Origin of the sequence: Phytobacter sp. V69, assembly GCF_965644215.1 — a bacterium.
Lineage (GTDB): Bacteria > Pseudomonadota > Gammaproteobacteria > Enterobacterales > Enterobacteriaceae > Phytobacter.
On the sequence record NZ_CBFFRL010000002.1, the window covers coordinates 1 to 57,484 of the forward strand.

General features: G+C 54.3%; 52 protein-coding genes and 1 pseudogene (1 of these 53 cut by a window edge). 28 read left to right on the forward strand and 25 right to left on the reverse strand.

What is annotated here, in order from left to right; all coding sequences use genetic code 11:
* The 5 genes and pseudogenes from ACSZPU_RS00440 to msrP form a co-directional block, all read right to left on the reverse strand.
* A partial coding sequence (locus ACSZPU_RS00440) for a biotin carboxylase N-terminal domain-containing protein (protein WP_498994392.1) occupies positions 1–696 on the reverse strand: 696 nt, incomplete at its 3' end.
* A gap of 10 nt (positions 697–706) precedes the next feature.
* On the reverse strand, positions 707–1,177 hold the full coding sequence (accB, locus tag ACSZPU_RS00445; protein ID WP_498994394.1) for an acetyl-CoA carboxylase biotin carboxyl carrier protein: 471 nt from the start codon (positions 1,175–1,177) through the stop codon (positions 707–709).
* A 21-nt stretch (positions 1,178–1,198) separates the two neighbouring features.
* Positions 1,199–1,448, reverse strand: a pseudogene (locus ACSZPU_RS00450) (type II 3-dehydroquinate dehydratase).
* A 234-nt stretch (positions 1,449–1,682) separates the two neighbouring features.
* Positions 1,683–2,282: a protein-methionine-sulfoxide reductase heme-binding subunit MsrQ gene (gene msrQ / locus ACSZPU_RS00455; protein WP_498994396.1), complete on the reverse strand. Its 600-nt coding sequence runs from the start codon at positions 2,280–2,282 to the stop codon at positions 1,683–1,685.
* On the reverse strand, positions 2,283–3,284 hold the full coding sequence (gene msrP / locus ACSZPU_RS00460; protein WP_498994397.1) for a protein-methionine-sulfoxide reductase catalytic subunit MsrP: 1,002 nt from the start codon (positions 3,282–3,284) through the stop codon (positions 2,283–2,285).
* Between the two features lie 271 nt (positions 3,285–3,555).
* On the opposite strand from msrP, the gene csrD reads away from it, so the two are divergent.
* The 8 genes from csrD (at position 3,556) to tldD (ending at position 15,838) form a co-directional block, all read left to right on the forward strand.
* On the forward strand, positions 3,556–5,496 hold the full coding sequence (gene csrD / locus ACSZPU_RS00465; protein ID WP_498994399.1) for an RNase E specificity factor CsrD: 1,941 nt from the start codon (positions 3,556–3,558) through the stop codon (positions 5,494–5,496).
* Positions 5,497–5,805: 309 nt separating this feature from the next.
* Positions 5,806–6,849: a rod shape-determining protein MreB gene (gene mreB / locus ACSZPU_RS00470; protein WP_000913396.1), complete on the forward strand. Its 1,044-nt coding sequence runs from the start codon at positions 5,806–5,808 to the stop codon at positions 6,847–6,849.
* Positions 6,850–6,914: 65 nt separating this feature from the next.
* Positions 6,915–7,919, forward strand: coding sequence for a rod shape-determining protein MreC (gene mreC, locus ACSZPU_RS00475; protein WP_498994405.1), 1,005 nt, complete (start codon positions 6,915–6,917; stop codon positions 7,917–7,919).
* Positions 7,919–8,407 carry a rod shape-determining protein MreD gene (mreD, locus tag ACSZPU_RS00480; RefSeq protein WP_498994407.1) on the forward strand — a complete coding sequence of 163 codons (489 nt, stop codon included), beginning with the start codon at positions 7,919–7,921 and terminating at the stop codon, positions 8,405–8,407. The genes mreC and mreD overlap by 1 nt, the downstream gene beginning before the upstream one ends.
* 8 nt (positions 8,408–8,415) lie before the next feature.
* Entirely contained in the window at positions 8,416–9,009 is a 594-nt protein-coding gene (locus tag ACSZPU_RS00485; protein WP_498994408.1) for a Maf family protein, read from the forward strand.
* Positions 8,999–10,468, forward strand: coding sequence for a ribonuclease G (rng, locus tag ACSZPU_RS00490; RefSeq protein WP_498994409.1), 1,470 nt, complete (start codon positions 8,999–9,001; stop codon positions 10,466–10,468). The genes ACSZPU_RS00485 and rng overlap by 11 nt, the downstream gene beginning before the upstream one ends.
* 28 nt (positions 10,469–10,496) lie before the next feature.
* Positions 10,497–14,306 carry an AsmA2 domain-containing protein YhdP gene (yhdP, locus tag ACSZPU_RS00495; RefSeq protein ID WP_498994411.1) on the forward strand — a complete coding sequence of 1,270 codons (3,810 nt, stop codon included), beginning with the start codon at positions 10,497–10,499 and terminating at the stop codon, positions 14,304–14,306.
* A gap of 86 nt (positions 14,307–14,392) precedes the next feature.
* The gene (gene tldD, locus ACSZPU_RS00500; RefSeq protein WP_498994413.1) at positions 14,393–15,838 is read left to right on the forward strand and encodes a metalloprotease TldD; all 1,446 of its coding nucleotides are present in this window, start codon (positions 14,393–14,395) and stop codon (positions 15,836–15,838) included.
* Positions 15,839–15,886: 48 nt separating this feature from the next.
* Here tldD and aaeR read toward each other — a convergent pair whose 3' ends face one another.
* On the reverse strand, positions 15,887–16,810 hold the full coding sequence (gene aaeR, locus ACSZPU_RS00505) for an HTH-type transcriptional activator AaeR (protein WP_498994414.1): 924 nt from the start codon (positions 16,808–16,810) through the stop codon (positions 15,887–15,889).
* A 177-nt stretch (positions 16,811–16,987) separates the two neighbouring features.
* On the opposite strand from aaeR, the gene aaeX reads away from it, so the two are divergent.
* The 5 genes from aaeX to ACSZPU_RS00530 all read left to right on the forward strand — a co-directional run bounded on the left by aaeX (position 16,988) and on the right by ACSZPU_RS00530 (position 21,955).
* Positions 16,988–17,191, forward strand: a complete 204-nt coding sequence (gene aaeX, locus ACSZPU_RS00510; protein WP_039077415.1) for a p-hydroxybenzoic acid efflux pump operon protein AaeX — start codon at positions 16,988–16,990, stop codon at positions 17,189–17,191.
* 7 nt (positions 17,192–17,198) lie between these two features.
* Complete coding sequence (gene aaeA / locus ACSZPU_RS00515; RefSeq protein WP_498994417.1) at positions 17,199–18,131, forward strand: p-hydroxybenzoic acid efflux pump subunit AaeA; 933 nt, start codon at positions 17,199–17,201, stop codon at positions 18,129–18,131.
* Positions 18,132–18,136: 5 nt separating this feature from the next.
* Entirely contained in the window at positions 18,137–20,104 is a 1,968-nt protein-coding gene (gene aaeB / locus ACSZPU_RS00520) for a p-hydroxybenzoic acid efflux pump subunit AaeB (protein WP_498994418.1), read from the forward strand.
* Positions 20,105–20,187: 83 nt separating this feature from the next.
* A complete protein-coding gene (locus ACSZPU_RS00525) occupies positions 20,188–21,642 on the forward strand; it encodes an NAD-dependent succinate-semialdehyde dehydrogenase (RefSeq protein WP_498994419.1) in 1,455 nt (484 codons plus the stop codon).
* A 46-nt stretch (positions 21,643–21,688) separates the two neighbouring features.
* Positions 21,689–21,955 carry a barstar family protein gene (locus tag ACSZPU_RS00530; protein WP_498994421.1) on the forward strand — a complete coding sequence of 89 codons (267 nt, stop codon included), beginning with the start codon at positions 21,689–21,691 and terminating at the stop codon, positions 21,953–21,955.
* Between the two features lie 62 nt (positions 21,956–22,017).
* Here ACSZPU_RS00530 and yhcN (ACSZPU_RS00535) read toward each other — a convergent pair whose 3' ends face one another.
* The 3 genes from yhcN (ACSZPU_RS00535) to argR form a co-directional block, all read right to left on the reverse strand.
* The gene (gene yhcN / locus ACSZPU_RS00535; protein ID WP_498994423.1) at positions 22,018–22,281 is read right to left on the reverse strand and encodes a peroxide/acid stress response protein YhcN; all 264 of its coding nucleotides are present in this window, start codon (positions 22,279–22,281) and stop codon (positions 22,018–22,020) included.
* Between the two features lie 96 nt (positions 22,282–22,377).
* Entirely contained in the window at positions 22,378–22,641 is a 264-nt protein-coding gene (yhcN, locus tag ACSZPU_RS00540) for a peroxide/acid stress response protein YhcN (protein ID WP_498994425.1), read from the reverse strand.
* Between the two features lie 366 nt (positions 22,642–23,007).
* Positions 23,008–23,478: a transcriptional regulator ArgR gene (argR, locus tag ACSZPU_RS00545; protein WP_498994427.1), complete on the reverse strand. Its 471-nt coding sequence runs from the start codon at positions 23,476–23,478 to the stop codon at positions 23,008–23,010.
* A gap of 404 nt (positions 23,479–23,882) precedes the next feature.
* Between argR and mdh the strand changes: the two genes are divergently transcribed.
* Positions 23,883–24,821, forward strand: coding sequence for a malate dehydrogenase (mdh, locus tag ACSZPU_RS00550; RefSeq protein ID WP_498994507.1), 939 nt, complete (start codon positions 23,883–23,885; stop codon positions 24,819–24,821).
* Positions 24,822–24,904: 83 nt separating this feature from the next.
* Here the strand turns inward: mdh and degS are convergent, their stop codons facing one another.
* From degS to zapG, 3 genes are all read right to left on the reverse strand, one after another.
* Positions 24,905–25,972, reverse strand: coding sequence for an outer membrane-stress sensor serine endopeptidase DegS (gene degS / locus ACSZPU_RS00555; RefSeq protein WP_498994509.1), 1,068 nt, complete (start codon positions 25,970–25,972; stop codon positions 24,905–24,907).
* A 90-nt stretch (positions 25,973–26,062) separates the two neighbouring features.
* Positions 26,063–27,439: a serine endoprotease DegQ gene (degQ, locus tag ACSZPU_RS00560; protein ID WP_498994429.1), complete on the reverse strand. Its 1,377-nt coding sequence runs from the start codon at positions 27,437–27,439 to the stop codon at positions 26,063–26,065.
* A gap of 170 nt (positions 27,440–27,609) precedes the next feature.
* The gene (gene zapG, locus ACSZPU_RS00565) at positions 27,610–28,008 is read right to left on the reverse strand and encodes a Z-ring associated protein ZapG (RefSeq protein WP_498994431.1); all 399 of its coding nucleotides are present in this window, start codon (positions 28,006–28,008) and stop codon (positions 27,610–27,612) included.
* Between the two features lie 189 nt (positions 28,009–28,197).
* Between zapG and zapE the strand changes: the two genes are divergently transcribed.
* The 5 genes from zapE (at position 28,198) to sspB (ending at position 31,901) form a co-directional block, all read left to right on the forward strand.
* The gene (gene zapE / locus ACSZPU_RS00570) at positions 28,198–29,322 is read left to right on the forward strand and encodes a cell division protein ZapE (RefSeq protein ID WP_498994432.1); all 1,125 of its coding nucleotides are present in this window, start codon (positions 28,198–28,200) and stop codon (positions 29,320–29,322) included.
* 288 nt (positions 29,323–29,610) lie between these two features.
* Entirely contained in the window at positions 29,611–30,039 is a 429-nt protein-coding gene (rplM, locus tag ACSZPU_RS00575; RefSeq protein ID WP_013364512.1) for a 50S ribosomal protein L13, read from the forward strand.
* Between the two features lie 15 nt (positions 30,040–30,054).
* The gene (gene rpsI / locus ACSZPU_RS00580) at positions 30,055–30,447 is read left to right on the forward strand and encodes a 30S ribosomal protein S9 (protein ID WP_002437466.1); all 393 of its coding nucleotides are present in this window, start codon (positions 30,055–30,057) and stop codon (positions 30,445–30,447) included.
* A gap of 313 nt (positions 30,448–30,760) precedes the next feature.
* On the forward strand, positions 30,761–31,399 hold the full coding sequence (gene sspA, locus ACSZPU_RS00585) for a stringent starvation protein SspA (RefSeq protein ID WP_498994435.1): 639 nt from the start codon (positions 30,761–30,763) through the stop codon (positions 31,397–31,399).
* Positions 31,400–31,403: 4 nt separating this feature from the next.
* The gene (gene sspB / locus ACSZPU_RS00590; RefSeq protein ID WP_498994437.1) at positions 31,404–31,901 is read left to right on the forward strand and encodes a ClpXP protease specificity-enhancing factor; all 498 of its coding nucleotides are present in this window, start codon (positions 31,404–31,406) and stop codon (positions 31,899–31,901) included.
* A gap of 31 nt (positions 31,902–31,932) precedes the next feature.
* Here the strand turns inward: sspB and ACSZPU_RS00595 are convergent, their stop codons facing one another.
* On the reverse strand, positions 31,933–32,583 hold the full coding sequence (locus tag ACSZPU_RS00595; protein WP_498994439.1) for a TetR/AcrR family transcriptional regulator: 651 nt from the start codon (positions 32,581–32,583) through the stop codon (positions 31,933–31,935).
* Between the two features lie 165 nt (positions 32,584–32,748).
* Here ACSZPU_RS00595 and ACSZPU_RS00600 point away from each other — a divergent pair, with 165 nt between their 5' ends.
* Genes ACSZPU_RS00600 through ACSZPU_RS00620 form a run of 5 tightly spaced genes read left to right on the forward strand, consistent with a single transcriptional unit; the run spans position 32,749 to position 38,919 of the window.
* A complete protein-coding gene (locus tag ACSZPU_RS00600) occupies positions 32,749–33,537 on the forward strand; it encodes a 3-ketoacyl-ACP reductase (protein WP_498994441.1) in 789 nt (262 codons plus the stop codon).
* Between the two features lie 15 nt (positions 33,538–33,552).
* On the forward strand, positions 33,553–34,785 hold the full coding sequence (locus tag ACSZPU_RS00605; RefSeq protein ID WP_498994443.1) for a Gfo/Idh/MocA family protein: 1,233 nt from the start codon (positions 33,553–33,555) through the stop codon (positions 34,783–34,785).
* Positions 34,715–35,548 carry a sugar phosphate isomerase/epimerase family protein gene (locus ACSZPU_RS00610; protein ID WP_498994445.1) on the forward strand — a complete coding sequence of 278 codons (834 nt, stop codon included), beginning with the start codon at positions 34,715–34,717 and terminating at the stop codon, positions 35,546–35,548. The genes ACSZPU_RS00605 and ACSZPU_RS00610 overlap by 71 nt, the downstream gene beginning before the upstream one ends.
* 57 nt (positions 35,549–35,605) lie before the next feature.
* Positions 35,606–36,841 (forward strand): MFS transporter, encoded by a 1,236-nt coding sequence (locus ACSZPU_RS00615; RefSeq protein WP_498994447.1) that lies wholly within the window; start codon positions 35,606–35,608, stop codon positions 36,839–36,841.
* An 11-nt stretch (positions 36,842–36,852) separates the two neighbouring features.
* On the forward strand, positions 36,853–38,919 hold the full coding sequence (locus tag ACSZPU_RS00620; protein WP_498994449.1) for an FAD-binding protein: 2,067 nt from the start codon (positions 36,853–36,855) through the stop codon (positions 38,917–38,919).
* Positions 38,920–39,003: 84 nt separating this feature from the next.
* Here the strand turns inward: ACSZPU_RS00620 and ACSZPU_RS00625 are convergent, their stop codons facing one another.
* Together ACSZPU_RS00625 and gltB are read right to left on the reverse strand one after the other, a co-directional pair.
* Positions 39,004–40,422 carry a glutamate synthase small subunit gene (locus ACSZPU_RS00625; protein ID WP_498994451.1) on the reverse strand — a complete coding sequence of 473 codons (1,419 nt, stop codon included), beginning with the start codon at positions 40,420–40,422 and terminating at the stop codon, positions 39,004–39,006.
* A gap of 9 nt (positions 40,423–40,431) precedes the next feature.
* Positions 40,432–44,892 carry a glutamate synthase large subunit gene (gene gltB, locus ACSZPU_RS00630; protein ID WP_498994453.1) on the reverse strand — a complete coding sequence of 1,487 codons (4,461 nt, stop codon included), beginning with the start codon at positions 44,890–44,892 and terminating at the stop codon, positions 40,432–40,434.
* 678 nt (positions 44,893–45,570) lie between these two features.
* On the opposite strand from gltB, the gene mnmL reads away from it, so the two are divergent.
* The 4 genes from mnmL (at position 45,571) to mtgA (ending at position 50,532) form a co-directional block, all read left to right on the forward strand.
* On the forward strand, positions 45,571–46,494 hold the full coding sequence (mnmL, locus tag ACSZPU_RS00635) for a tRNA modification radical SAM protein MnmL/YtqA (RefSeq protein ID WP_498994455.1): 924 nt from the start codon (positions 45,571–45,573) through the stop codon (positions 46,492–46,494).
* An 89-nt stretch (positions 46,495–46,583) separates the two neighbouring features.
* Positions 46,584–48,923, forward strand: a complete 2,340-nt coding sequence (arcB, locus tag ACSZPU_RS00640; protein ID WP_498994457.1) for an aerobic respiration two-component sensor histidine kinase ArcB — start codon at positions 46,584–46,586, stop codon at positions 48,921–48,923.
* A gap of 230 nt (positions 48,924–49,153) precedes the next feature.
* Positions 49,154–49,807: an isoprenoid biosynthesis glyoxalase ElbB gene (gene elbB / locus ACSZPU_RS00645; protein WP_498994459.1), complete on the forward strand. Its 654-nt coding sequence runs from the start codon at positions 49,154–49,156 to the stop codon at positions 49,805–49,807.
* Positions 49,804–50,532, forward strand: coding sequence for a monofunctional biosynthetic peptidoglycan transglycosylase (mtgA, locus tag ACSZPU_RS00650; RefSeq protein WP_498994461.1), 729 nt, complete (start codon positions 49,804–49,806; stop codon positions 50,530–50,532). Before elbB ends, mtgA begins: the two co-directional genes overlap by 4 nt.
* Positions 50,533–50,568: 36 nt before the next feature.
* Here mtgA and npr read toward each other — a convergent pair whose 3' ends face one another.
* The 10 genes from npr to kdsD all read right to left on the reverse strand — a co-directional run.
* Positions 50,569–50,841 carry a PTS phosphocarrier protein NPr gene (gene npr / locus ACSZPU_RS00655; RefSeq protein WP_039077446.1) on the reverse strand — a complete coding sequence of 91 codons (273 nt, stop codon included), beginning with the start codon at positions 50,839–50,841 and terminating at the stop codon, positions 50,569–50,571.
* Complete coding sequence (gene rapZ / locus ACSZPU_RS00660) at positions 50,838–51,692, reverse strand: RNase adapter RapZ (protein WP_494243758.1); 855 nt, start codon at positions 51,690–51,692, stop codon at positions 50,838–50,840. Before rapZ ends, npr begins: the two co-directional genes overlap by 4 nt.
* A gap of 45 nt (positions 51,693–51,737) precedes the next feature.
* Positions 51,738–52,229 (reverse strand): PTS IIA-like nitrogen regulatory protein PtsN, encoded by a 492-nt coding sequence (ptsN, locus tag ACSZPU_RS00665; RefSeq protein ID WP_498994463.1) that lies wholly within the window; start codon positions 52,227–52,229, stop codon positions 51,738–51,740.
* Between the two features lie 80 nt (positions 52,230–52,309).
* The gene (hpf, locus tag ACSZPU_RS00670; RefSeq protein WP_498994465.1) at positions 52,310–52,597 is read right to left on the reverse strand and encodes a ribosome hibernation promoting factor; all 288 of its coding nucleotides are present in this window, start codon (positions 52,595–52,597) and stop codon (positions 52,310–52,312) included.
* Positions 52,598–52,619: 22 nt separating this feature from the next.
* Positions 52,620–54,053: an RNA polymerase factor sigma-54 gene (rpoN, locus tag ACSZPU_RS00675; RefSeq protein WP_498994467.1), complete on the reverse strand. Its 1,434-nt coding sequence runs from the start codon at positions 54,051–54,053 to the stop codon at positions 52,620–52,622.
* Between the two features lie 48 nt (positions 54,054–54,101).
* Positions 54,102–54,827 carry an LPS export ABC transporter ATP-binding protein gene (gene lptB, locus ACSZPU_RS00680; protein WP_039077451.1) on the reverse strand — a complete coding sequence of 242 codons (726 nt, stop codon included), beginning with the start codon at positions 54,825–54,827 and terminating at the stop codon, positions 54,102–54,104.
* Between the two features lie 6 nt (positions 54,828–54,833).
* Complete coding sequence (lptA, locus tag ACSZPU_RS00685; protein ID WP_498994470.1) at positions 54,834–55,394, reverse strand: lipopolysaccharide ABC transporter substrate-binding protein LptA; 561 nt, start codon at positions 55,392–55,394, stop codon at positions 54,834–54,836.
* Positions 55,363–55,938 carry an LPS export ABC transporter periplasmic protein LptC gene (lptC, locus tag ACSZPU_RS00690; protein ID WP_498994472.1) on the reverse strand — a complete coding sequence of 192 codons (576 nt, stop codon included), beginning with the start codon at positions 55,936–55,938 and terminating at the stop codon, positions 55,363–55,365. The genes lptA and lptC overlap by 32 nt, the downstream gene beginning before the upstream one ends.
* The gene (gene kdsC, locus ACSZPU_RS00695; protein WP_498994473.1) at positions 55,935–56,501 is read right to left on the reverse strand and encodes a 3-deoxy-manno-octulosonate-8-phosphatase KdsC; all 567 of its coding nucleotides are present in this window, start codon (positions 56,499–56,501) and stop codon (positions 55,935–55,937) included. The genes lptC and kdsC overlap by 4 nt, the downstream gene beginning before the upstream one ends.
* Positions 56,502–56,515: 14 nt before the next feature.
* Positions 56,516–57,484 carry the 3' portion of an arabinose-5-phosphate isomerase KdsD gene (gene kdsD / locus ACSZPU_RS00700; RefSeq protein ID WP_498994475.1) on the reverse strand. It continues 18 nt past the right edge of the window, so only the last 969 of its 987 coding nucleotides appear in the window; the start codon falls outside the window, past its right edge; it ends in the stop codon at positions 56,516–56,518.

The window sequence follows — 57,484 nt, forward strand, 5'->3', positions numbered from 1 at the left end:
CATGGAGCAGTCACGTTCAGCCAGATAGATGGCGTTGCCCTGACCGTCTGCCAGTACCTGGATCTCGATATGACGAGGATTTTCCAGGTATTTTTCCATGTACACCATGTCGTTGTTGAACGCCGCTTTGGCTTCCGCTTTGGTCATGGCAATGGACTGTGCCAGCTCTGCGTCACCGCGAACCACGCGCATACCGCGACCGCCGCCACCACCGGACGCCTTGATGATCACCGGGTAGCCAATGCGTTTGGCGTGCGCGCGGTTAACATCCATATCGTCGCCCAGCGGGCCGTCGGAGCCTGGTACGGTAGGTACACCCGCCTGTTTCATGGCGGTAATGGCAGACACTTTGTCACCCATCAGGCGAATGGTGTCGGCTTTCGGGCCGATGAAAATAAAGCCGGACTGTTCAACCTGCTCGGCGAAATTGGCGTTCTCGGAGAGGAAGCCATAACCCGGGTGAATAGCCTCAGCGCCGGTGATTTCAGCCGCAGCAATGATAGCCGGGATGTTCAGATAGCTTTTCACGGACGGTGCCGGTCCGATACAGACCGTCTCATCCGCCAGGAGTACGTGTTTTAAATCGCGATCCGCCGTGGAGTGCACCGCGACAGTCTTGATGCCCAGTTCTTTACAGGCACGAAGAATACGCAGTGCAATCTCGCCGCGGTTGGCGATGACAATTTTATCCAGCATGTGCGCCTCGTTATTCGATGACGACCAGCGGCTCGTCAAATTCTACCGGTTGACCACTTTCGACCAGAATAGCTTTCACCACGCCGGATTTATCGGCTTCGATCTGGTTCATCATTTTCATGGCTTCAACGATGCACAGAGTATCGCCAACGTTAACTTTCTGGCCGACTTCGCAGAAGGCTTTCGCGTCCGGGCTCGGCGTGCGGTAGAAGGTCCCGACCATCGGGGAACGTACGATGTGACCACTGATTTGTGCAGGAGCGGGTTCTGCTGCCGGCGCTACGGGAGCGACTGCGCCAGAGAGCGCAGGGGCAGGCTGCTGCATAACCGGAGCCGCATAAGCCTGTTGCATCATCGGATAAGCAGGAGCTACCGGTGCGCGGCTGATGCGAACAGACTCTTCGCCTTCAGAAATTTCAAGTTCAGCGATGCCTGATTCTTCAACCAGTTCGATCAGTTTTTTAATCTTACGAATATCCATGAGTGGGTTCCGTACTCTTGTTTAGTTTGATTGTGACAGGCGTTTTACCGCCGTCTGTAAAGCGTATACACAGCCGCCAGCGCCCGGTCCGAAGACCACGCCAGTAGCGATTTCGGAGGGCCAGGAATGATGGCGAGATGGTTCGCGCGCATGGATATTGCTCAGAGTGAACTCAGTAAAGTCGAAGGGTGCCATAGGTTTCCGACTTGCGTGCTCCCGGCATGTTAAGATTGGGGCCGTTTAAAAGCAAAATGCGCAACTTACCAGCCATCGTGCTGCTATCTCCTGCAATTTTCCGGTAAAAAACAAAATATACCTTCATTGCGTGGTTGTCACCTTTTCGGAGCCTAAAAAGCCCTGTCGGCAAAACCAAAGTCGCACATTATAACTATTTCGTAGCATTTAGCAGCTAAATACTGGTCTTATCAGGGAAGATTATCAACCGCATTTGCTTTTATCCCTGCGATTGATAATGGAACTGCGGAGGACTGCACATATCGAAACTTTAGCGCCACCACTGGCGGAACTTCTTGTATCGCCACGCTAATAGCGCGAATGCTGCGGCGGCATAAAGAAGGGGCAGCGGCGATAAAATCTTCACGGACCAGAGATAATGGATAGGTGCCAGGATCGCGACCAGATAGACGAAGTTATGCAATTGTTGCCATCGTTTGCCCAATTTTCGCTGCGCCCACTGGGTAGACGTTGCCGCCAGTGCCAGCAGGATAAACCAGCTCACAATTCCTAACATTAACCAGGGACGGGTTGTCAGCTCCAGGCCAAGCAAAACCAGATTATTGATGCCGAGTTCCAGCAACGCGTAACTGGTCAGATGCAGCGTTGCCCAGGCAAAACACCACAATCCCAGTAAACGACGGGTGCGAATAAGCAACGGTTGCTTAGCGTAGCGCGCCAGTGGCGCAACCAGCAAGCCTGCCAGTAAAAATTTCAGCGCCATTCTGCCGGTAAAATGCTGAATATCTTTCGCCGGGTCGGCACTAAAATACCCCTGCGACGATGCCCAGAACAACCAGACAAACGGCAGAAAACCTGCCAGATGCAGAAGTACTTTAAGCCAGACAATCTGTTTTGCTGTTAAACGCACTCAAAAATTCTCCCGCAGATTTAAACCCCGATACAGGGATGCCACTTCATCAGCGTAGCCATTAAAAAGAAGCGTAGGCTGGCGTTTCACATCCAGCACGCCGCCGGAACCGATAAAACGCTCGGTCGCCTGTGACCAGCGAGGATGGTCGACATGGGGATTCACGTTGGCAAAAAAACCGTACTCGTCCGGTGCCGCCAGATTCCAGGTGGTGGGTGGGCGTTCCTTCGTGAGTTTGATGCTGACTATCGATTTGATCCCTTTAAAGCCGTATTTCCACGGGACGGTCAGGCGAATTGGCGCGCCATTCTGTGGCGGCAACGCTTTGCCATAGACGCCGACGGAAAGCAGCGTCAGCGGATGCATCGCTTCATCTATACGTAACCCTTCTACGTAAGGATATTCCAGACCGCCACCGATAAAGCGATCCTTTTGGCCGGGCATTTCATCGGGGGCGTACAGGGTTTGAAACGCCACATATTTGGCGTTGCTGGTGGGTTCAACCAGCGACAGCAGTTTGTGCAGCGGGAAGCCGGTCCAGGGCACCACCATCGACCAGGCCTCAACGCAGCGCATGCGATAAATGCGCTCTTCCAGCGGGAAACGCGTGGTGAGTGCGTCGTAATCGAGTGTGAGCGGTTTGGCTACTTCTCCGTCGATTTTGAGCGTCCACGGGGAGGTTTTCATGCTTCCCGCATTGGCTGCGGGGTCTGCTTTATCGAGGCCAAACTCATAGAAGTTGTTATAGCCCGTAACCTTATCTTCCGGTGTCAGCGTCAGCGTGTTTTGCCACTGGGCCGGTTTACTGAACTGGAGCGGTTTGCCTGAGGGGGCTTTGGGCCGATCGTTGCCTTTAAACCAGTCAAGCAGGTCTGCGCGCGCGGCGGGAGACAGACTCAGCGCAGCGGCGCTGATGCCCAGTGTTTTGAGGATCTGACGGCGTCGCAGCATAAAGACAGATTCAGCGGTGACATCGGATTCAGTGAGTTTTTTCTTTTGCATAACGTTCCCCCTTTTCATTACTTGTAGCACGGTGAATATGCGGTCGGGGGAATATCACGAAAAATTGAAATCTGGTGGTTTCCTTCCCGCTGGCGGCCTGGGTGATTGGCAAAAAAAATCTGGGGGCTATACTCGCATAGGCGAATGCAAGACTGATTGCCAGAAGCGTCAGGCCTGCTAGTATGCCGGGCTCGCTTTGCTAGTTAGCGCTTACTTTGTTTTCCAGGGTTTGCCGCGTCTCGTTCTTTTACACTACGGAGTTAACACAAGGATGCGATTAACGACGAAATTCTCAGCTTTTGTGACGCTACTAACGGGGCTGGCGATATTCGTTACCCTGATTGGCTGCTCACTGAGCTTTTATAACGCCATCCAGACCAAGGTGATTAACCGCGTCGAATCGGTTGCTGCGGTGGTCGACACGCGTTTGATTTTTATGTCACCTTCGGCAATCTCATCCCATCTCGACGAATTGATGGTGCCGGTGGATATCGTGGGTATCCAGGTGCGTCAGGGGACAAAAACTGTTCTGCAACACACCCGCAAAAGCAGCTACCGTCCCGCTGGCAGTAATTATCAGTATCGTGAATTAGAGATTAACTCCCTTAAAAATCCAGGTATGACCATCACTCTGGTGTACCAGGATCCGATGGCTAACTATTTCCGCTCGCTGGTGACCACCGTTCCGTTGACGCTGGCGATCGGCTTTATGATTCTGATTATTTTCCTCTCCGTGCGCTGGCTGCGCAGACAGCTTTCTGGCCAGGAGTTACTCGAACTCCGCTCAACCCGCATTCTGAACGGCGAGCGCGGGGCTCAGGCGCGCGGTTCTATTTATGAATGGCCGTCTCGCGCCAGCAGCGCGCTGGATGTTCTGCTTTCGGAGATCCAGTTTGCCAGCGACCAGCGCAGCCACATTGATACAATGATCCGCTCCTACGCGGCGCAGGACACTAAAACCGGGCTCAATAACCGTCTGTTCTTTGATAATCAGCTGGCTACGTTGCTTGAGGATCAGGAGAAAGTTGGCGCACACGGCGTTGTGATGATGATCCGTTTGCCCGATTTTGAATTGTTGCGCGATAGCTGGGGGAGACCTGCCGTCGAAGAGCATTTGTTCATGCTCATTAATCTGCTGTCGACATTTATTATGCGTTATCCCGGTGCGCTGCTGGCGCGCTATCACCGCAGCGATTTTGCCGTGCTGTTACCCCATCGCACATTAAAGGAAGCGGAAAGCATTGCCGGGCAGATTTTAAAAGCGGTGGACGGTCTGCAGCCCAGTAAGATGCTCGATCGTGAAGACATGATGCACATTGGTATCTGCGCCTGGCGTAGCGGCCATTCAACAGAGCAGGTTATGGAACATGCCGAAGCGGCGACGCGCAATGCGGTGCTGCAAGGGGGCAACAGCTGGTCGGTTTATGACGATACGCTGCCGGAGCAGGGGCGCGGCAATGTTCGCTGGCGCACGTTGATTGAGCAAATGCTCAGCCGTGGCGGCCCGCGCGTCTACCAGAAGCCTGCGGTGAATCGCGAAGGGATTGTCCATCACCGCGAATTGATGTGTCGTATTTATGATGGCGATCAGGAAGTTATCTCTGCGGAATATATGCCTATGGTGCTGCAGTTTGGTCTGTCGGAGGAATATGACCGGCTGCAAATTGGCCGCCTCATTCCTTATTTACGCTACTGGCCGGAAGAAACTCTTGCCATGCAGGTGACCGTGGAGTCGCTGATTCGCCCACGTTTTCAGCGCTGGCTGCGCGATACCTTGATGCAGTGCGAAAAATCACACCGTCGGCGGATTATTTTTGAACTTGCAGAGGCTGATGTTTGTCAACATATCAGCCGGTTACAACCGGTGGTGCGGTTGATTAATGCGTTAGGCTCGCGGGTTGCTGTCACGCAGGCGGGCCTCACCCTGGTCAGTACCAGTTGGATTAAAGCGCTGGATGTGGAACTGCTAAAACTTCATCCTGGGATTGTCCGCAACATTGAGAAGCGCACGGAGAATCAGCTGCTGGTGCAAAGTCTCGTCGAGGCATGCAAAGGTACGCATACGCGTGTTTTTGCCACTGGTGTCCGTTCGCGTGGCGAGTGGCAGACACTGATTGAACGTGGCGTTTCGGGTGGACAGGGGGATTTTTTTGCCTCCTCTCAGCCGCTTGACACCAATGTGAAAAAATATTCGCAAAGATACTCGGTTTGAACTGCCGTTTAAGCCGTTTTCACGTAGAATAACGCGCGCTGTATCGTACGTATGGGGGTGTGCTTGCCTGCCCGCCAGATTGCCACAGCGCGAACGCAAGTTTTAACCTTTGACAGGTTGCAAACGCAGGGCAAGGAGTGCTCCCGCCGTTGTTTATTCCTGAAGGAGTCAGGTTGTTTGTAACAAAGGAAACAAACTGCACTAATTTTCACCGTAGCAGATGATTTTTGCGCCTTGTCGCTGCTGCGTGTGGTTGGTAAAGTAAGCGGATTTTGTTTTCCGCCCCAGCTTTCAGGATTATCCCTTAGTATGTTGAAAAAATTTCGTGGCATGTTTTCCAATGACCTGTCCATTGACCTGGGTACCGCGAATACCCTGATTTATGTAAAAGGACAAGGCATCGTACTGAATGAGCCTTCCGTGGTGGCCATTCGCCAGGATCGTGCCGGTTCACCGAAAAGTGTGGCCGCGGTAGGTCATGACGCTAAGCAAATGCTGGGCCGTACGCCGGGCAATATTGCTGCTATCCGCCCGATGAAAGACGGTGTAATCGCCGACTTCTTCGTGACTGAAAAAATGCTCCAGCATTTCATCAAACAAGTGCACAGCAATAGCTTTATGCGTCCAAGCCCGCGCGTTCTGGTGTGTGTACCGGTTGGTGCGACCCAGGTTGAACGTCGTGCGATTCGTGAATCCGCTCAGGGCGCTGGTGCGCGTGAAGTCTTCCTGATTGAAGAGCCTATGGCGGCTGCAATCGGTGCAGGCCTGCCGGTTTCCGAAGCAACCGGTTCTATGGTTGTTGATATCGGTGGTGGTACCACAGAAGTAGCCGTTATCTCCCTGAACGGCGTGGTGTACTCCTCCTCCGTTCGTATCGGTGGCGACCGTTTCGACGAAGCGATCATTAATTATGTACGCCGTAACTACGGCTCTCTGATCGGCGAAGCGACCGCAGAGCGTATCAAGCATGAGATCGGTTCTGCTTACCCAGGCGACGAAGTGCGCGAAATCGAAGTGCGTGGTCGTAACCTGGCAGAAGGTGTTCCGCGTGGCTTCACGCTGAACTCTAACGAAATTCTGGAAGCACTGCAGGAACCGCTGACAGGTATCGTAAGCGCGGTGATGGTTGCACTGGAACAGTGCCCGCCAGAACTGGCGTCCGATATTTCTGAGCGCGGTATGGTTCTGACCGGTGGTGGCGCACTGCTGCGCAACCTTGACCGCCTGTTAATGGAAGAGACAGGTATTCCTGTCGTAGTTGCAGAAGATCCACTGACTTGCGTAGCTCGTGGCGGCGGCAAGGCGCTGGAAATGATCGATATGCACGGCGGCGATTTGTTCAGCGAAGAATAGTCTGATTCAGATTCAGGGCGAAGATATCGCCCTGAATCTGTCTGGCCTGAGAATACGCAAAGCCTATGAAGCCAATTTTTAGCCGTGGCCCGTCGCTACAGATTCGCCTTTTCCTGGCGGTGGTAGTGGCGCTCGGAGTTATTATTGCCGACAGCCGCCTCGGTACGTTCAGTCAAATTCGAACGTACATGGATACTGCCGTCAGTCCTTTCTACTTTATTTCCAATGGTCCCCGCGAATTATTAGACAGTGTTTCGCAAACGCTCTCTTCGCGCGATCAACTTGAGCTTGAAAATCGGGCATTGCGTCAGGAGTTGCTGCTGAAAAACAGCGAACTGCTGATGTTAGGGCAATACAAACAGGAGAACGCGCGTCTGCGCGAGCTGCTGGGTTCGCCGCTGCGTCAGGACGAGCAGAAAATGGTGACCCAGGTTATCTCAACGGTGAATGATCCGTATAGCGATCAGGTTGTGATCGACAAAGGCAGCGTGAACGGCGTGTATGAAGGCCAGCCGGTCATCAGCGATAAAGGCGTAGTCGGCCAGGTTGTCGCCGTGGCGAAACTGACCAGCCGCGTACTGCTGATTTGCGATGCGACCCATGCGTTGCCGATTCAGGTATTGCGTAACGATATCCGCGTTATTGCGGCAGGCAATGGCTGTACTGACGATCTGCAACTGGAGCATCTGCCGGCCAATACCGATATTCGCGTTGGCGATGTGCTGGTGACGTCCGGTCTGGGTGGGCGTTTCCCGGAAGGTTATCCTGTTGGGGTGGTCTCCTCCGTGAAACTCGACACGCAGCGTGCGTATACGGTTATCCAGGCACGTCCTACTGCGGGTTTGCAGCGTCTGCGCTACTTACTGCTGCTGTGGGGAGCCGATCGTAATGGCACGAATCCGATGACGCCGGAAGAAGTACACCGCGTGGCTAACGAACGTCTGATGCAGATGATGCCGCAAGTGCTGCCTGCGCCGGATGCGATGGGGCCGCCTGCGCCAATTCCTGCTCCTGCTACCGGTATTGCCGGGCCACCGCTACCTTCGCAAGGTACCCGGGGAGGCCAATAGTGGCAAGTTACCGTAGCCAGGGACGCTGGGTTATCTGGCTCTCGTTTCTTATCGCGCTGTTGCTTCAAATTATGCCCTGGCCGGATGACATTCTTGTCTACCGGCCAAACTGGGTGTTACTCATCCTGCTTTACTGGATTCTGGCGCTACCGCACCGCGTAAATGTCGGCACAGGTTTCGCTATGGGTGCCATACTGGATCTCATTAGCGGATCCACGCTTGGCGTGCGTGCGTTGTCACTGAGCATTACCGCCTATCTAGTCGCGCTTAAATTTCAGCTGTTCCGTAACCTGGCGCTGTGGCAACAGGCGCTGGTGGTGATGGTCCTGTCGCTGGCAACCGAAGTCATCGTGTTCTGGGCTGAATTTTTGGTCATTAACGTGTCCTTCAAACCAGAAATCTTCTGGAGCAGCGTCGTCAATGGCGTGCTTTGGCCGTGGCTTTTCCTGCTTATGCGCAAGATTCGCCAGCAGTTTGCCGTGCAATAAAGGTTTTTATGACAACAATCTGGCTTGCCTCTGGTTCCCCGCGTCGTCAGGAATTGCTCACCCAGTTGGGCGTCACCTTCGAGCGAATTATTCCCGGTATTGAAGAACAGCGTTGGGCGCAGGAAAGCGCCCAACACTACGTTGTGCGCCTGGCACGGGAAAAGGCGCTTGCGGGTGTGGCGATGGCATCCCGTGATTTACCGGTGCTCGGTGCTGACACCATTGTCATATTTAATGGTGAAGTGCTTGAAAAACCGAAAGACTCCTCGCATGCTGCTAAAATGTTGCGACAGCTCTCTGGTCAGACCCATCAGGTCATGACGGCGGTCGCGCTGGCGGACAGCCAACACCTGCTGGATTGTCTGGTGAAAACCGAGGTGACGTTCCGGACTCTTTCTGATGATGATATTGCTACCTATGTTGCCAGCGGTGAGCCGATGGACAAAGCGGGTGCGTACGGAATTCAGGGGCTGGGCGGCTGTTTTGTCAGGAAAATAAACGGGAGTTATCACGCTGTGGTGGGTTTACCGCTGGTAGAAACCTGGGAATTGTTGAGCAATTTTAACGCATTGCGCGAGGGAATAAACAATCATGACGGCTGAACTGTTAGTCAACATTACGCCATCGGAAACACGCGTGGCCTATATCGATGGCGGCATCCTGCAAGAGATTCACATCGAACGTGAGGCGCGACGTGGGATAGTAGGCAATATCTACAAGGGTCGGGTAAGTCGCGTACTGCCTGGTATGCAGGCGGCATTTGTAGATATTGGTCTGGATAAGGCCGCGTTTCTTCACGCCTCGGACATTATGCCCCACACCGAATGCGTGGCGGGGGAAGAGCAGAAGAACTTCACCGTTCGCGATATCTCCGAACTGGTGCGTCAGGGGCAGGACCTGATGGTACAGGTGGTGAAAGATCCGCTGGGTACCAAAGGCGCGCGACTGACCACAGACATCACTTTGCCTTCCCGCTATCTGGTCTTTATGCCGGGTGCCTCGCACGTTGGTGTTTCCCAGCGTATTGAAAGCGAAGCCGAACGCGAGCGGCTCAAGCAGGTGGTGACCGACTATTGCGACGAGCAGGGCGGGTTTATTATTCGTACCGCGGCGGAAGGGGTGTGCAATGAAGATCTCGCCGCCGATGCTGCCTACCTCAAGCGGGTGTGGACGAAGGTAATGGAGCGCAAAAAGCGTCAACAGACCCGTTGCAAGCTCTACGGTGAACTGGCGCTGGCACAGCGCGTGCTGCGTGATTTTGCCGATGCCCAGCTCGACCGGATCCGCGTTGACTCACGCCTGACCTACGACATGCTGCTGGAATTTACGGCTGAATACATGCCGGAAATGACCAGCATGATTGAACACTACAGCGGCCGCCAGCCGATCTTCGATCTCTACGATGTAGAGAATGAGATTCAGCGTGCGCTGGAAAGAAAAGTGGAATTGAAATCCGGTGGTTATCTGGTTATTGACCAGACAGAAGCCATGACGACGGTGGATATCAACACCGGGGCATTCGTCGGCCACCGTAATCTTGATGACACCATTTTCAATACCAATATTGAAGCCACGCAGGCTATTGCCCGCCAGCTGCGTTTACGTAATCTCGGTGGCATTATCATCATTGATTTCATCGACATGAACAATGAAGACCACCGCCGCCGGGTTCTGCATTCACTGGAACAAGCGTTAAGCAAGGACCGCGTGAAGACCAGCATCAACGGTTTCTCCCAGCTCGGTCTGGTCGAGATGACTCGTAAACGTACCCGTGAAAGCGTGGAACACGTTCTGTGTAATGAATGCCCAACCTGCCATGGACGAGGCACGGTCAAAACGGTGGAAACCGTCTGCTACGAAATCATGCGCGAAATCGTTCGCGTGCACCATGCCTACGACTCAGATCGTTTCCTGGTCTATGCTTCTCCTGCTGTGGCGGAAACCCTGAAAGGGGAAGAGTCGCACGCGCTGGCTGAGGTTGAGATCTTTGTCGGTAAGCAAGTTAAAGTGCAAATCGAGCCGCTCTATAATCAAGAGCAGTTTGATGTAGTGATGATGTAAAAGACGTTTTGTTGACAAGGAGAGGTGCGTGAGGCGACTGCCGGGGATATTGCTGCTTACTGGGGCGACGCTAGTTGTGATAGTGGCGCTGCTGGTAAGTGGTCTGCGCCTTATCCTGCCACATCTGGACAGCTGGCGCCCTGAAATTCTGGCGAAAATTCAGGCACAGACCGGTATTGTGGTTGATGCCAGCCATTTGAATGCAAGCTGGGAAAATTTCGGCCCTATCCTCGAAGTTCTCGACGTTAACGCTACCCTCAAAGACGGCGGCGATCTGTCCGTTAAACGCGTCACGCTGGCGCTGGATATCTGGCAAAGCCTGCTGCACATGCGCTGGCAGTTCCGCGATCTCACCTTTTATCAGCTGGCCGTTCGTACCAACACCCCGCTGCAACGCAATGACGATGGCAGCCCGATCGAAACCGACCGCATCAGCGATCTGTTCCTTCGCCAGTTCGATCACTTTGATCTGCGCGATAGCCGACTCAGCTTTTTAACCCTTTCCGGCCAGTGCGCCGAGCTTGCGATCCCCCAACTGACCTGGCTTAACAGCAAAGATCGACACCGTGCGGAAGGGCAACTGAGCCTGTCCAGCCTGACCGGGCAGCATGGCATCATGCAGGTGAGAATGGATCTGCGCGATGACAAAGGTATCCTCAACAATGGCCGGCTGTGGCTACAGGCAGACGACATTGATGTTAAGCCCTGGCTTGGCAAATGGATGCAGGACAATGTTGCGCTGGAGACCGCCCGTTTTAGCCTTGAAGGCTGGATGACACTCAATAAAGGTGAGGTGGAAAGCGGTGATGTCTGGCTAAAAAAAGGCGGGGCCAGCTGGCAGGGTGACAAAGATACTCACCAACTGTCGGTCGATAACCTGACGGCGCATGTCTCGCGTCAGCAGCAGGGCTGGCAGTTTGATATTCCCACAACGCGCATCACGATGGATGGGCATCCATGGCCGCAAGGCTCACTGGCCTTCGCATGGGTTCCGGCTCAGGAAGTCGGGGGGCCAGATGGCCAGCGTAGTGATGAGTTGCGCGTACGTGCCAGCCGTCTCGATCTGAATGCCCTTGATGGCATGATGCCGATTGCCGAGAAAATTTCGCCAGAGCTGGGGAAAGTGTGGCGCACCATGGACCCGGCAGGCACGCTGGAAAAACTGGCGCTGGATATTCCCCTGCAGGCGACGGAGAAAACGCGCTTCCAGGCGAGCTGGAAAGATATCTCCTGGAAACAGTGGGAGCTGTTGCCTGGCGTTGAGAACCTGTCCGGCACCTTATCCGGCAGCGTTGAGCACGGGCGAGTTACAGCCGAAATGGCGAAGGCAAAAATGCCTTATGCCACGGTTTTCCGCGCGCCGCTGGAAATCGAGAAAGGGGTGGCGGCCCTCGACTGGCAAAACGACGAGCGCGGCCTGCAGATTGATGGCCATAACATCGACGTGCAGGCCAATGCTATTCACGCGCGGGGGGATTTCCGCTACCTGCAGCCAGAGGGCGATGAGCCGTGGCTGGGCATTCTGGCCGGTATTAACGTTACCGATGGCGGTCAGGCGTGGCGCTACTTCCCGGAAAACCTGATGGGGAAAGCGCTGGTGGATTACCTGAGCGCAGCAATTCAGGGTGGACAGGCTGAAAACGCCACGCTGGTTTATGGCGGCAATCCACGGTTATTCCCATATAAGCACAATGAAGGGCAGTTTGAGGTGCTGGTACCGTTACGTAACGCCACCTTTGCTTTCCAGCCGGACTGGCCGGCGCTGAAAAATTTCGATATTCAACTCGACTTCCTCAATGACGGTCTGTGGATGAAGACGGATGAGGTGGCATTGGGCGGTGTCAAAGCCACGAACCTGACGGCCATCATTCCGGATTACATCAAAGAGAAATTACTCATTGATGCTGATATCAACGGTCCGGGGAAGGCGGTTGGACCCTATTTCAAAGATACGCCGCTGAAAAATACGCTTTCCAGCGCGCTGGATGAGCTCAAGTTGGATGGCGATGTAAGCGCTCGCTTACATCTTGATATCCCGCTGGATGGCGAGATGACTACCGCCAAAGGCGACGTGGTTCTCAATCACAACAATCTGTTCATCAAACCGCTTAACAGCACGGTGAACGATCTGCGCGGTAAGTTCAGCTTTGTTAACGGCAACCTGAAAAGTGAGCCGCTGCAGGCGACATGGTTTAAACAGCCTGTGAATATTGATTTCACCACCACCGAAGGGGCAAAAGCCTACCAGGTGGCGGTGAATTTGAATGGCAACTGGCAACCGGCGAAAACGGGCGTATTGCCACAGCAATTGAGCGACGCGGTAAGCGGCAGCGTGGGCTGGAATGGCAAAGTGGACATTGAACTGCCGCACAGCACCGGGGCGAAATATAACATCAGCATTGACGGTGATTTGACGAACATCGCCAGCCGTCTGCCGCCGCCGCTTGATAAGCAAGCGGGTCAGGCTCTCCCGGTGAAGCTGAATGTTGAAGGTAATCTGCACAGTTTCGATCTGACCGGCAACGCGGGCGGTAATAACCATTTTAACAGTCGCTGGTTACTCAACCAGAAACTGACTCTCGACCGCGCCATCTGGGCCACGGATAGCCGCACGCTGCCGCCATTGCCCGAGCAGGCCGGCCTTGAGCTGAACCTGCCGCCGATGAACGGAGCGCAGTGGCTGGGCCTGCTGCGTCAGGGGGTTGCCAATAACGTCAGCAATTCGACGCAGTTCCCGGCCAGCGTCACCCTGCGAACCCCGGCGCTCACGCTGGCGGGCCAGCAATGGAACAACCTGAGCATTGTCTCGCAGCCGCAGGGATCAGGATCGGTTGTTGAAGCGCAGGGGCGAGAAATCAATGGGACGTTCACCCTGCACGATAACGCACCGTGGCAGGCCGCGATTCGCTATCTCTACTACACCCCCTCTGCGACGTCGACGGATGACAACGACATCTCTTCACCTTCGACCTTGCTGCGCGGCAAGACGCAGGTGGATTTCACCGGCTGGCCGGATCTGCAGCTTCGCTGTGCTGAGTGCTGGCTGTGGGGGCAAAAATATGGCCGCATTGAGGGTGATTTCGCAATCAAAGGCGATACGTTGTCGCTGGCGAATGGCATGGTTGACACGGGTTTTGCCCGTCTTACCGCCGACGGCGAATGGGTCAATAAGAGCGGTGGCGAAAGGACCTCACTGAAAGGCACGCTGCACGGCGACAAAATCGACTCGGCGATGAATTTCTTCGGTATTTCGACGCCAGTACGCAATGCGCCGTTTGATGTGAACTATGATTTGCACTGGCGTAGCGCGCCGTGGCAGCCGCAGGAAGAGTCGCTAAACGGTATTCTGCGCACTCGCCTTGGGAAAGGGGATATCACCGATATCAGTACCGGCCATGCCGGGCAGCTGCTGCGCCTGTTCAGCGTCGATGCGCTGCTGCGTAAGCTTCGCTTCGATTTCAGCGACACGTTCAGCAGCGAAGGGTTCTACTTTGATTCAATCCGCAGTGCGGCATGGATCAAGGATGGCGTTCTGCATACTGACGATACGCTGGTGGACGGGCTGGAAGCCGATATTGCGATGAAAGGGTCGGTGGATTTGGTACAGCGTCAGCTGGATGTCGAAGCGGTTGTTGCACCGGAAATCTCCGCAACCGTGGGCGTTGCGGCGGCCTTTGCCGTTAACCCGATCGTCGGCGCGGCGGTGTTCGCCGCCAGTAAAGTACTGGGGCCGCTATGGAATAAAGTCTCCATTTTGCGTTATCGCATCACCGGTCCGGTAGACAAACCGCAAATCAATGAAGTCTTGCGCCAGCCGCGTACAGATAAAAAGCAATGATTTGACGGCGTCGGCGAATTGCCTCAAGCTCCTTATATCACACTTTTTTTATTGCCCGATGTGGCGGCAACGACGAGTAGCAAACGATGAGTCTGAACCTGGTAAGTGAACAATTGCTGGCAGCAAATGGCCTGAGTCATCAGGATCTGTTTTCCATCCTTGGTCAACTGACCGAGCGCCGACTCGACTACGGTGACCTCTATTTTCAGTCGAGCTATCACGAATCCTGGGTGTTAGAGGACAGCATCATCAAGGACGGGTCGTACAATATCGACCAGGGCGTGGGTGTGCGTGCGGTAAGCGGTGAGAAAACCGGTTTTGCCTACGCCGACCAAATTAGCCTGCTGGCGCTGGAGCAGAGCGCGCAGGCGGCTCGTACCATCGTGCGCGAGTCAGGCGATGGGCGTGTGCAGACGCTGGGTGCCGTTGAGCATCAGGGGCTGTATGCCAGTATCGATCCGCTGCAAAGCATGAGCCGCGAAGAGAAGCTGGATATCCTGCGTCGCGTCGACAAAGTGGCCCGCGCGGCGGACAAGCGTGTGCAGGAAGTGTCTGCCAGCCTGACGGGCGTGTATGAATTAATTCTGGTTGCCGCGACGGACGGTACGCTGGCAGCGGATGTTCGCCCGCTGGTACGCCTCTCCGTGAGTGTGCAGGTAGAAGACGACGGCAAACGCGAGCGCGGTTCCAGCGGCGGCGGTGGTCGTTTTGGCTATGACTGGTTCCTGAAAGATGTCGACGGCGATGTTCGCGCCGACGCCTGGGCAAAAGAAGCGGTGCGTATGGCGCTGGTGAATCTTTCCGCCGTGGCGGCACCTGCTGGTACACTGCCGGTGGTGCTGGGCGCAGGCTGGCCGGGCGTACTGCTGCACGAAGCAGTTGGGCACGGGCTGGAAGGCGACTTTAACCGTCGCGGCACGTCCGTGTTCAGCGGCCATATGGGCGAGCTGGTGGCATCAGAACTTTGTACCGTGGTGGATGACGGCACCATCGCCGATCGCCGTGGCTCTGTCTCCATCGACGATGAAGGTACGCCGGGTCAGTACAATGTGCTGATTGAAAACGGTGTGCTGAAAGGCTACATGCAGGACAAGTTGAATGCCCGTCTGATGGGTGTGGCGCCAACCGGCAACGGTCGTCGCGAATCTTATGCGCATCTGCCGATGCCGCGCATGACCAACACCTACATGCTGGCCGGGAAATCGACGCCGCAGGAAATTATCGAATCCGTCGAGTTTGGCATTTATGCGCCGAACTTTGGCGGCGGCCAGGTGGATATCACTTCCGGTAAATTCGTGTTCTCCACCTCAGAGGCTTACCTGATTGAGAAAGGGAAGGTAACGAAGCCGGTGAAAGGGGCAACCCTGATTGGCTCCGGCATTGAAGCCATGCAGCAGATTTCCATGGTGGGTAATGACCTGAAACTGGATAACGGTGTCGGCGTCTGCGGTAAAGAAGGCCAGAGTCTGCCGGTGGGCGTTGGTCAGCCGACGCTGAAAGTGGACAATCTGACCGTCGGCGGTACCGCGTAAGTCTGCTTTATTCCCGGGTGGTGAAACGTCGCCATCCGGGAATGTCTTCTACAATCTTCGCCCCTGTACGCCCTGATACAGCTTCGCCACCTCAATAAAATAATCCGTCAGATAGTTAATACACACCTGTACTTTTAGCGGCAGCTTGTCCTTTTCCGTATACAGCGCCCAGACCGGACGTGGATCGGACTGATAGAGGCTAAACAAGATCTCCAGCGTCCCGTTATTGATCTCATTGATCGCCCACATCAATGGCACATAGGCGATCCCGGCACCGGCGGTAAGCCAGCGCGTCATGGTCATCGGATCATTGGTGACGAAGCGGCCCTGCGGGATCAGGCGGGTGGAAATCCCCTCTGGCGCTATCAGCTCAAATTCATTATCCGGCCGGACGCTATATTCCAGCCATGAATGATTCACCAGGTCTGTGGGTTTTTCCGGAATGCCGTAATGGGCCAGATAGCTTTTGGCCGCGCAGACCACCATTGGCATTGCTCCCAGACGGCGTGAAAACAGGCTGGAATCCTGCAGCGCGCCGACGCGGATGACGACATCCAGACCATCGGCAATCAGGTCCGGCGCGGGAATGCCCGTCACCAGATTGACCGACAACCCGGGATACTCTTTGAGCATTTCGGCGGTCATCTGCGCCAGAACATTGTGCGCCATGGTTGAAGAACACCCAATGCGTAGCGTACCGATGGGGGTGTTGTTAAAGGCGTAAAGTTGCTCGTGCACATCCTGCACTTCATGCAGCATGCGTCGGCAGCCCTGATAATAAATTTTCCCGGCTTCGGTCAGCCCAAGGCTACGCGTACTGCGGTTTAGCAGCTTAACCTGTAGCTCATCTTCCAGTTTCGCCACCGTCTGACTGATGGATGACACGCTCATTTGCAACTGCCGTGCTGCGGCAGTAAACGAGCCTTGTTCCACCACTTTGGCGAATACGGACATGCGTTTTAGTCGTTCCATTATTCACTCTGGCTTAAAAGTGATTTAGATCACATAATATAGATAACAGCATAACAGTTACGTTAATATACTATTCGCTGAATAATTAACGTGCCGATCTCGCCTTGCTTGCTTCCTGCTCCGCTGCGGTGCGTATAAGAAATACTGTCGCCTGCACTCTCTCTAATCAAGGTCAACATGAGTCTGTTTCCCGTTATCGTGGTGTTCGGTCTGTCGTTCCCACCGATTTTTTTCGAATTGCTTTTGTCACTGGCGATCTTCTGGCTGGTGCGCCGCATGCTGATCCCAACCGGGATCTACGATTTCGTCTGGCATCCGGCGTTGTTCAACACTGCGCTCTACTGCTGCTTGTTTTACCTGCTGTCGCGTCTGTTTGTTTGAGGTAGAAGTGAAAACACTAACAAGAAATCTCTTGCGTACCGTCATCACCCTGGCACTGGTTATCCTGGCCTTTATCGCCATCTTCCGCGCATGGGTGTACTACACCGAATCTCCCTGGACCCGTGATGCGCGTTTCAGCGCTGACGTGGTCGCTATCGCGCCTGACGTCGCCGGATTAATTACCGAAGTCAGCGTCCACGATAACCAACTGGTTAAAAAAGACCAGGTGCTGTTCACTATCGATCAGCCGCGTTATCAGAAAGCGCTGGAAGAGGCCGAAGCGGATGTCGCTTACTACCAGGCGCTGGAAAGTGAAAAGCGCCGTGAGGCCGGTCGTCGTAACCAGCTTGGCGTGCAGGCGATGTCCCGCGAAGAAATTGACCAGGCTAACAACGTTCTGCAAACAGTATTGCATCAGCTGGCAAAAGCGCAGGCCACGCGTGACTTGGCAAAACTGGATCTGGAACGTACCGTGATTCGCGCCCCGGCGGACGGTTGGATGACCAACCTGAATGTCTATGCCGGAGAGTTCATTACCCGTGGTTCTACCGCCGTTGCGCTGGTTAAGCAGAACTCCTTCTATGTCCAGGCTTATATGGAAGAGACCAAGCTTGAAGGTGTACATCCGGGTTTCCGCGCTGAGATTACGCCGTTGGGCAGCAATCGCGTGCTGAAAGGCACGGTAGAGAGCATCGCCGCAGGAGTGACCAACGCCAGCAGCAGCAATGACAGCAAAGGCATGGCGACCATTGATTCGAACCTTGAGTGGGTGCGTCTGGCGCAGCGCGTGCCGGTACGTATTCATCTGGATGAGCAGCAGGGGAACCTCTGTCCAGCAGGCACAACGGCGACGGTCGTGGTGACCGGGCAAACCGATCGCGATGAGAGCCACGACTCCTTCTTCCGCAAACTGGCTCATCGCCTGCGTGAGTTTGGTTAATCGCTATGGGTATGTTTTCCATCGCCAGCTACCACGTTCGCTTCGCGCTCAAACTGGCGTGCGCTATCGTGCTGGCTCTGTTCGTCGGCTTTCATTTCCAGCTGGAAACACCGCGCTGGGCGGTGCTGACGGCGGCGATTGTCGCGGCGGGGCCTGCATTTGCCGCCGGGGGTGAACCCTGGTCCGGCGCGATTCGCTATCGCGGCATGCTGCGTATCGTCGGGACCTTTATTGGCTGTATCGCCGGTCTGACCATAATCATCGCTATGATCCGCGCCCCGTTCCTGATGCTGACGGTATGTTGTATCTGGGCAGGGTTTTGTACCTGGATTTCGTCACTCGTTCGGGTGGAGAACTCTTACGCCTGGGGGCTGGCGGGCTATACGGCACTGATTATTGTCGTGACGATTCAAAGCGATCCGGTGCTGGCCCCTCAGTTCACCGTTGAGCGTTGCAGTGAAATTGTCATCGGGATTGTGAGTGCGATTGTCGCGGATTTGCTGTTTTCTCCCCGTTCGATCAAACGTGAGATCGACCGCGAGCTGGATAGCCTGCTGGTGGCCCAATACCAGCTCATGCAGATGTGTATCAAACACGGCGACCCGGAAGCTGTGGACAAAGCCTGGGGAACGTTGGTTCGCCGTACGGCGGCACTCGACGGGATGCGCAGCAATCTGAAAATTGAGTCTTCCCGCTGGGGGCGCGCTAACCGCCGTCTGACCGCGATCAATACCTTGTCGCTGACGCTGATTACCCAGGCCTGTGAAACCTATCTGATTCAGAATACGCGGCCTGAGCTGATTACCGACACGTTCCGCGAACTGTTCGATGCCCCGGTAGAAAATGTCCAGGATGTGCACAGACAAATGAAGCGGATGCGTCGGGTGATTGCCTGGACCGGCGAGCGCGATACGCCAGTCACTATCTACAGCTGGGTCGGCGCGGCCACGCGTTATTTACTGCTCAAACGCGGCGTGGTGAGTAACACCAAAATCAGTGCAACAGAAGATGAAGTCCTGCGCGGCGAAGTGGTTATCAAACCGACATCGGCTGAACGCCATCATGCGATGATCAACTTCTGGCGTACCACGTTGTCTTGCCTGCTGGGTACTCTGTTCTGGCTGTGGAGCGGCTGGACCTCCGGCAGTGGAACCATGGTGATGATCGCCGTGGTGACATCGCTGGCAATGCGTCTGCCGAACCCAAAAATGATGGCCATCGATTTCCTGGTCGGCACGCTGATCGCACTCCCGTTGGGCGCGCTCTATTTTCTGTTTATCATTCCGTCGACGCAGCAAAGCATGCTGTTGCTCTGTATCAGCCTGGCGGTGCTGGCATTCTTTGTCGGTATCGAAGTGCAGAAACGGCGGCTGGGTTCACTGGGGGCACTGGCAAGTACCATCAACATTATTGTGCTCGATAACCCGATGACCTTTAAATTCAGCCAGTTTCTCGATAACGCGCTTGGGCAGATTATCGGTTGTGGACTGGCGCTGATTGTCATTTTGCTGGTGCGGGATAACTCGCAGGCGCGGACCGGGCGTATGCTGCTCAACCAGTTTGTCTCCGCGGCCGTCTCGGCGATGACAACGAACAGCGCACGACGCAAAGAGAACCATTTGCCTGCGCTCTATCAGCAGCTGTTTTTACTGTTGAACAAGTTCCCGGGTGATGTAGCGAAGTTTCGCCTGGCGTTGACACTGATTATCGCTCACCAGCGCTTACGCGACGCGCCTGTGCCGGTGAATGACGATCTCTCTGCGTTCCATCGGCAGCTTCGTCGCACGGCAGATAGCGTGATCTCCGCCAGTTCGGACAGCAAACGACGGCACTATTTCTCGCAGTTGCTGGAGGAGCTGGAGGTCTATCAGGAGAAATTACGCAGTTGGGATGCTCCACCTCAGGTCACCGAACCGGTAAAACGACTCACCGGGATGCTACACAAATATCAGCATGCGCTAACCAGCAGCTAGACCCGAAACCGACGCCAGAAGCGTCGGTTTTTTTATGGCTATACTTTACGGGAGATTTTGTAAATCACAGATCAGGAGGACAAATGACAACGCAGGCATTGCAGGACAGCGAACTTTTTCAGACCGGGTATCTGGTTGATGGCGTCTGGAAATCGCTGGACACGACATTTGACGTACTGAATCCGGCGACGGGCGAGGTTATCGCAAAAGTGGCGAAAGCTGGGAAAAAAGAGACCGAAGCCTCCATTGCTGCCGCCACCAAAGCCTTCCCCGCCTGGCGTGCGAAAACCGCGAAAGAACGTTCCACCATCCTTTACCGCTGGTACGAATTAATCATTGAAAACAAAAGGTGGCTGGGAAAGTTGATGACCACTGAGCAGGGCAAGCCGTTAAAAGAGGCCGAGGGTGAAGTGGATTATGCCGCCAGCTTTATTCAATGGTTTGCCGAACAGGCGAAGCGTGCCAACGGTGAAATCATCCCGCCGATTAAACCCGGCTCGCGTATTTTTGCCACCCGTGAACCGATTGGTGTGGTGGCGGCCATTACCCCGTGGAATTTCCCGATGGCGATGCTGACCCGTAAGCTGGGACCGGCGTTAGCCGCAGGGTGTACGGGGGTCATTAAACCCGCCAATAACACCCCGCTCAGTGCCTTTGCGCTACTGGCGCTGGCGAAAAAGGCTGGTGTGCCGGACGGTGTGCTCAATGCGGTTGCCGGGAATACGCCGCAAATCAGCGATGCGATCATGGCGAGTCACGAGGTACGTAAAATCTCCTTTACCGGTTCCACTGCCGTGGGCAAAACGCTGGTGCGTAACGCGGCGGAAACTATGAAAAAGGTGTCGATGGAATTAGGCGGCAATGCGCCTTATATCGTTTTTGACGATGCCGATATCGATGCCGCCGTGAAAGGCGCGGTTGCTAACAAGTTTCGTAACGCCGGGCAGGTGTGCGTCAGCGTTAACCGCTTCTATATTCACGAATTCGTGTATGACGATTTCACCCAAAAACTGTCCGCAGCGGTCAGCGCCCTTAAGGTCGGTAACGGGATGGAGGAGGGGGTTATCGTCGGGCCGCTGATCGAGTCTTCTGCGGTAGATAAAGTCCGCGAGCACGTAGAGGATGCCGTCACAAAAGGCGCGAAGGTTCTGGCGGGCGGTAAAGCGCATACGCTGGGGGGAAATTTCTGGCAACCCACCGTACTGGGGGATTGCAGCGATGGAATGAAGCTGGCAAACGAAGAGACCTTTGGCCCGGTCGCTGCCTGTTTTCGCTTTTCCACCGAAGATGAGGTTATTCAGCGTGCGAATGCTACCCCGTTTGGGCTGGCGGCCTATTTCTACACGCAAAACTTGTCCCGGGTATTTCGCGTATCCCAGGCGATTGAAAGTGGAATGATTGGTATCAACGAGTGTGCGGTATCCACGGAGCTGGGGCCATTCGGCGGCGTAAAAGAGTCCGGGCTCGGGCGTGAGGGATCGGTGCTGGGGTTGGATGAGTTTCTGGAAGTCAAAACCCTGCATCTTGGGGGATTATAACTCTGCCGGGCGGCGTAAGTCGCCCTATTGGGCTGGATGACGGACAATGAATATCTATACCTTCGATTTTGCTGAGATAGACAATCAAAGTACCTTCTATCGCGAATTTTCCCGCCGGTTTGCTCTCGATCGAGAAAAAGTCACCGATCTGGATTCATTGTGGAAGGTGGTGACGGAAACATTGCCGTTGCCGGTCGAAATTGAATTCATTCATCTGAGCGAAAGACGGCGGCGGCGTTTCGGCGCATTGATCCTGCTATTTGATGAAGCAGAGGAAGAGCTGCAAGGGCAGCTGCGTTTTAACGTGCATTAACGCAGCGCGTAAAAAAAGCCCCCGACAGGCGGGGGCAAGTCGTCGGACTAGACGACGAGGGTTTATTTGTAGAGTTCCGCCGTTGCATGCCAGGTGTCGCCTTCCTGGAGTTCGGTCACGTGGTAGGCTTTCGCACCTGCTGCGTCAGCTTTGGCAGACAGTTCTTCACGGATGCTCATTGGTGAACTTGCGGTCTGGGAGACGGATACGCTGCCCATGGACTGCATGTTTTGCGTTTGGCTGTCGGACAGTTGGGTGGCTGCGCTGGCGCCAAAAGAGATCAGTGAAGCTAAACCAAGGGCTGCGATGATTACGTTACGTTTCATTGTCTTTCTCCTCAATACTCAACGGCGAGAAGGTTTAAACCGCTATTTTTATGCCTGGTGCCGTTAAGTGATGATTACATAGGGTTGTCGGATAACTTATTTGTACAGTTCAGCAGTGGCGTGCCAGTTATCACCGGTACGTGCTTCAATGATGCGATAGGAAGATGCACCTTGTTCATCCGCTTTTTTGTTCAGTTCTGCACGCATGTCCATTGGTGAGGACGCGATGCCTCCAACGGAAACGGTACCTAATGATTCACGACTTTGCGCCTGGCCAGCGTCGATAGAGCTCGCTGCGAAAGCGCCAAATGACAGAACAGAAAGAATGCTAAGTGTTGCTACAGTTGATTTGATTTTCATGATGCTTACCTCGTCGAATCTCAATTCCTGAGGGACTTGTTTCGTGACCCTCATCACAAAATCAAGTATACACTAATAACGTGTAAAATTAATACCGGGCTAATTATTTCCATTGTAAGTAAGTGGTAAAGAAACCTTTTTTTATAGCCAAAAAGGCATAAAAAACGGCTGATTTTGAAGCGGTGATTATTTTTTATATATATAAATCAAAGGAATGATGTTCTTTGATTTTTCGTGCGGAAACATTCATTGCGTGAATGAAATGAGACAGAAATTCGCACATTGTGTTAAAAGTAAGCGCAGGAAAGAGAGAAAAAGGACTATCAGAAGGGATTTCCCCGACGCTGTGCCGGGGGAAAAGAGAGGTTAAAGCTCTTGTTCGAACAGAACGAGGATAGCTTCGTAAAGCTCTTTGACCGTAAAACCGTTCGCCGGGGTAGTGAAAATGGTATCGTCACCGGCAATGGTGCCCAGAATACCTTCCGCTTTGCCCAGTGAGTCCAGCAAACGTGCAATCAACTGCGCCGCGCCAGGGCTGGTATGAATAACCACGACCGCGTCGTTGTAGTCAATATCAAGCACCAGGTTTTTGAGCGGGCTGGAGGTGGTCGGAACGCCCAGTTCGACGGGCAGACAGTAAACCATCTCCATTTTGGCGTTGCGCGTACGCACCGCACCGAATTTAGTCAGCATACGGGAGACTTTGGACTGATTGATATTGTCAAAGCCTTGCTCTTGCAACGCCAGGACAATCTCTCCCTGAGAACTAAATTTCTCTTCTTTAAGTAGCGCTTTAAACGCTTTAACTAATTCTTCTTGTTTTGCCGAGCTTCGCATAAGTCACCCGTATTAAGGCCGTGAAAACTACATTATTATGCACATGGATGAATTTTTATGCAAATAATCTACTGTGGAAATAACTCAAATATTGTTATGGGTCGCGCAAAATCTATCAAAATGCGTGATATGAACCCACTGTGCCATGTGTCGCAAATTCAAGCAAAAGTAAAATAAATGTTACTAGAATGATATTGTTTAGATGGATATCAGAGCTATATTGTAAACTCTCAGTGTTAGTTGCTTAGTTTGCCGGTCTTACAGCGGTAAAGCCCATTATAATATTTTAAAAGCGCGCCACGCCGCAGAATTTTGGCTGGCTCGTTGCCATAATTATCAGGGTGAATTAAGGTCGCCGCAATGGAGTAACAAAATATTTAGCTAACCATAATAAGGAGTTTATGATGAAAGTTGCAGTCCTCGGCGCAGCTGGCGGCATCGGCCAGGCGTTAGCTCTACTACTTAAAACTCAACTGCCTTCAGGTTCAGAACTCTCGCTTTACGATATTGCTCCCGTAACCCCTGGGGTTGCCGTTGACCTCAGTCATATTCCTACTGCTGTGAAAATAAAAGGTTTTTCCGGAGAAGATGCGACGCCTGCGCTGCACGGTGCGGACGTGGTACTGATTTCCGCCGGCGTGGCGCGTAAGCCGGGTATGGATCGCTCCGATCTGTTCAATGTGAATGCCGGCATTGTGAAAAACCTGGTCACGCAAATTGCAAAAACCTGCCCTAAAGCCTGTATTGGCGTGATCACTAACCCGGTTAACACCACGGTGGCGATTGCGGCAGAAGTGCTGAAAAAAGCCGGTGTGTATGACAAGAACAAACTGTTTGGCGTGACGACGCTGGATATCATTCGCTCCAATACCTTTGTCGCTGAGCTGAAAGGCAAGCTGCCGGGTGATGTTGAAGTGCCGGTAGTCGGTGGTCATTCAGGCGTGACCATTCTGCCGCTGTTATCGCAAATTCCGGGTGTCAGCTTCTCTGAACAGGAAATTGCCGATCTGACCAAACGGATTCAGAACGCGGGTACTGAGGTGGTCGAAGCGAAGGCGGGTGGCGGGTCTGCAACCCTCTCCATGGGCCAGGCGGCCGCGCGTTTTGGTCTGTCACTGGTGCGTGCGCTGCAGGGCGAAAAAGGCGTTGTAGAATGTGCCTATATTGAAGGTGATGGCCTGTATGCCCGCTTCTTCTCTCAGCCGCTGCTGTTAGGTAAAAATGGTATCGAAGAACGCCAGGCGATTGGCAAATTAAGCGCTTTCGAACAACAGGCGCTGGAAGGGATGCTGGATACCCTGAGAAAAGATATTCAGCTCGGCGAGGATTTCGTCAATAAGTAATTTTCGCCGCCGCCTGGAATGCCGTTTGCCGCCAGGGACGTGCAAAAAAACCGGAGTTCATTGAGCTCCGGTTTTTATCGCACTTAGTTGGTTGCCGGGTATTCCTGTATCGTGACCTGCAGCTTGAGTTTCTTTTCATCACGCATCACTTCGACTGGAATGACCGATCCTGGACGAATTTCTGCAACCTGGTCCATGGTTTCCAGCGCGGAGACCGCCGGTTTACCGTTCACGCTAACAATCACATCATTCACCTGAATACCTGCCTGGGCGGCTGGACCATCTGGTGAGACTTCATTAACCACAATCCCCTGAATCTGATCGATAGCGCCACCCTGGGCATGCATTGGCGCGATTTCTCGCCCGCCGATACCGATATAACCGCGGATCACTCGTCCATCGCGAATCAGCTTATCCATGATTTTCGTCGCGAGCTGGAAGGGAATTGCAAAGCCGATACCTTCCGGTGTCTCGCCATCGTTGCTCTTGTCAAACGACAGGGTGTTGATCCCCATCAGCTCACCCAGCGAGTTCACCAGTGCGCCGCCGGAGTTGCCGTGGTTGATGGAGGCGTCCGTTTGCAGGAAATTCTGTCGCCCGGTCGGGTTCAGGCCAATTCGCCCGGTGGCGCTGATGATCCCCTGGGTGATGGTCTGCCCCAGGTTATACGGGTTGCCAATGGCCAGCACCACGTCGCCGATGTGCGGGACGCGACGCGCATTGATCGGAATCACCGGCAGGCCGCCTGTGGCGTTAATTTTCAGTACCGCGAGGTCCGTGAGTGAATCGGATCCGACCAGAAGTGCTTCAAAGACGCGCCCATCCTGCAAGGCGACGATAATCTGGTCCGCATCATTGATGACGTGCTTGTTGGTAACGATATAGCCACGCTGGTCCATGATCACACCGGAACCTAATGTACGGATTTCCAGGCGATTGTGGGATGAGGTGTTCATACCGCGGTTGTAGACGTAGACGACCGCTGGCGCGGCGCGACGTACCGCCGAGTTGTAGCTGGCGGGCGTTTCATCGGTGCTGTCGAATTGCTGCGAGGTCAGCGGGTTATGCTGACGTAGCGAGGGCATAGCGGCGATGATAATGCCACCAACCATTAAACCAATTGCAATCGAGCGAAAGATCTTCAAAAACATGATGCGGGCGTCGTCATGAGAGAGTCGCAGCAGCATAGCACGAGTTACCCGGACATCACATGCAGCGGTGATGTCCGGGATCGCATTTGCTTAGCGCAGCAGTAAATAAATGGTTTCGTTACCGCGCATGATTTGCAGAGCCATCACCGACGGTTTGGTTTCCAGGACTTTGCGCAGTTCAGCGATAGATTGTACTGGCGTGCGGTTAATGCCAATGATCACGTCATCTTTGTGCAGGCCCGCCTGAGCCGCGGCGCTGCCTTTCTCGACGTTCTCGATATTGATACCTTTCGTACCGTCCTTGAGTTGACCATCGCTCAGCGATGCGCCCTGCAGTGCCGGGGAGATCAGTTCCGCGCTGGCGGAAGACGAGGTACTCTTATCCAGTGTAACTTCAACATCCTGCGGTTTGCCGTCGCGCAGAATGCCTAACTTCACTTTTGCGCCCGGTTCGGTCGTTGCAATGCGTGAACGCAGCTCGGCAAAGCTGTTCAGCGGCTTGTCGTTGAGGCTGACAATCACGTCACCCGATTTGATGCCTGCTTTTGCCGAACCGGAGTTCGGCAGCACTTCGCTGACAAAGGCGCCGCGCTGCACATTCAGGTTAAAGGCTTTGGCGATGTCGGCGCTCATCTCTGTGCCTTTAATGCCCAGCAGGCCGCGTTTAATTTCACCGAATTGAATCAGCTGGCGGGAAAGCGTCTGCGCCATGTTACTGGGGATGGCGAAGCCGATGCCCACGCTGCCGCCGCTCGGTGCGAGGATCGCGGTGTTGATGCCGATAAGCTCGCCGTTCAGGTTCAATAGCGCGCCGCCGGAGTTGCCGCGGTTAATTGAGGCATCGGTCTGGATAAAGTTTTCCAGCCCTTCGAGATTCAGCCCGCTGCGACCCAGCGCAGAGACAATACCGGATGTCGCCGTTTGCCCCAGTCCGAACGGGTTACCCACGGCGACAACAAAATCACCAACCCGCAGTTTATCGGAATCAGCGATGGCGATTTGCGTTAGGTTGCTGGGGTTTTGCAATTGCAGCAGCGCAATGTCGCTTTGGTCGTCGCCGCCAATTAGTTTGGCCTCGAACTCACGACCATCGTTGAGCTGGACATTGATTTTTTGCGCCTGGTTGATGACATGGTTGTTCGTCAGCACATAACCTTTTGCCGCATCGATAATGACCCCGGAACCCAATCCCTCAAAAGGCTGAGCCTGCTGCTGTTGCTGATCGGGCAACTCGTCGCCGAAATATTTTTTCAGTTCATCAGGGACTTTCTGTCCTTGTACCGCCGTACCTTCCACCTGCACGCTTACAACGGCAGGCAACACTTTCTCCAGTACCGGCGCGAGGCTGGGAAGCGCACCCTGGCCTGGAACCTGCGATGGCATAGCGGCCATCGTCTGGAGGGGTGCCGAGAGAGATAACCCGACACTTAACGCTAACGCACTCAACAGCTGGGTTTGTTTCTTCATTGACGCTGGCTCTCGCAACCTAAAGTGAAAGGGAAAACGATGCAAAACAGTTTGATGTTATTGAAATTTCAACCGAGTAACAATGCGGTTAATGACTAAATAATAGCTGTGATTATAAAGACAGGACGGGCGCAACCTGTGCGCCCGTTAAAAATGCGGTAATAAAGTGGTTATTTGCGGTTTGCGTTGCCGCGCAGTAAGCCGGATGCGCCTTCGGAATAGTCACGAGGAATTTGCACCGGAGCCTGATCGTTGCCCGCTTCGGACTCCGCCAGACGGTTGCGGAATGGGTTGTCTTCGGCAGACATTTCCGGCAATAAGCTGGTGGAGCTTTTGGCCATGTGCTGATAAAGCTGGCGGCAATCATGCGCCATATTGTCGAGAAGTTCTGCGCTGCGAGCGAAGTGATTAACCAGCTCTTCGCGGTACTCTTCCAGTTCTGCTTTATTTTTTTCCAGCTCGTACTGCATAGCCTGTTGCTGGCGTAATTTCCGGTTTCCAAAACGCATGGCCACGGCACCAATAATGATACCAACTACTAACCCAATTAGCGCGTATTCCCAGGTCATGTACTTCTCCCATTGTCTTATGGTTCCGTAGGGTAATGGCTGCAAGCTCCTTGCCTGCGCCTGATTATGCCACTATAACCGCTATTCGCGCAGAAGTGGAATCCCGACGCGGCATCGCGTAGGGTAGAACGACCTTTTTTTCGCCAACCCTGTGGGCAGGATCGATTTTCAAGGAATAACGATAACACCATGCAGAGCCTTACCCCGACATCGCGTTACCTCAGTGCCCTCAACGAGGGTAGCCATCAGCCAGATGATGTGCAAAAAGAAGCCGTTAGCCGGCTGGATCGAATTTACCAACAAATTGTGACCAAAGAACAATCCGCCCCGCAAAGCGGTGGGTTGATGGCGAAATTTGGCAAATTATTGGGCAAGCGTGAGTCGATAGCGCTGACGCCTGTGCGCGGCCTTTATATGTGGGGTGGTGTAGGGCGAGGCAAAACCTGGCTGATGGACCTCTTTTATCAAAGCCTGCCCGGTGAGCGGAAACAGCGTCTGCACTTCCACCGTTTTATGCTGCGCGTACATGAAGAATTGACGCAATTACAGGGGCATAGCGACCCGCTGGAGATTGTTGCCGACCGCTTTAAAGCGGAAACCGATGTGCTGTGCTTTGATGAATTCTTCGTTTCTGACATCACCGACGCCATGCTGCTCGGTGGGCTGATGAAAGCACTCTTTGCCAGAGGGATTACGCTGGTCGCCACCTCGAACATTCCGCCGGACGAACTTTATCGTAACGGTTTGCAACGGGCGCGCTTTTTACCCGCTATTGATGCCATCAAACAGTACTGCGACATCATGAATGTCGATGCGGGTGTGGACTATCGCCTGCGTACGTTGACCCAGGCCCACCTGTGGCTCTCGCCATTAAATGAAGAGACCCAGCAGCAGATGGATAAGCTCTGGCTGGCGCTGGCCGGGGCGAAACGCACGCAGTCCCCGACGTTGGAGGTTAATCACCGTCCCCTGGCGACGCTGGGCGTGGAAAACCAGACGCTGGCGGTATCGTTCGCTACGCTGTGTGTCGATGCCCGCAGCCAGCACGACTATATTGCGCTCTCACGCCTGTATCACACCGTAATGCTGTTTGATGTGCCGATAATGACACCATTAATGGAGAGCGAGGCGCGGCGTTTTATCGCGCTGGTGGATGAATTCTACGAACGGCACGTGAAGCTGGTGGTGAGTGCGGCGGTTCCGCTGTATGAGATTTACCAGGGTGAGCGGCTCAAGTTCGAATTTCAGCGCTGCCTGTCACGTCTGCAGGAGATGCAGAGCGAGGAGTACCTCAAGCGTCAGCATATGCCATAAATGCCACCCTCTCCCACGGGAGAGGGGCCTGGGCAACGGCATCAGGCCGCACATCACCAAACACTGAAAAACCCGGCGCAAATCACAAATAGGGGTCGATCTTTGACCTCGACTTCTCTATAATCCTGCGACCCCACGTTACAAGAAGGTTTTTTTCCCAAAACTTTCTCTGCGCCGGCATAGGCTATTCGAAGGGGTAGGTTTGCTGGACAATGTCGTGTGAACCTCAACTGACTAAACGTTTGGGTGTTCACCAACGTGTAACTTATTTATTTGGGTAAGCTTTTAATGAAAACTTTTACAGCTAAACCAGAAACCGTACAACGCGACTGGTATGTTGTTGACGCGACAGGTAAAACTCTGGGCCGTCTGGCTACTGAACTGGCTCGTCGCCTGCGCGGTAAGCATAAAGCGGAATACACTCCGCACGTTGATACTGGTGACTACATCATCGTTCTGAACGCAGAAAAAGTTGCTGTAACCGGCAACAAGCGCGAAGACAAAATGTACTACCACCACACCGGCCACATCGGTGGTATCAAAGAAGCGACCTTTGAAGAGATGATTGCCCGCCGTCCTGAGCGTGTGATTGAAATCGCGGTTAAAGGCATGCTGCCAAAAGGCCCGCTGGGTCGTGCTATGTACCGTAAACTGAAAGTTTACGCTGGCAACGAGCACAACCACGCGGCACAGCAACCGCAAGTTCTTGACATCTAATCGGGATTATAGGCAATGGCTGAAAATCAATACTACGGCACTGGTCGCCGCAAAAGCTCCGCCGCTCGCGTGTTCATCAAACCGGGCAACGGTAAAATCGTAATTAACCAGCGTTCTCTGGAACAGTACTTTGGTCGTGAAACTGCCCGTATGGTAGTTCGTCAGCCTCTGGAACTGGTCGACATGGTTGAGAAACTGGATCTGTACATCACTGTTAAAGGTGGTGGTATCTCTGGTCAGGCTGGTGCGATCCGTCACGGTATCACCCGCGCTCTGATGGAATACGACGAGTCCCTGCGTTCTGAACTGCGTAAAGCTGGCTTTGTCACTCGTGACGCTCGTCAGGTTGAACGTAAGAAGGTCGGCCTGCGTAAAGCACGTCGTCGTCCGCAGTACTCCAAACGTTAATTGCTTTCTGCGAAAGCAGAACGATTGGCGAAAAACCCGGTTTATACCGGGTTTTTTTATGGATAAAAATCACGTTATCCACAGCAATGAGTTGATTATCTCTTCTTTTTCAGCATTTCCAGAATCCCCTCACCACAAAGCCCGCAAAATCTGGTAAACTATCATCCAATTTTCTGCCCAAATGCCTGGGATTGTTCATTTTTTGTTTGATTTTTAAACGAGAGTGATTGTGTGCGTGGGTGGCTTACCAACATCTGGCCGGTCAAATTACGACTGGTAGCAGTAAAAATACTGAATATACCTGGAGGTTTTCATGGCTGTCGCTGCCAACAAACGTTCGGTAATGACGCTGTTTTCTGGTCCTGTTGACATCTATAGCCATCAGGTCCGTATCGTGCTGGCAGAAAAAGGTGTCAGCTTCGAAATTGAGCACGTGGAAAAGGATAATCCTCCTCAGGATCTGATTGACCTCAACCCGAATCAAAGCGTACCGACTCTTGTCGATCGTGAACTCACTCTGTGGGAATCACGCATTATCATGGAATACCTGGATGAGCGTTTCCCTCATCCGCCGCTGATGCCGGTTTACCCGGTTGCGCGTGGTGAAAGCCGTCTTTACATGCATCGCATTGAGAAAGACTGGTACTCGCTGATGGAAGTGATTATGGCCAGCAGCGGTGCGCAGGCTGATAACGCCCGCCGTCAACTGCGTGAAGAACTGATGCAGATTGCGCCGGTGTTCGGTCAGAAGCCGTACTTCCTGAGCGATGAATTCAGCCTGGTCGATTGCTACCTGGCACCGTTGTTATGGCGTCTGCCGATTCTGGGTATTGAACTCAGCGGCGCAGGCTCGAAAGAGCTGAAAGGCTACATGACGCGTGTTTTCGAACGCGATTCTTTCCTCGCGTCTTTAACAGAAGCCGAGCGCGAAATGCGTCTGGGCCGGGGTTAATTGAATGGACTTGTCGCAGCTGACACCGCGTCGTCCTTACCTGCTGCGGGCTTTTTATGAGTGGTTGCTCGACAACCAGCTCACCCCGCATCTGGTGGTCGATGTCACGTTGCCGGGCGTGCGCGTACCCATGGAGTATGCGCGCGACGGGCAAATCGTGTTGAACATTGCGCCGCGAGCTGTAGGTAATCTTGAGCTGGCGAATGACGAAGTGCGTTTTAACGCGCGCTTCGGCGGCGTCCCGCGTCAGGTTGAAGTGCCGCTGGCCGCTGTTCTTGCTATTTACGCACGTGAAAACGGTGCGGGCACGATGTTTGAACCTGAAACGGCATACGATGAAAGCGTGGTCACGATGAATGACGACGACGAAACATCTCTGCCGGACAGCGAGACGGTGATGTCGGTTATCGACGGCGACAAACCCGACCACTCGGACGATAACGATCCGGATGACGATCCTCCACCGCGCGGCGGGCGTCCATCGCTGCGTGTGGTGAAGTAACACAAGGCAGGGTCAATCGACCCTGCTTTTTTTATGCCTGCGATCCCGGCGCCAGCCAACACGAGATCGTTTCCCGCATCACCTTACGCCTCGTTACCAGCGCATCCGGACGCTTAAGATCCTGCTGATAGATGATCGACAGCGTCGACTGGTTAATCAGATAGAAAAAACCCAGTGCCGACATCGTGATGTTTAGCTGCATCGCGTCGATGCCCGGTCGGATCGTCCCATCCTGCTGACCGCGTTCCAGAATACGCTGGGTAATCGAAAGCCAGCTGCTGTTAATGGGCACAATGGTGTCCACGCCCTTGAGGTGACGCGCTTTGAGTTGGTTTTCACTGTTGAGTAGCTGGATAAACTCCGGATTCTCAAGGTAGTAGTGCCAGGTGAAATCCATCAGCTCAAGTACTGCATCACGGGCAGGCAGATGATCCAGCTCCAGGGCGGCCTCTTTGGTACGAATATCCCGGTAGGCTACCTGCAGCACATGCGTAAACAGCGTGTCCTTGTTCTCGAAGTAATAGTAAATCAGCTGCTTGTTCACGTTCGCTGTCGCGGCGATCTGATCAATCCTCGCCCCGTCAAAACCGTTTTCAGCGAACTCCTTCTTTGCCGCATCGAGAATCAGGCTTTTTGTGAGATCCGGATCATGCCTGCGCTTCGTTCTGGCTTCCCCTTTCATAGATTCTCCATTCAATTTATTGTTTTAATTGTAGTTTTAAATAAATCAACCAGTTGGTTGATTTTGAGATGTCGATCATGAATTTAATTTTTCTCTCTTTCTATACTGCTTTCGTAGTTTCAACTGATTAGTTGAAATGTTTGGCACTCATCAGGGAGTATGCTCATGATCCATTCGCAACGTCCGGTAGCATTGGTGACAGGCTCGACACGGGGAATTGGTAAAGCGTGTGCATTGGCGCTTGCCAGAGCCGGATTTCACGTCGCAATTAACGGACGCGATAACGAAGAAGGTCGCGCCCGACAACAAGCCATGGTAGCGGAATTACAACAATTTGGCATCGAAGCACTGGCTTTACCGGGTGATGTTTCTGATTTAACGCTCCAGCAAGGGATGCTGGATGCCGTTTTACAACGCTGGGGGCGACTGGATTGTGTCGTCAATAACGCCGGGACGGCGGCAAAGCAGCGTGGCGACCTGCTGGAAGTCACCGCGGAGAATTACCAGTATTGCCAGGATGTTAATACCCGGGCAATGTTCTTTTTTTGCCAGAAAGCCGCGCGCGCCATGCTCCAGCAGGGCGAATTAAACGACCAGCATCGCTCTATTATCAATATTACTTCGTGCAGCGCCCACAGCCTGTCGATTTCCCGGGGCGAATATTGTGTATCAAAAGCGGCCGCCAGCATGGTGACCCAGCTGTTTGCACTACGCCTGGCGGAAGAAGGCATCGGCGTTTATGAAATCCGCCCTGGCATTATCGAAACCGACATGACCAGCGGCGTGAAACCGAAATATGACCAGTTGATCGGCGGCGGTCTGGTGCCTATGAAACGCTGGGGCCAGCCGACGGACATTGCCGTGGTCGTCGATGCGCTGGCAAGCGGCAATTTACCTTTCACTGTCGGTCAAATTATTGATGTCGACGGCGGCCTGAATAAATCCCACTTTTAATCGCGAGGCACAGCAATGGCTACAATTTCCGTTGGCATCATCATGCATGGCGTAACCGGGCGGATGGGCAAAAATCAGCACCTGATCCGCTCCATCGTGGCAATCCGTGAACAGGGCGGCGTTGAGCTGGCGAATGGCGACAGACTGATGCCGGATCCGATCCTGATTGGTCGTAATGAAGAAAAAATTGCCGCACTGGCGAAACAAACCGGTATCAGCCGTTGGGGCACGGACCTGGATGCGGCGCTGGTCAACCCGAACGACACCATCTTTTTCGATGCCGCTACCACCCAGGCGCGTCCGGGCTTACTGAAAAAAGCCATCGCCGCCGGCAAGCATATCTACTGCGAAAAACCGGTCGCGGTAAGCCTGGCAGAAGCCGTCGAACTTTATCACTACGCGGAGCAGCAGGGCGTTTGCCATGGCGTCGTGCAGGATAAACTGTGGCTGCCGGGGCTGCGTAAACTGCAAATGCTCAACCAGGCCGGTTTCTTTGGTCAGGTGCTGTCGGTGCGCGGTGAGTTTGGTTACTGGGTATTTGAAGGCGATTTGCAGCCAACCCAGCGCCCGTCCTGGAACTACCGCCAGGAAGATGGCGGCGGCATCATCCTCGATATGATCTGTCACTGGCGCTACGTCGTCGACAACCTGTTCGGCGAAATCAAAAGCATCAGTTGCTTGGGCGCGACCCATATTCCGGAACGTTTTGACGAGCAGGGCAAGGCCTATAAAGCCACCGCTGACGACGCCGCTTACGCCACCTTTGAGCTGAAAAACGGCACCATCGTGCAGATCAACAGCTCCTGGTGTGTCCGCGTACGCCGTGATGACCTGGTGACCTTCCAGGTGGATGGCGTGAACGGCTCTGCCGTGGCAGGCCTGACAGACTGCCTGACGCAATCCCGCGTCAATACGCCAAAACCGGTCTGGAATCCGGATGTCCGCCAGACGCACGACTTCTTCGAAGACTGGTCTCCGGTGCCAGACACCACCACTTATGACAACGCCTTCAAAGTGCAGTGGGAGTTGTTCCTGCGCCATGTGCACGGCGAAATCGATTTCCGCTGGAACCTGCTGGAGGGGGCGAAAGGGGTGCAACTGGTTGAACTGGCGCCAGCAAAGCTGGAAAGAGCGCCGCTGGGTCGATGTTCCGTCACTGGTGCGCTAAGGAGGCCGTATGCAACAGCCCGATCCACGGCGTTTATCGCTGAATACCGCCACCGTCCGCCAGCAGTGGACGCTGGATAAGATTATCGACGGCTGCGCCCGTCATGAAATCCGCGGCATCTCGCCGTGGCGCGACCAGGTTCAGGCACTTGGCCTGGAACGTACCGCGCAGATGATCCGCAGTAATGAACTGACCGTCAGCGGCTATTGCCGCGGCGGGATGTTCCCCGGCATCGATGAGGCGGCGCGTCGTGCGGCGGATGACGATAACCGCCGGGCGGTGGATGAGGCGTTGGCAGTGAATGCCACCTGTCTGGTGCTGGTGGTCGGCGGCCTGCCGGGCGATTCGAAAGATATTGCCGGGGCTCGCAGCCAGGTGCGGGATGGCCTGGGTCGCCTGCTGGAGTATTCGCGCAAGGTGGGAATGCCGCTGGCGATTGAACCACTGCACCCGATGTATGCGGCAGACCGTGCCTGCGTCAATACGCTGGAGCAGGCCAACGACCTGTGCGATGAACTGGGTGATGACGGGTTAGGGATGGCTGTCGATCTCTATCACACCTGGTGGGATCCGAAGTTTTTCCAGCAGGTAGAGCGCGCCGGACGTAAACGTATCCTGGGTTTCCATATCTGCGACTGGCTGGTGCCGACACAGCATCTGCTGCTGGATCGCGGCATGATGGGGGATGGCGTGATCGATATTCGCGCGGCCCGTCAGGCGGTGGAAGCTCTGGGGTATCAGGGGGCACACGAAGTGGAGATTTTCTCCGAACACGACTGGTGGCAACGCGACCCGGATACGGTGCTCGCTACCTGCAAAGCGCGTCATTTAACACATTGTTAATCAGATTTTGGCTGTATCTGATGTCTCGTCAGTCTTACCAGGTTAGTCGAGGGAATTATGAATACAGATACAAAAAAGATGATACTGGTGTCGGTACTGTGTGGCCTTGGCTACATGATGTACTCCGTCGACCGTATGACTGTCTCTTCCGCCATTGGACTTATCGCAACGGATTTTGGGCTCGGTAGAGCCCAGTCCGGGATCCTGATGAGTTCGTTCTTCTACGGCTTTATTGGCTTCTTATTTATCTCCGGGATTATCGCCGACAAACTCAGCGGCAAACCGGTACTGATTCTTGGCCTGGTGATGTTCTCGCTCGCGACGATCCTGACCGGTGTCGCAGGCAGCCTGACGTCGTTGATCTTTTACCGTGTGATGACCGGGATCGGTGAAGGGGTCTTCTGGCCCGCAGCATCGCTGGAAGTGGCCAACGTCACCACCGAGAAGCAGCGTACGACGGTGATGTCATTGTACTGGATGGGCTATCCGATTGGTGGCTTCTTCGGTACCTGGCTTGGCGCGATGTTAGGTCCGGTGTACGGCTGGCGCGTCGTGTTTTATGTGGCCGGGGCGCTGGGTCTGCTGGTGGCGCTGGCGTATACCGTGATGGTGAAAAACGAGCCGAAAAAAGTTGTTGTCGCCACGGCAAAAGAAAAAGTCCCGTTAAAACAGCTCTTTCGTAACCAGTCCGTGATGCTGATGGCGTTCTATTACTTCCTGCTGCTGAGCGGCTGGTGGATTGTCCTGCTGTGGGCGCCGACCTTCCTGATGAATGTGAAACAGCTGTCTATCAGTACCGCAGGGACGGTTGCCAGCCTGTTGGGGCTGACCGGGGCACTGGGCGGCTTCCTGCTTGGGCGTCTGTGTGACCGGGGGGATTTCTCCCGTAAGCGCGCAGTGCTGATTGGTATCACGCTCGCCAGCAGCCTGCTAATGGCTGCGATGGTCTTGCAATTGCCGGTCTTTGCCGTAGTGATCCTGGTGTTGTTCCTGGTGTTGTTCCTGGGGTTGCTCGGTTATCCGATCACGCCATTGGTACTTTCGTTCACTGCCGAACTGGTGCCACCGCAGCTTCGCGGTTCTGCGATTGGCTTTGTCATGAATGTCGGTATGACGGCCGGTGGCATTTCGCCCGTTATGGACGGGTATTTCGCGGATAAATATTCCATGTCTACCGTCTGGTTCGTCGCGGCCTGCGTGATGGTCGTCAGTTCGGTACTGCTGCTGGGGGTACGTAAAGCGTCCAGGCCAGTAAAAGAGATGGAAATATCAGGACTGTCATCACGCGTTTAACGAGGTAAAACATGACCACAGCGATCCCGCAATCGATCCTAGAAGCGCTTACGAATGTGTCCATGCCGCGCCATGTCACGATGGCACAGCCGCAGCAGATGCTGGAAGTCGAGGGGTACCGTATTCCGGTCTACCGCAGCGAGGCGTTAGTGATTGGCAGCGGTGCCGCCGGGCTGCGTGCCGCGGTAGAGTTGCGCCGCCGTAAAGTCGATGTTCTGGTGGCGACCCAGACACTGTTCTGGGGAACCTCGGCCTGCTCCGGGTCGGATAAACAGACCCTGCATACTGCTTCGACCAGCTTTCGGGGGGATAATTTTACGGCTCTTGCCGGCGCGATTGGCGCAGGCGGCGCGATGGATGCCGATACCGCGTATGTAGAGGCGGTCGGTTCGGTGGAGGCGTTTATCGGCCTGAAAAGCATCGGTTTGCCCTTGCCGGAAGATCGCTACGGCGCCGTATTGCGCTACCAGACCGATCACGATGAAGTCGGACGCGCCACCAGTTGTGGGCCACGGACTTCCCGCCTGATGGTGAAAGTACTGGCGGAAGAGGCAGTATTGCTTGGCGTGCCGTTTTTCGATCATGCGACGGCGGTGCGTCTGCTGACCGAAGGCGAAGGGGAACAGCGTCGGGTTGCCGGGGTGCTGGCGATTGTGAAAGGCGCACGTCAGGAGGATAACCCGTGGGGATTGTGCCTGATGCGCAGTGCGACGGTAGTGCTGGCGGCTGGCGGGCCGGGCGAACTGTTTCGCGACAGCGTCTACCCGAAACGCTGCTTTGGTTCGCTGGGGCTGGCGCTGGAGGCGGGAGTGGCGACGGTCAATCTGACGGAACATCAGTTTGGCATCGGCACGCGCCGGGATGAGTTCCCCTGGAACCTTTCCGGGACCTACGTGCAGAGCATGCCGTATATCTACTCGGTAGATGGTCAGGGCGAGGAGCATAACTTCCTTGCCCGCTACTATCGCACCACGCGAGAACTGGCCTCAAATATCTTTCGTAAAGGATATCAGTGGCCGATTCACGCCACGCGGATGCTCGATTTTGGCTCCAGCCTGGTGGACCTGGCTATCTACAACGAGTCGCAGGCCGGGCGCACCATCTACATGGATTTCAATCGTAATCCGTTGCCAGTACCGGGCGATGAACCGTTCGCCATCGGCAATCTGGACGAGGATGTTTACAACTATCTGCGCAATAACAATGCCTGTCTGGAGCTGCCCATTGCGCGTCTGCAACGGATGAACCCACTGGTCATCGAGCTCTATAAACATCATGGTCATGACCTGACAACGCAGCCGCTGCCGTTTAACGTCAATCACCAGCATATGAATGGCGGGATTGCGGTGGATACATGGGGCCATTCGTCGCTAAGCGGCTGCTATGCGATTGGCGAAGCGGCGGGCACCCACGGTGTGACGCGTCCCGGCGGCGCGGCGTTGAATGCCGGACAGGTCTTTGGGCTACGCTGTGCGAAGCATATTGCTGCGACCCCGCGTACGGCATCGCAATCGGTTTTTACCGCCGAAGCGGCTGAGCTGCTGCTGCAGATCCAACGTGACAGCGAACATCCTCAGGCGTTGCGGATTGAGGATGTTCGCGACGAAATCCAGCAGCGCATGAGCGAGCGCGCCGGGTTTGTCTGCGATGCCGCGCGGGTACCCGGTGCCGTTCAGGCGGCGCGTCGGCTCAATCAGTGTATTGTGCAAAACGGGGTGGCGATAACCCATCCAAACCAGGCGGCGTTTAGCCTCCAGTGGCGGCAAATGGCGCTGGCATCGGAAGCGTTACTGGTGGCGCTGGAAACCTATATTGCCCGTGGTGGTGGCAGTCGTGGCGCACGGATGCTGTGCTCAGCGCAGGGCGATGTTGCCCCACAAACGCGTGAAGGCGTGCTGTCTGAGTTTCGTTTTCTCTCCGAAAAGGCGGAGCACCGGCAGGAGCAATTGCAGGTGACCTGGCGCCACGGCGGGTTTGTCGTTGAACCGAAGGCGTTACGCACGCTTGACGATCTGTCGACGATCTTCTTTGAGAAGAACTGGCCGGATTACCTGACCGATGGGATCTACCGGCGTTAATACCAGTCTGCTTACGGCATAAACAAAGCCGGATGGTGTACCATCCGGCTTTTTCTTACCTGTCCTGATTTTTCGGGAAAACCCTTATACTTCAAGCCAGTTCATGATGCCGTCTGCCGCTTTACGGCCTTCGGCAATCGCGGTTACCACCAGATCGGAACCGCGAACGATATCGCCACCGGCGAAGATTTTCGGGTTGCTGGTCTGGAACGCGTTCTCGTTACCTTCCGGTGCGATAATACGGCCCTGAGAATCCAGCTCGACGCTGTGTTTCGCCAGCCATTCCATGCTGTGCGGGCGGAAACCAAACGCCATCACTACTGCATCAGCAGGAACCACGTGCTCAGAACCCGCAACGATTTCCGCACGACGACGGCCTTTGGCATCCGGCGCACCCATTTCGGTACGCGCCATTTTCACGCCGCAGACTTTACCGTTGGCATTGATTTCCACACCCAGCGGCTGCACGTTGAACTGGAATTCCACGCCTTCTTCACGCGCGTTTTTCACTTCACGGCGGGAGCCCGGCATGTTCTCTTCATCGCGACGGTAGGCACAAATAACGTGCTTCGCGTTTTGACGAATGGAGGTTCGTACGCAGTCCATCGCGGTATCACCACCACCCAGAACCACCACGCGTTTGCCTTCCATATTGGTATACGGTTCCTCAGGGGAGTCACCGAAGCCCATGATCTGCTTGGTGTTCGCGATAAGGAACGGCAGCGCATCGAATACGCCATCGGCATCTTCGTTTTCCAGACCACCGCGCATCGACTGATAGGTACCGACGCCGAGGAATACCGCGTCGTAATCTTTCAGCAGATCATCGAGCTGCACGTCACGACCCACTTCGATGTTCAGCTTGAACTCGATACCCATGTCGGTAAAAATTTCGCGACGACGAGTCATCACCTCTTTCTCCAGCTTAAAGGCCGGGATACCGAAGGTCAGCAGGCCGCCGATTTCCGGGTGACGGTCAAACACTACGGCTTTGACGCCGTTACGGGTCAGCACGTCGGCACATGCCAGACCTGCCGGACCTGCACCGATAATCGCCACGCGTTTGTCGGTTTGCTTCACGCCGGTCATATCCGGACGCCAGCCCATCTCGAACGCTTTATCGTTGATATAGCGTTCGATGTTACCGATGGTCACCGCGCCGAACTCGTCGTTCAGCGTACAGGAACCTTCACACAGGCGGTCCTGTGGGCAAACGCGGCCACAGACTTCCGGTAAGGTGTTGGTCTGGTGAGACAGCTCAGCCGCCTCGAAAATACGTCCTTCGTTGGCCAGTTTCAGCCAGTTCGGGATGTAGTTATGGACCGGACATTTCCATTCGCAGTACGGGTTACCACAGGAGAGGCAGCGATCTGCCTGCGCCTTGGCCTGGCCTTCGGAAAATGGCTCGTAGATTTCAATAAATTCAATCTTACGGATCTTCAGCGGTTTCTTTGGCGGATCAACGCGCTGTAAGTCGATAAACTGGTATACGTTCTGACTCATTGCTGCCCCTTACTGCGCCTGCACACGCAGCTCTGCTGCGCTACGACTACGGTGACCTAACAGTGCTTTCACATCGCTGGACTTCGGTTTAACCAGTGCGAATTTCGCCGAGAAGGCTGGCCAGTTAGCCAGAATCTCTTCGCCGCGAGAAGAACCGGTATGCTGCACGTGCTCGGTAATCAGACCGCGCAGATGCTCTTCGTGGATGGCGAGGTCATCGACGCTCAGCACTTCCACCAGCTCCGGGTTCACTCGTTTGCGGAACTCGCCGTCTTCATCCAGTACGTAAGCGAAGCCGCCAGTCATACCCGCGCCGAAGTTCACGCCTGTTTTACCGAGGATACAGACGATACCACCGGTCATATATTCACAACCGTTATCGCCGATACCTTCCACGACGGTAATCGCACCGGAGTTACGCACGCCGAAACGTTCACCCGCACGGCCAGCGGCAAACATACGGCCACCGGTTGCGCCATACAGACAGGTGTTACCGATAATGCTGGCTTCGTGGCTACGGTAGGCTGAGCCGACCGGCGGACGTACTGCCACCAGGCCGCCAGCCATGCCTTTGCCCACATAGTCGTTGGCATCGCCGGTCAGGTACAGCTCAACGCCACCGGCGTTCCACACGCCAAAGCTCTGGCCTGCGGTACCGCTAAAGTGCGCTTTAATCGGGTCTGACGCGAGGCCCTGATCGCCATGGTGCTGAGCGATATAGCCAGACAGCGTTGCACCGACGGAACGGTCCGTGTTGCGGATATCAAACCAGAAGGTTTTGCTCTGGCGTTCGTCCACAAACGGTTTCGCCTGTTGCAGCAGTTGTGCATTGAGCACGCCATTGTCGAACGGCGGGTTGTTTTCCGTGCAGTACAGCGCTTTGCCCGGATGCGGTTCGGCGGTTTCCAGCAGTTTCGACAGATCCAGTTTCTGCTGTTTAGCGGTGAAACCGTCCAGCTCTTTGAGCAGGTCAGTACGGCCAATCAGATCCACCAGACGGGTCACACCCAACTGTGCCATCAGCTCGCGGGTTTCGCGGGCGATAAATTCAAAGTAGTTAGTCACTTTGAACGGCAGGCCGTGGTAGTGGTTTTTACGCAGTTTGTCATCCTGAGTTGCCACGCCGGTTGCGCAGTTGTTCAGGTGGCAGATACGCAGGTATTTACAGCCCAGTGCGACCATCGGGCCCGTACCGAAGCCGAAGCTTTCTGCACCGAGGATAGCCGCTTTAATGATGTCCTGGCCGGTTTTCAGACCGCCATCCGTTTGCAGGCGAATTTTGTGGCGCAAACCATTGGCGACGAGCGCCTGTTGGGTTTCCACCAGGCCCAGTTCCCACGGACAGCCGGCGTATTTCACGGACGACAGCGGGCTCGCACCGGTACCGCCATCGTAGCCGGCGATGGTGATGAGGTCCGCGTAGGCTTTCGCCACACCGGTCGCGATGGTGCCGACGCCCGGTTCGGAAACCAGCTTCACGGAGATCATCGCTTTCGGGTTGACCTGTTTCAGGTCGAAAATCAGCTGCGCCAAATCCTCGATAGAGTAGATATCGTGGTGCGGCGGTGGGGAAATCAGCGTCACGCCCGGTACGGAATAGCGCAGTTTGGCAATGTACGGCGTGACTTTATCACCCGGTAACTGACCGCCTTCACCCGGTTTCGCACCCTGAGCAACTTTAATCTGAATCACGTCAGCGTTGACCAGGTACGCCGGAGTCACACCGAAGCGACCGGAAGCCACCTGCTTGATGCGTGACACTTTGTTGGTGCCGTAACGCGCCGGGTCTTCGCCGCCTTCGCCGGAGTTGGAGAAGCCGCCGAGGCTGTTCATGGCTTCCGCCAGTGCTTCGTGCGCTTCCGGGCTCAAGGCACCGATGGACATTGCCGCGGTGTCGAAGCGTTTAAACAGCTCACTTGCCGGTTCAACATCTTTGATATTGACCGCTTCGCCGTTCGGGGTGATGGCCAGCAGGTCGCGCAGTGTGGCTGCCGGACGCTCATTCACCAGCTTCGCGTATTCCTGGTAGTCTTTGTATTCACCGCTCTGCACTGCCTGCTGCAGCGTACGCACCACATCCGGGTTATAGGCGTGGTATTCGCCGCCGTGAACGTATTTCAGCAGACCACCCGCTTCAAGCGGTTTACGCGCCAGCCAGGCACGTTTGGAGAGGTTCAGCAGATCCTGCTGGAAGTCAGCAAAACCGGCGCCGCTGATACGGCTGACCACGCCCTGGAAGCAGAGTTCGGAAACGTCTTCGTGCAGACCGACGGCTTCAAACAGTTTCGAGCAACGGTAAGAGGCAATCGTCGAAATGCCCATTTTGGACATGATCTTGTACAGCCCTTTGTTGATGCCGTTGCGATAGTTCAGTATCACCGTGCGGTAATTCTTTTCAATGGCTTTGTTGTCGACCAGCTTCGCCAGCGTTTCGTAGGCCAGGTACGGATAAATCGCAGTGGCACCGAAGCCCAGCAGCACGGCAAAGTGGTGCGGGTCGCGGGCGCTGGCGGTTTCAACGATGATGTTGGCATCGCAGCGCAGGCTTTTCTCAACCAGACGGGTCTGGATTGCCCCTACCGCCATCGGTGCCGGAACCGGCAGGCGGTTTTTGGCGATGTTGCGGTCAGACAGCACCAGCAGCACGGTGCCGTTACGCACCATCTGTTCGGCTTTATCGCACAGTGCTTTCACCGTCTCTTCCAGCGAGGTTTCGGTCACATCGAAGGTGATGTCCAGGACATCCGCGCGATAGTGATCCTCTTCCATGGTGGTGAGCTGAGTGAAATCGGAGTACAGCAGAATCGGTGATTTGAAGCTCAGGCGATGCGCCTGGCCTTCTGCTTCACAGAAGACGTTCATTTCACGGCCGATGCTGGTGGCCAGCGACATCACGTGCGCTTCACGCAGCGGGTCGATCGGCGGGTTAGTCACCTGCGCGAACTGCTGGCGGAAGTAGTCGTAAATGATACGCGGTTGGCTGGAAAGCACGGCAAACGGGGTATCGTCACCCATTGAGCCGACGGCTTCCTGGCCGTTTTCGCCGAGGACGCGGATAACCGAATCCAGCTCTTCGAAGCTGTAGTTAAACTGCTTCTGATAGCTTGTCAGCAGGTCGTCATCCATTTCACGGGTGCCAACCTGGTCATCGGCCAGATCTTCAAACGGCACCAGACGGCGGACGTTTTTCTCCATCCACTCTTTGTACGGATGGCGGCTTTTCAGATCGTCATCGGTTTCGGCGGAGTGCAGAATGCGCCCGCCGCGGGTATCGATAACCATCAGTTCGCCCGGGCCGACGCGGCCTTTTTCGACCACTTCGTCAGGCTGGTAATCCCAGATGCCCACTTCGGACGCGCAGGTGATCAGCTTGTCTTTGGTGATGACATAGCGAGCCGGACGCAGGCCGTTACGGTCCAGGTTACAGGCCGCGAAACGACCGTCGGACATCACGATACCCGCCGGGCCATCCCAGGGTTCCATGTGCATGGAGTTAAAGTCGAAGAATGCGCGCAGATCCGGGTCCATATCCGGGTTGTTCTGCCAGGCTGGCGGAACCAGTAAACGCATGGCGCGCACGATATCCATCCCGCCTGCCAGCAGCAGTTCGAGCATGTTATCCATGGAGCTGGAGTCAGAGCCGGTTTCGTTGACGAACGGCGCGGCATCATGCAGATCCGGGATCAGCGGAGTCTGGAATTTGTAGGTACGCGCACGTGCCCACTGACGGTTACCGGTGATGGTGTTGATCTCACCGTTGTGTGCCAGGTAGCGGAACGGCTGTGCCAGCGGCCAGCGCGGTACGGTGTTAGTGGAGAAGCGCTGGTGGAACAGGCAAATGGCCGATTCCAGACGCAGGTCTGCCAGGTCCAGATAGAAACGTGGCAGGTCTGTTGGCATACACAGACCTTTATAGATGTTTACCAGGTTAGAGAGGCTACAAACGTAGAACTCTTTATCTTCCTGCAGACGTTTTTCAATGCGACGGCGGGCAATAAACAGACGGCGTTCCATATCACGCGGGCGCCAGCCGGCCGGGGCATTAACGAAAATTTGCTCAATACGAGGCAGCGAGGAGAGGGCTATTTCACCGAGTACCCCTTCGTTGGTTGGCACATCGCGCCAGCCGACAATAGACAGGGTCTCACGTTGAAGTTCTTCTTCTACAATACGGCGAGATGCGCTGGCTTTCTCTGGATCCTTATTCAGGAACAGCATACCAACGGCATAGTTTTTGGCTAAACGCCAGCCGCGCTCTTCCGCAACGATTCGGAAGAAACGATCGGGTTTTTGCAGCAGCAGACCGCAACCGTCGCCGGTTTTACCATCAGCGAGAATTGCGCCACGGTGCTGCATACGGGCCAGTGCGTGTATCGCGGTACGCACTACCTTGTGGCTAGGTTCGCCTTCTATGTGGGCGATCAGGCCGAAACCACAGTTATCCCTCTCAAGGGATTTATCGTACAACATATCAGTGAACCTCCCCAGGCTCTGCGGGATTCCCATCTCATACCGATTGCGCACGGGCACAGCAAGAGCATGGCGACGGGGCTTATATATAGCCTCGCATGTCGCCCTCTTTAATTTCCTTTTCGCATCGGTACACAAGTGTTGAGGACTTGCTTAAGAGGGAATCTCAATAACTGCATAAATATGATGAGCAGACCGCTCATCCAGAAAGCTTCCAGCGGATTCCCAACTTATCGGGAATCCTTATTCAGGTCAAATGCCAGGCTTATTTATACAGAAATGTGATAAAACTAATCTAATTATTTGATATATAAATATATTTAACCTTTTTTACAGTGCGGGAAGCCTGTTGGGACCCGCTTCGTTCTGTGATCTGACTCACTATCGCAAAGCGCGCTTATTGCGTTACCGTACTATCCTGTGAGTACTTTGCAGAGTTTTATACTGCTACTGAGGGGTTGACTGCATAAAGTCACTGTTTTGCGAGAGTGACATTCTTTTTGCAATATTGGGCATGAATATAAGGAAAAGTAATTGTCTTTGATGTGAATGAAATTGCGGTAATCGTGACTGTTTATGCAATGAATAAAAGCGTTGCCGGGCGATTGATCCACATCATCGCCGTCGAAAGCTAAAAATGGCAGGCTTGGCTCCTTTCAGAGCGCGGCCTTTCAGATTATGCAGTTACAAAAATTAGTCAATATGTTTGGTGGGGATCTTGCCCGTCGCTATGGGCAAAAGGTTCATAAATTGACGCTTCACGGTGGTTTTAGCTGCCCCAATCGCGATGGCACTATTGGCCGGGGCGGCTGCACCTTCTGTAACGTCGCCTCTTTCGCCGATGAAGAACAGCAGCACAACTCGATTGCTGAGCAACTGGCGTACCAGGCGAATCTGGTGAATCGCGCTAAATGCTATCTCGCCTATTTTCAGGCTTACACCAGTACCTGGGCCGAAGTGCAGGTGCTGCGTTCCATGTATCAACAGGCCATCAGCCAGGCCAGTATTGTCGGCCTGTGCGTCGGGACACGCCCGGATTGCGTACCCGAGGCAGTGCTGGACTTGCTGAGCGAATACAAAGACCAGGGCTATGAGGTCTGGCTCGAGCTGGGCCTGCAAACCGCACACGATAAAACACTGCACCGTATCAACCGTGGGCATGATTTCGCCTGTTACCAGCGAACCACCCGCCTGGCGCGTGAACGTGGGCTTAAAGTGTGTAGCCACCTCATTGTGGGTTTGCCGGGGGAAGGACAGGGGGAATGCCTGCAAACGCTCAATCGCGTGGTAGAGACGGGCGTAGACGGTATTAAGCTGCATCCGCTGCATATCGTAAAAGGCAGCATCATGGCGAAAGCCTGGGAAGCGGGCCGTTTGCAGGGGATCGCACTGGAGGATTATACGCTTACCGCCGGGGAGATGATTCGCGCGACGCCGCCGGAGGTGATTTACCACCGCGTTTCCGCCAGCGCCCGTCGTCCGACGCTGCTGGCGCCGCTGTGGTGCGAAAATCGCTGGACGGGGATGGTCGAACTGGATCGCTATCTTGGCGAGCACGGTGTGCAGGGTTCCGCGTTAAATCGCCCGTGGATCCAGCCGTGACGATTGCCCGGCACCGCATTTTTCGCACAACCTTCAACGCCTTGCTCAGAATTGAGTATTATTGAGCGGACTTGTTTGAGGAAATCGCTATGAAGCAAATCCGTTTACTGGCGCAATATTACGTCGACCTGATGATGAAGCTCGGGTTGGTGCGTTTCTCCGTGCTACTTGCCCTGGCGTTGGTGGTGCTGGCTATCGTCGTGCAAATGGCGGTGACCATGGTCTTGCAGGGACAGGTGGCCAACATCGATGTCATTCGCTCTATCTTTTTTGGCCTGTTGATTACCCCCTGGGCGGTCTATTTCTTGTCGGTTGTCGTGGAGCAGCTTGAGGAGTCGCGCCAGCGCCTCTCGCGGCTGGTGGACAAGCTGGAGGAGATGCGCGACCGCGACCTCAAACTTAATATCCAGCTTAAAGACAACATCACCCGGCTTAACCAGGAGATGGCGGATCGCGAAAAAGCCGAAGCCGAGCGCCAGGCGACGTTTGAGCAACTGAAAGTGGAGGTGCAGGAGCGCGAGCAAACGCAGATTCAGCTTGAGCAGCAGTCCACGTTTTTACGCTCCTTCCTTGATGCCTCGCCGGATCTGGTGTTCTATCGCAATGAAGACAAAGAGTTTTCCGGCTGTAACCGGGCGATGGAGCTGCTGACGGGCAAAAGCGAGAAGCAGCTGATTAACCTGAAACCGCAGGATGTCTACGCGCCGGAAGCCGCGGAGAAGGTTATCGAGACCGATGAGAAGGTGTTCCGCCACAATGTCTCGCTGACCTATGAGCAGTGGCTGGATTATCCGGACGGGCGTAAAGCCTGTTTTGAAATTCGTAAGGTGCCCTATTATGACCGCGTAGGTAAGCGCCACGGCCTGATGGGCTTCGGACGTGATATTACCGAGCGTAAACGCTATCAGGACGCCCTGGAGCGTGCCAGCCGCGATAAAACCACCTTTATCTCGACCATCAGCCACGAACTGCGTACGCCGCTTAATGGCATCGTGGGCTTAAGCCGTATCCTGCTGGACACCGATTTGACCGTCGAGCAGGAAAAATACCTGAAAACCATCCATGTCTCTGCCGTCACTCTTGGAAATATCTTCAACGATATTATCGACATGGACAAAATGGAGCGCCGTAAAGTCCAGCTGGATAATCAACCGGTGGATTTCACCAGCTTCCTCGCTGACCTGGAAAACCTCTCCGGCCTGCAGGCGCATCAGAAAGGGCTGCGCTTTGTGATGGAGCCGAGCCTGCCGTTACCGCATAAAGTGGTGACCGACGGCACGCGGTTGCGGCAGATCCTGTGGAACCTTATCAGCAACGCCGTCAAATTTACCCGTGATGGGCAGGTCACCGTGCGTGTGCGCTACGACGAAGGCGATATCCTGCACTTTGAGGTGGAAGATTCCGGGATCGGTATTCCTCGCGAAGAGCTGGATAAAATTTTCGCCATGTATTACCAGGTGAAAGACAGCCACGGCGGTAAACCTGCTACCGGTACGGGGATTGGTCTTGCCGTGTCGCGTCGTCTGGCGAAAAACATGGGCGGCGACATTGTCGTGACCAGCCAGCCGGGTAAAGGCTCGCTGTTCACCCTCACCGTTCATGCGCCTGCGGTGGCGGAGGAAGTGGAAGATGCGTTTGAAGACGATGATATGCCGCTGCCAGCGCTGAATGTGCTGCTGGTCGAAGATATCGAGCTGAACGTCGTTGTGGCGCGCTCAGTGCTTGAGAAGCTCGGTAGCAGCGTCGATGTCGCCATGACCGGTAGGGCCGCACTGGAGATGTTTAAACCCGGTGAATACGACCTGGTGCTGCTCGATATCCAGTTGCCGGATATGACCGGTCTGGACATTTCGCGCATCCTCGCCAGCCAGTTCGCTCGTGACGATTTACCGCCGCTGGTCGCGCTCACTGCCAACGTGCTGAAAGATAAGCAAGAGTATCTGGACGCAGGCATGGACGATGTCTTAAGCAAACCGCTGGCAGTCCCGGCATTAACTGCCATGATTAAGAAATTCTGGGATGCGGCTGAAGAAGAGGAGCAAGACGACATGTCGACCACGGAAAACCAGAAATCGCAAACCCTACTGGATATCCCGATGCTTGAGCAGTACATCGATCTGGTGGGGCCGAAGTTGATCACTGACGGGCTGGCGGTATTTGAGAAAATGATGCCGGGCTACCTTAGCGTGCTGGAATCTAACCTCACCGCGCGGGATCAAAAAGGGATCGTCGAAGAGGGGCATAAGATCAAAGGCGCTGCAGGATCGGTTGGCCTTCGCCATCTGCAACAACTGGGTCAGCAAATTCAGTCACCGGATCTGCCAGCCTGGTGGGATAACGTCGGCGAATGGGTCGAAGAGATGAAGCAAGAATGGCAGCACGATGTTGATGTGCTGAAAGCCTGGGTGGCAACCGCTGGAAAAAAATGACCCCGGATTAACCGGGGTGCGCGAATACTGCGCCAACACCAGGGAAATCGTGGCTGCGCCGTAAAGTTAGACATTTTTTTCAAGGGCGCAGTCGAGAAAATTTGAACTGCACGCACATAAGATAGCAAATCTTAAATTATTTGTTAAATCAATCAGTGAAATGTGTGAAGCATAGCGCCCTTATCAAAATATTTAATTATCCAGAGTACGTTGCATAAAGGATGAGCAAAATGAAAAAAGTCGGTGTAGTTCTTAGCGGATCAGGCGTTTATGACGGTTCGGAGATCCACGAAGCGGTCATTACGCTGCTGGCGATCGCTCGCGAAGGCGCAGAGGCTGTGTGCTTTGCGCCGGATAAGAGTCAGACCGATGTCATTAATCATCTCACGGGCGAACCGATGGGGGAAAGTCGCAATGTGCTGATCGAAGCAGCACGAATTGCCCGTGGAACGATCCAACCGATCGCTCAGGCATCAATAAACGATCTGGATGTGTTGATTGTTCCGGGTGGTTTTGGGGCCGCAAAAAACCTGAGCAGCTTTGCAAGCCTCGGCAGTGAATGCACGGTTGATCCTGGGCTGAAACGGCTGGTTCTGGAGATGCACCAGGCGGGTAAGCCGCTCGGCTTTATGTGTATTGCTCCCGCCATGCTGCCGAAAATCTTTGATTTCCCGCTGCGCCTTACCATTGGTACGGATATCGATACCGCTGAGGTGATCGAAGAGATGGGCGCAGAACACGTGCCTTGTCCCGTTGACGATATTGTGGTCGATGAGGATAACAAAGTGGTGACCACGCCTGCGTATATGCTGGCGCAGAATATCGCGGAGGTGGCTACGGGGATCGAAAAGCTGGTTTCTCGCGTTCTGGTACTGGCTGAATGAGAGGGTTGCGCGGCCCGCTAATAGCGAAAATCAAAAAGCTATTACTCCGGGTGGTGCTGGTGCTGGGGATTTTCTGGGGCGGCGGTATTCTGCTGTTCAGTTTTATGCCGGTGCCGTTTTCTGCCGTGATGGTTGAACGACAGCTCGGCGCGTGGCTGAGCGGCGATTTCGGCTATGTTGCCCATTCCGACTGGGTGGGGATGGATGATATCTCCCCCTGGGCGGCGCTGGCGGTGATTGCGGCGGAAGATCAACGTTTCCCTGACCATTGGGGGCTGGATTTTGGCGCGATCGAAAAAGCCCTGTCGCACAATGAGCGGCATGAAAATCGGATTCGCGGTGCGTCGACCATTTCCCAACAGACAATCAAAAACTTGCTGCTCTGGGACGGTAAAAGCTGGGTACGTAAAGGGCTGGAGGCCGGTCTGACGCTGACGACCGAAGTCATCTGGACAAAGCGCCGTATTCTGACCGTCTATCTGAATATCGCTGAGTTTGGCGATGGGATCTTTGGCGTGGAAGCCGCATCACAACGCTACTTTCACAAGCCTGCCAGCAAATTGACGATGGCCGAGGCGGCATTGTTGGCTGCGGTATTGCCCAACCCGGTGCGTTTTCGCGCCGATGCTCCGTCAGGGTATGTGCGTAGTCGACAGGCGTGGATTATGCGCCAGATGCGCCAGCTTGGGGGAGAGGATTTCCTCGAGCACAATAAACTGCATTGATGATGCCCTCTTCAGCGGGAGAGGGGATTCGCGCAGTCAGTCTTCGTCGAACCCGGCAATAAACAGCGCAATGACGGCCGCCAGTGCTTCTTCTTCCTGCGGGCCCGTCGCTTCTATTTCTATCTGCCGCCCTTTAGCGGAGTCCAGCATGAGTAACGCAATCACGCTGTTGGCTTCGGCTTCGGTTCCTTCGTCGTTACGCAGCAGTACCTCTGCATCGAAGCCCTGAACCAGTTCAAACAGTTTCATCGCCGGGCGCGCGTGCATGCCCAGCTTATTGGTGATTTCCACAGTTTGTTTTACGGTCATGTTTTCCGTTTTTCCAGCGTACGATGACGAGACTGAACGTTTTTACCGCGCGAGCGGAAATAATCCGCAAGCTGCTCAGCAACATAGACGGAACGGTGTTTACCCCCGGTACACCCAATCGCCACGGTCAAATAGCTGCGATTATTGGTTTCCAGCATCGGTAACCACAGTTCGAGATAACTGCGGGTCTGGTAAATAAAATTGTGCACTTCCGTATGTCTGTCAAGGAAGGCGGCAACCGGTTTATCCAGCCCGGTCATCGGGCGTAATTTGGGATCCCAGTGCGGGTTGGGCAAGAAGCGTACGTCAAACACGTAATCGGCATCGATAGGGATGCCGTGCTTAAAGCCAAAGGACTCGAACACCATCGTCAGCTCGCGCTCGCGTTTACCCAACAGGCGGGTACGGAGCATCTCGGCAAGCTCGTGGACGGACATTTCCGATGTATCGACAATGAGGTCGGCACGAGAGCGCAGCGGCTCAAGCAGGTTGCTCTCTTCGTCGATGGCGCTTTCCAGCGACAGGTTTTTGCTGGACAGAGGATGCAGACGGCGCGTATCGCTGTAGCGGCGGATCAACGTGTTGCGATCGGCATCCAGGAACAGCAGTTGCGGTGAAAAATAGTCCGGCAGGTTGTTCATCGCCTGCTCAAAGATTTCCGGCGATTCCGGCATATTACGCACGTCGATGCTGACGGCGGCAGACGTCTGGCGATCGGCCAGCGTTCGTGCCAGCTCAGGTAGCAGGACGACCGGCAGGTTATCGACGCAGTAAAACCCCATATCTTCCAGGGCGCGCAGGGCCACTGACTTACCTGAACCCGAACGACCACTTACGATCATCAGGACCATGGGCCAATTCTCCTCAGAGCCAATGATAAAAGTGGGTCTGTTGCGTTACGCATCATCGTTTTCGCCTTCTGTCAGCGTGATGATTTGGTACAACTCTTCATCGCTTTGCGCTGAGCGCAGACGGCGACAAATGGTTTTGTCCGCCAGACGTTTTGCCACTAAAGAGAGCGTATGCAGGTGGGTTTTGGTCTGATCGGCAGGAACCAGTAGTGCAAAGAGCAGATCGACTGGCTGGTTATCAATGGCATCAAAGGCGATAGGTGTTTCCAGCTGCACAAAAACGCCCACGGCGCGAAGGGTATCTTCTTCGAGCTTACCGTGAGGGATCGCGATACCGTTACCAATACCGGTACTGCCCATTTTCTCGCGCGTCAGGATCGCTTCGAAAACCACTTGTGGTGGCAGGCTCAACTGTTTTGCAGCCATTTCACTGATGATTTCCAGCGCACGTTTTTTGCTCTGGCAGTGAACGCCACTACGGGTACATTCCTGGTTAAGGACATTGCTCAATTGAAGAGCGGAATCGTTGTTCATCATAATTTCACCTAAGCATCGCCAGTGCAGACACCCTGCCGGGTTACGACAGGGTGATACGCGCCAGACGAGAGCCCGGACAATTAGTGTTGTTTCAGTTTATCTTTATGCTTCGTAAGTTGCCGCGCCAGTTTATCAATTAAAACGTCGATGGCAGCGTACATGTCTTGACCTTCCGCACTCGCATGAATCTCACCCCCGTTCACATGCAGGGTTGCGTCCGAGATATGAGTCACTTTCTCCACTTTCAACACAACATAGACCTGATTGATCCTTTCGAAATACTGTTCGAGTTTGGCAAATTTCGCGGTGACGAATTCGCGCAGGGACTCGGTTATCTCGACGTTATGTCCTGTGATGTTAAGCTGCATAGTGTCTTCCTTATCGGTTAGGTCACACCAGCTGTTTACGCTGATTAGACGGCGGAATGGATAAAGACTCTCGATACTTCGCAACGGTTCGCCGCGCTACCATAATGCCCTGGTCAGAGAGCATGGTAGTCAGCTTACTGTCGCTCAACGGCTTCGCAGGATTCTCTGCGGCAATTAATTTCTTCACCAGTGCCCGGATAGCCGTTGACGAGGCTTCGCCGCCGCCTTCGGTATTCACATGGCTGGAGAAGAAATACTTAAGCTCAAAGATGCCACGCGGACTGTGCAGATATTTTTGGGTCGTGACACGGGAAATCGTGGATTCGTGCATCTCGACGGCCTGAGCGATATCCGCCAGCACCATCGGTTTCATAAACTCTTCGCCCTGTTCGAAGAACGCCTGCTGCTGTTCAACAATGCAGCGGCTTACCCTCAACAGGGTATCATTTCGGCTCTCAAGGCTTTTGATCAGCCATTTCGCTTCCTGCAGATTACTGCGGATAAACTGGCTGTCGGCATCGTTACGTGCACCACCGCACATGGAGGCGTAGTGCTGGTTGATTTGCAGACGCGGAATGCTGTCGGAGTTTAGCTCGACCGTCCAGCGCCCGTTGTGCTTGCGGACCAGAACGTCAGGAATGACATATTCTGGTTCACCCGTCTGGATTGACTGGCCGGGGCGTGGGTCGAGAGACTGGATTAAATTGACTGCCTCTTTCAGCACCTCTTCTTTCAGGCGCGTCACACGCATCAGCGTGCGGAAGTCGTGATTGGCGAGCAGATCCAGATGATCGCTGATAATTAAACGCGCTTCATCGCACCAGGGCGTATCCCTGGCAAACTGAGAAAGCTGGATCAACAGGCAATCGCGCAGATCTTTAGCGGCAACGCCGACCGGATCGAAACGCTGGATACGTTTCAGCACCGCTTCGACTTCATCCATGCCGATCTCTTCATCGCCCATACTTTCCAGAATATCTTCCAGCGGAACGGTGAGATAACCCGTGTCATCAACGGCGTCGACAATGGAGGTCGCTATGGCACGATCGGTGTCTGAGAATGGCGTGAGTCCCACCTGCCACATCAGGTAATCCTGCAGCGACTGGGTGGTTTCGCCCTGATAAATGGGGAGTTCATCGTCAAGATAATCGGTGCTGCTGCCGGAAGGGGTGCCCGCAGTATAGATTTCGTCCCAGCTGGCATCCAGCGGCAGCTCTTCGGGCATCTCTTTTTGCTCGAGGGCGTCGACGGTATCAAGGCTTTCATTATCCTGGGATTGTTGCGCATCCACTTCTTCGTGAAGATCGGTTTGCTCAAGCAATGGGTTACTCTCCAGAGCTTGCTGGAGTTCTTGCTGGAGTTCCAACGTGGACAGCTGCAGCAGGCGGATGGCCTGTTGCAGCTGTGGCGTCATGGCTAGCTGTTGGCTAAGCCGTAATTGCAAACCTTGCTTCATATTCAGAGCAGTACTCTCCGACTAAACACGTCAATAAACCCTACCCTATCAGAGTCTGAAGTCTTCCCCAAGATATACGCGCTTAACGTGTTCGTCTTCAAGGATTTGCTGAGGCGTGCCGTGCGCGATCAAATGGCCCTGACTGACGATATAAGCCCGTTCACAAACCGCCAGCGTCTCACGAACGTTGTGGTCGGTAATCAACACGCCAAGCCCGCTATCGCGCAGGTGCTCAATGATGCGTTTGATATCAATAACCGATATCGGGTCAACGCCGGCAAAAGGTTCATCCAGCAGGATAAATTTAGGGTTTGCAGCCAGCGCACGGGCGATTTCAACACGGCGGCGTTCACCACCGGAAAGCGCCTGGCCCATATTGTCGCGCAGATGCTCAATATGGAACTCTTCCATCAGCTCGTTCGCTCGATCCACGCGCTGTTCAGACGTCAGATCATCACGAATCTGCAGGACTGCCATCAGATTGTCAAATACGCTCAGGCGGCGGAAAATCGAGGCTTCCTGCGGTAAATAACCAATGCCACGACGCGCTCGCGCATGCAGTGGCAGCAGGCTGATATCTTCATCGTCGATGATGATATTGCCCGCATCGCGCGACACGATACCCACGACCATGTAGAACGTTGTGGTTTTACCTGCACCGTTAGGTCCGAGCAGCCCGACAATTTCGCCTGAATTAACGGTCAGACTGACATCTTCCACCACACGGCGGCCTTTGTAGGCCTTGGCGAGATTCTTTGCAGTTAATGTTGCCATAACGAATTAGTTACTCTTTTTTTGCGCCGGAGCCGGGGTCTGATTGTTGCTCTTATCCTGCAACTGTGACGGCACCAGAACCGTCGTCACGCGTTTGCCTTTATCGCTGAAAGCCTGCATTTTCTGCTCTTTCACCAGATAGGTAATTTTGTCGCCCTTGATGTTGCTATCAAGCTGTTCCAGGTAGGCATTGCCTGTCAGGACCACGAAATCTTTTTCCAGTTCGTAATGCATCTGGGACGCGTGGCCTTTCACCGGCTTGCCGTTATCCTGCATCTGGTAAAACGTGGCAGGATTACCGTAACCATCAATGATTTCTTTGCCTTGCTGACCATTAGGGCGGGTTACCACCACTTTGTCGGCGTTGATTTTGATAGTGCCCTGCGTCACGACAACATTGCCGGTGAAGGTCACCACATTGCCTTGCATATCCAGAGACTGCTGATCGGAGTCGATATGGATAGGCTGTTCGGTATCTCCGGTCACCGCAAGCGCCGGAAGACTGGCGGCAAAAAGGACACTGGCCAGGGCAACATTAAGGCTGAGTTTGTTTGTTCTGAATTTCATAGGAGCTTCTAACCTTTTCAATCAGCTCGGCGTTTTTGCTGCGTAAATTGCCGCGCATTTTCAGGCCGGTGGAATTAAATGTTGTTCCGTATAACGTGACTTGATCATCAGAGGCGACATCCTGCGTGACCAGGTTTATCTGCGCGTTATCCGTCGTAATTTTTCGCAGTTGGGCATCCGCCGTCAGGGCGTTAACCTCAACGTGTCCATAAAGGTAAAGCATCCGGTCATTGGTCAGCTTCGCTTTATCCGCCTTAATAGACCAGTCGGGAACCTTATTTTTGTCGAATGTCGTCAGCACCGGTTGGGTAAACCAGGTGATAGCGTCAGCGGAATAGTATTCAACGTGCTGAGCTATCAGCCGATAGTTCAATGCGCCTTCCGGACTGTAGACTACCGTATCGGTATGCTCGCTTTTATACGTTGGGTCAGTGTTATTGACGGTAACTTGTTCAGGCTGCTCGCGATCGGCAAGATTAACGCCAATCAGCACGAGAACGACCAGTGACAACACAATGATGACCCAACGTCTGGTTTTACTCATATCGATTGCCCTTTGGCCTCATCAAGCTTGCCTTGCGCCAGCAACAACAAATCACACACTTCACGAACCGCGCCACGACCACCCGCGATACGGGTGACATAATCCGCACGAGGAATCAGCAACGGATGCGCATCCGCTACCGCCACACTCAGACCGATTTCCGACATCACAGGCCAGTCGATAAGATCGTCTCCTACGTAGGCAACATTTTCTGGCGTCAGCGCAAGTTTGGTCAATAACTCGCGATAGGCCAGTAGCTTATCGGACTGCCCCTGGTACAGGTGCGTGATGCCCAACGTTTTGCAGCGGTCTTCCGTTAGTTTAGCTTTTCGGCCAGTAATGATGGCAACTTCAATGTCGGACGTTAATGCACAGCGGATACCGTAACCATCGCGGACGTTGAACGCTTTCAGCTCTTCTCCATTATTACCCATGTAGATAAATCCATCAGATAAAACGCCATCTACATCAAGAATTAACAGCTTAATTTTTTCTGCCTTCGCCATTACCTGCGTACTGACGGGGCCGTAGCATGTCGCAAGCGACGCACCAACATTACTCATTCTTCGATCCTTTTTTACACCACGCCCGCGCGCAGCAAATCATGCATATGTATCACACCCAGCAATTGGTCGCCATCTGCAACCAAAACGCAGGTGATATGGCGGGACTGCATCAGGTTCAGCGCGTCCACCGCCAGTGTGCCAGGGCGAACGCGCACGCCACCCGGCGTCATTACCTCGGCAATACCTAAACGGCGTACATCTGCGCCCATATCAAACACGCGGCGCAAGTCACCATCGGTAAAAATACCTTCGATCTTCATCAGATCGTCGCAAATAACCGTCAGGCCCAAATTCTTGCGCGTGATCTCCAGGAGTGCGTCACGCAGCGTGGCGTCTTTACTCACATGTGGAATTTCATCGCCAGTGTGCATAATGTCATTGACCCGCAGCAGGAGCTTACGCCCAAGCGCACCACCTGGATGAGAAAGCGCAAAATCTTCTGCCGTGAAACCCCGTGCCTTCAGCAACGCGACCGCCAGCGCATCGCCCATCACCAATGCGGCGGTGGTGCTGGAGGTCGGCGCCATACCTAATGGACACGCTTCTTGCGGCACCTTCACGCACAGATGAATATCCGCCGAACGGCCCATGGTGCTATCCGGACGGCTGGTCATACAGATCAGAAACACCTTCAGCCGCTTAAGTACTGGGATCAACGCCAGAATCTCATTCGACTCACCGGAGTTCGACAGGGCAATTACCACATCCTGTGAACCGACCATACCCAGATCGCCATGCGCCGCTTCCCCTGGATGGACAAAGAAAGAAGAGGTCCCGGTGCTGGCAAAGGTCGCGGCCATCTTACGACCGATATGACCCGATTTGCCCATGCCCATAACCACGACTTTGCCGCTGCAATAGAATATTTTCTCACAGGCCTGCGCAAAGTCTTGATTAATGTATTGATCAAGCTGGGCCAGACCTTCACGTTCAATTTGCAGAACATCCCGGCCGGCCTGTTGAAAGTCGAACCCCGGTTG

Excerpts from the sequence above, each read along its gene's own strand:
- accB (WP_498994394.1), bottom strand. The coding sequence starts at position 1,177 with ATGGATATTCGTAAGATTAAAAAACTGATCGAACTGGTTGAAGAATCA.
- msrP (WP_498994397.1), bottom strand. The coding sequence starts at position 3,284 with ATGCAAAAGAAAAAACTCACTGAATCCGATGTCACCGCTGAATCTGTC.
- csrD (WP_498994399.1), top strand. The coding sequence starts at position 3,556 with ATGCGATTAACGACGAAATTCTCAGCTTTTGTGACGCTACTAACGGGG.
- mreB (WP_000913396.1), top strand. The coding sequence starts at position 5,806 with ATGTTGAAAAAATTTCGTGGCATGTTTTCCAATGACCTGTCCATTGAC.
- mreC (WP_498994405.1), top strand. The coding sequence starts at position 6,915 with ATGAAGCCAATTTTTAGCCGTGGCCCGTCGCTACAGATTCGCCTTTTC.
- ACSZPU_RS00485 (WP_498994408.1), top strand. The coding sequence starts at position 8,416 with ATGACAACAATCTGGCTTGCCTCTGGTTCCCCGCGTCGTCAGGAATTG.
- rng (WP_498994409.1), top strand. The coding sequence starts at position 8,999 with ATGACGGCTGAACTGTTAGTCAACATTACGCCATCGGAAACACGCGTG.
- tldD (WP_498994413.1), top strand. The coding sequence starts at position 14,393 with ATGAGTCTGAACCTGGTAAGTGAACAATTGCTGGCAGCAAATGGCCTG.
- aaeR (WP_498994414.1), bottom strand. The coding sequence starts at position 16,810 with ATGGAACGACTAAAACGCATGTCCGTATTCGCCAAAGTGGTGGAACAA.
- aaeX (WP_039077415.1), top strand. The coding sequence starts at position 16,988 with ATGAGTCTGTTTCCCGTTATCGTGGTGTTCGGTCTGTCGTTCCCACCG.
- aaeB (WP_498994418.1), top strand. The coding sequence starts at position 18,137 with ATGGGTATGTTTTCCATCGCCAGCTACCACGTTCGCTTCGCGCTCAAA.
- ACSZPU_RS00525 (WP_498994419.1), top strand. The coding sequence starts at position 20,188 with ATGACAACGCAGGCATTGCAGGACAGCGAACTTTTTCAGACCGGGTAT.
- ACSZPU_RS00530 (WP_498994421.1), top strand. The coding sequence starts at position 21,689 with ATGAATATCTATACCTTCGATTTTGCTGAGATAGACAATCAAAGTACC.
- yhcN (WP_498994423.1), bottom strand. The coding sequence starts at position 22,281 with ATGAAACGTAACGTAATCATCGCAGCCCTTGGTTTAGCTTCACTGATC.
- yhcN (WP_498994425.1), bottom strand. The coding sequence starts at position 22,641 with ATGAAAATCAAATCAACTGTAGCAACACTTAGCATTCTTTCTGTTCTG.
- argR (WP_498994427.1), bottom strand. The coding sequence starts at position 23,478 with ATGCGAAGCTCGGCAAAACAAGAAGAATTAGTTAAAGCGTTTAAAGCG.
- mdh (WP_498994507.1), top strand. The coding sequence starts at position 23,883 with ATGAAAGTTGCAGTCCTCGGCGCAGCTGGCGGCATCGGCCAGGCGTTA.
- degS (WP_498994509.1), bottom strand. The coding sequence starts at position 25,972 with ATGTTTTTGAAGATCTTTCGCTCGATTGCAATTGGTTTAATGGTTGGT.
- degQ (WP_498994429.1), bottom strand. The coding sequence starts at position 27,439 with ATGAAGAAACAAACCCAGCTGTTGAGTGCGTTAGCGTTAAGTGTCGGG.
- zapG (WP_498994431.1), bottom strand. The coding sequence starts at position 28,008 with ATGACCTGGGAATACGCGCTAATTGGGTTAGTAGTTGGTATCATTATT.
- zapE (WP_498994432.1), top strand. The coding sequence starts at position 28,198 with ATGCAGAGCCTTACCCCGACATCGCGTTACCTCAGTGCCCTCAACGAG.
- rplM (WP_013364512.1), top strand. The coding sequence starts at position 29,611 with ATGAAAACTTTTACAGCTAAACCAGAAACCGTACAACGCGACTGGTAT.
- rpsI (WP_002437466.1), top strand. The coding sequence starts at position 30,055 with ATGGCTGAAAATCAATACTACGGCACTGGTCGCCGCAAAAGCTCCGCC.
- sspA (WP_498994435.1), top strand. The coding sequence starts at position 30,761 with ATGGCTGTCGCTGCCAACAAACGTTCGGTAATGACGCTGTTTTCTGGT.
- sspB (WP_498994437.1), top strand. The coding sequence starts at position 31,404 with ATGGACTTGTCGCAGCTGACACCGCGTCGTCCTTACCTGCTGCGGGCT.
- ACSZPU_RS00595 (WP_498994439.1), bottom strand. The coding sequence starts at position 32,583 with ATGAAAGGGGAAGCCAGAACGAAGCGCAGGCATGATCCGGATCTCACA.
- ACSZPU_RS00600 (WP_498994441.1), top strand. The coding sequence starts at position 32,749 with ATGATCCATTCGCAACGTCCGGTAGCATTGGTGACAGGCTCGACACGG.
- ACSZPU_RS00605 (WP_498994443.1), top strand. The coding sequence starts at position 33,553 with ATGGCTACAATTTCCGTTGGCATCATCATGCATGGCGTAACCGGGCGG.
- ACSZPU_RS00610 (WP_498994445.1), top strand. The coding sequence starts at position 34,715 with ATGCAACAGCCCGATCCACGGCGTTTATCGCTGAATACCGCCACCGTC.
- ACSZPU_RS00615 (WP_498994447.1), top strand. The coding sequence starts at position 35,606 with ATGAATACAGATACAAAAAAGATGATACTGGTGTCGGTACTGTGTGGC.
- ACSZPU_RS00620 (WP_498994449.1), top strand. The coding sequence starts at position 36,853 with ATGACCACAGCGATCCCGCAATCGATCCTAGAAGCGCTTACGAATGTG.
- ACSZPU_RS00625 (WP_498994451.1), bottom strand. The coding sequence starts at position 40,422 with ATGAGTCAGAACGTATACCAGTTTATCGACTTACAGCGCGTTGATCCG.
- gltB (WP_498994453.1), bottom strand. The coding sequence starts at position 44,892 with ATGTTGTACGATAAATCCCTTGAGAGGGATAACTGTGGTTTCGGCCTG.
- mnmL (WP_498994455.1), top strand. The coding sequence starts at position 45,571 with ATGCAGTTACAAAAATTAGTCAATATGTTTGGTGGGGATCTTGCCCGT.
- arcB (WP_498994457.1), top strand. The coding sequence starts at position 46,584 with ATGAAGCAAATCCGTTTACTGGCGCAATATTACGTCGACCTGATGATG.
- elbB (WP_498994459.1), top strand. The coding sequence starts at position 49,154 with ATGAAAAAAGTCGGTGTAGTTCTTAGCGGATCAGGCGTTTATGACGGT.
- mtgA (WP_498994461.1), top strand. The coding sequence starts at position 49,804 with ATGAGAGGGTTGCGCGGCCCGCTAATAGCGAAAATCAAAAAGCTATTA.
- npr (WP_039077446.1), bottom strand. The coding sequence starts at position 50,841 with ATGACCGTAAAACAAACTGTGGAAATCACCAATAAGCTGGGCATGCAC.
- rapZ (WP_494243758.1), bottom strand. The coding sequence starts at position 51,692 with ATGGTCCTGATGATCGTAAGTGGTCGTTCGGGTTCAGGTAAGTCAGTG.
- ptsN (WP_498994463.1), bottom strand. The coding sequence starts at position 52,229 with ATGATGAACAACGATTCCGCTCTTCAATTGAGCAATGTCCTTAACCAG.
- hpf (WP_498994465.1), bottom strand. The coding sequence starts at position 52,597 with ATGCAGCTTAACATCACAGGACATAACGTCGAGATAACCGAGTCCCTG.
- rpoN (WP_498994467.1), bottom strand. The coding sequence starts at position 54,053 with ATGAAGCAAGGTTTGCAATTACGGCTTAGCCAACAGCTAGCCATGACG.
- lptB (WP_039077451.1), bottom strand. The coding sequence starts at position 54,827 with ATGGCAACATTAACTGCAAAGAATCTCGCCAAGGCCTACAAAGGCCGC.
- lptA (WP_498994470.1), bottom strand. The coding sequence starts at position 55,394 with ATGAAATTCAGAACAAACAAACTCAGCCTTAATGTTGCCCTGGCCAGT.
- lptC (WP_498994472.1), bottom strand. The coding sequence starts at position 55,938 with ATGAGTAAAACCAGACGTTGGGTCATCATTGTGTTGTCACTGGTCGTT.
- kdsC (WP_498994473.1), bottom strand. The coding sequence starts at position 56,501 with ATGAGTAATGTTGGTGCGTCGCTTGCGACATGCTACGGCCCCGTCAGT.